Origin of the sequence: Rhodococcus sp. 11-3 (assembly GCF_023704055.1) — a bacterium.
Classification (GTDB): Bacteria; Actinomycetota; Actinomycetes; order Mycobacteriales; family Mycobacteriaceae; genus Rhodococcus; species Rhodococcus aetherivorans.
Genome location: NZ_CP080406.1, coordinates 4,270,339 through 4,326,242 on the forward strand (window position 1 = coordinate 4,270,339; position 55,904 = coordinate 4,326,242).

The window sequence follows — 55,904 nt, forward strand, 5'->3', positions numbered from 1 at the left end:
GTACCTCGGACCGGATCCGGCGATCGACGACCTCGTCGGCGAGATCGGCGCGCTCCTCGTCGGCAACCGCACCTTCCGCGGCGACGACCCGCACAAGGGCACACCCGCCGAGGGCGAGGCGTTCGGTGGCGGCTGGAGCGGACCGCAGTTCGTGCTCACCCACCACCTTCCGGCCGAGCCGGTCCCGGGCGTGACGTTCGTCGGTGACCTCCACGCGGCCGTGGCCGCGGCCACCACGGCCGCGGGCGGGAAATACGTCAACGTGCTCGGCGCCGACGTCGCCCGGCAGTGCCTCGAGGCCGGCCTGCTCGACGAGATCTTCGTCTGCATCGCGCCGGTCCTGCTCGGCGACGGCGTCCGACTGTTCGACCGCCCGGGCGGAACCCCGCTCGCGCTGGAACGTCTCGTCGCGACCCAGGGGCCCGTTGCGACCGACATCCGGCTGCGGGTCGTGCGGTGAGGCCGCTATCCACCTTCGACAGGACTCTCGTCGCCGGACGGCGGAGGGAGCCGGATCCCGGCGACGAGGCCGTGATGATCGGAGCCGGGCAGCTCGATCCGTTCGAGGGCGGTCGCCGTGGCGCCCCGCGTGAGGATGTGATCGATCCCGACGAGGGCCGGGTAGCGGCGGTCCGCCGGATACGTCGGCACGAGCCCGCCGCCGACCCGGTCCGCGGCGTGCACGTACCCGTCGTCGAGCAGGTCGCGGAAGCGGGTGTGCGAGTACGTCGCGTTGAAGTCCCCGCTGACCACGACCGGGGCCGTGCCGGACACCGACTCGAGCTCCGCGTCCAGTCGTTCCAGCTCGGCCGCCCACGCCGGAGCGGGTGTCAGGTACGGCGGCGCGGGATGCACCGCGTACAGGATCAGCGGGCGTCCGGGACCGGTGTCCAGAGTCGCGGTCAGGTTCGTCGGCCCGAACCCGTCGAGCTTCCGGCCGGCCGAGACGGGAAACCTGCTGTAGATCCCGGCGCCCGCACCGCCGGTCGGCGTCGGGGCCAGGAAGCGATGCGGTAGCAGGTCGTCGAGCCCCGCGACCTGCAGCGCGGCCACCGCGCCGTCGGTCAGCTCCTGCACGGTGAGGACGTCGATCTGTCGCTCGCGCACCGTCCGGACCAGCGCATCGGAGTCGGCCTGCCCGACCATGAGATTGGCCTGCATCACGCGGATGGTGGGACCGGATGCGGCGTCCGGCCCGTCGCCCGGGACGCCGGGCAGGTACAGCGGTCCCAGGGTCCATGCGCCGGCCGCGACGACGACGAGTGCCGACGCCAGCAGTACCGGTCGCCGGGCGAGCGCGGCGGCGATCGCGCCCGCCACCGTCCCGAGCAGCAGGTACGGACCCAGCGACGCCCATGCGATCACGGCGTTGTTCTCCACGTCCGACGCGAAGGCCATGAGCGCGGTGAGCCCTGACGCCGTCGTGACGACCGCGAAGAGGACGGCGATCCGTCGCGCCGGCGGCGGCCTCACCATCCGGCGTGACGGTTGGGCCGGATTCTGCGGCGGGGCCGTACCCGCAGCAGGTGCCGCCGCCACAAGGCTCGGCGACCCTGCACCACCACCGCGGGCGGCGGCTCCGAGGCAGGGACCGATTCCGAGTCAGGGACCGCACGCGCACGATCTATCGCCTCGAGCGCGGTGGCCAACGCCTCCGCGTCCCCACCGACGTCCGGATGCAGCCGTTCGGCCGCGGTCCGGCGCGCCCGGCGGCGTTCGCGATCTGCTTCGCTCACCATCATCACAACCTCGCATGCCGCAACCGCGCCGAGTTGCCGACCCCGATCCGGGACACCCGCCGGCACCGTGACCGGGCAAAGCCGGCGTTCCGCCGGAGATCCTCAGTATCGCGGGCCTCCCTCCGGGGCGGGAGTGCGCAGCGACGTCCGCGCCCCGAACACACCCGCGTCCGTGATTCCGGCGCGCGGGGGCCGCGTCGCCGAGGGCCTCATCGGCGGGCTCAGTTGTTCGGACCGAGGCTCGGCCGGTCGTCCGTCGTCGGAGGAACAGTCGGTTCCATGGCCGCCGGAGCGGATGCCGCAGCCTCGGTCAGCGGTACACCGGTGGCAGTGTCCGTGCCCGAACCGCGGTGGGCCGCCTTCTTCGCCAGCGCCTCGACCCTGTGCTGCACCTGTGGCACCTTGTCTTTCGCGGTCTGCGTCGCACCGCTCACCTTCTCGTGCACCGCGGGGTTGTGCCAGAGGCCGAGGGACTGATCCCTCATCTTCTCGTAGGTCTGCCGCCCGGCACGGGTACCGAGGACGAAGCCTACGGCCGTCCCGGCGGCGAAGATCACTGCTCGGACCATGCTTTCTCTCCCTTGTTCGACGAGTGCCGAGATTCGATTCGGAGGCCGCGACGAATTCCTACGGACCGGTCGCCTCTACCCTGTCGGCGCCGCCACCGCCGCGGGTACGGCAACCGACGGCGTGTGTGCCGGCGCAGACCAGCACTACGACCACCGTCCACAGCAGTGATCCGAACACCCATATGCCGACGGTGATCCCGCTGCCCACCCACAGGCCGTCGAGCACCGCGATCGACAACGGCTGCAGCACCAGCGCGTCCTCGTCACCGACAGCTTTCCCCTGCATTCGACCGCTCCTCGCCCTGTCCCCCTGTGAACCGCGAGCCCCCGCCCCTTCTCAGCGCCGTCGCCTCACCCCGCAACCGCGATCGATCCCCCTGTCCCGGGAAGCCGATCCGAGGTAAGCCGGCCACCCCGTTGCCACCCGGAAACTGCTGGGGCAAGACCGAGTTCAAGACCGGAGAGGTGGCGGTACCGATGTCGCCGCACACGTGGATCGGCGGAGGCCGCCCGATTCGTCGATCCACCGCCGTATCGAACTGCTCGTGCGCGAATACAGCAGCACCATCGCAACCCTCCGGTCCCGGTCCCCTGCCAGGAACGGCCTGGCACATAGCCCTGCAACACATCCCGGAGTCGGCGACCGCCCGCCCTGTCACCCGTCACAACGATAGAGCAGGCAGCGGGGCTGTCGCAGAGGAACGGAGCCCGCATGTTCTGGGCGGACCCTGGACACGCCGGTAGTCCGCGCGGCAGCACGGGCGGGCCGATGTCGCCGACAATGTCGTTGTCGGGATCGTCGTTGCCGGGATCGCCCGCACCGGCGCGTCCGGGGACACCACGGCGACGACAGGATCGGAGGGCCGGAAGTGGTTGTCACGACACTCGGCCGACGTCGGATCCTCGGCTACCGGGCCGCGGCCCAGGGACTCGACCGGACCTCCGCCGGGCGAGATCGGGTGCTTGCGCTCGGGGTCCAGGACACCCCGTACGGATCGGCCCGCGACGCGCTCGCCGCACGATCGGACGACGCCGCGGCAGAACATGATTCACTCGTCCTCGTATGGTCGTGGCGCGGGGCGCCGCACCTGCATCGGCCCGGGGATCTCGCGTTTCTCGCCGCGGCCCTCTGGCCGGTGAACGACACCGACGCCACGACACGTATCGGGACCGGGCAGATCCGCGAGGGCGCCCAGCGCGGCCTGCGCGCATTCACCGAGGCGGCCGAGGCCATGGGCGCCGCGCTCACCGGCCCGATGACCAAGGGAGAGCTGAGTGCGGCGGTCAGCGCGGCGGTTCCCGCCGACCTCACCTATCACTGCCCCTCGTGCAGAACCCGACACATCTCCGGTGCGCTGTTCCAGCAGGTCGGCCTCGCGGCACGCGTGCGGGTCTGCCCACAGGGCCGCAGCACCCACCTCGACGTCCTGCCCGCAGGGATCGGACCCGATGCGGTGCCCGAGCGCGCCGAGAGCACCGCTGCCGCCCTGCACCGGTACGCCGACGTGCTGGCGCCGGTCACACCGGCCGGGCTGGCGGCCTTCCTGGGCACCGACATCGCAACGATTCGCGCGGTCCTGCCCGACGATCTGGTTCCGGTGAACGGCCCGGCCGGGAAGGGCCTGGTGCCGGCCTCGGCGGTCGCTGACCTGGACGGGGCCGCCGACGTGCGAGCGACCCGCCTGCTGCCGCCCGGCGATCCGTGGCTGCAGGCCCGGGACAGAGAGTTCCTGGTCCCGGACCGAGCGCGCCGGAAGGCGATCTGGCGCCCGATCGGCAGCCCCGGTGTCGTCCTCGTCGACGGGGAGATACGAGGGATCTGGCGGGCGAGGGCCACGCCCCGGGACACGCTCGCGGTGTTGGTCGAGCCGTTCGAGCCGCTGTCCGTGCGGACGCGGGACGAACTCGAGGCCGAGGCACAGCGACTGGCCCGCGCCCGGGAGCGCACCGGCGCGACCGTGGGGTATGCCGGCTGACGATCCGGCGACCGCGCCCGGACGTGCCACCGGATGTCGGGGTCGCCGTCGACAATGAACCGGTACCCCTGTCGATCCGACGCCGTCCCGTTCGTCGTCATGTCGTACGGCAACCCTGCCGCACAGGACACTCACCCAACGAGAGGTGCTCACCATGAAGTACATGCTGCTGATCAACGCCGCATCGGCCGACGCAGGCGACCAGTGCAGCGTCGAGGAGTGGATGGTCTACGACAAGCAGATCCAGGAGACCGGAATCGTCGTTGCCTCGGAGTCGCTCGCGGACCTGACCACCGCGACGACCGTGCGGGTCGGCCCCGACGGTGCGCGTGCCGTCACCACCGACGGGCCGTTCGCCGAGACGCGCGAGGTCCTCGGGGGCTTCTACGTCGTCGACGTGCCCGACCTCGACGTCGCGCTGGACTGGGCGGCCCGCTGTCCCGGGGCGCGCGGCGGCGGATCCGTGGTGGTGCGGCCGATCGCCGACTTCGGGCAGTGACCGCGACGGACGGGCCGGGCGCCGGCGCCCGGGTCGACGCCGCCGTGGAAGCGGTGTTCCGGGAGGAGCGCGGTCGGCTGCTCGCCGCGCTCGTCCACCGCTTCGGCGACCTCGACCTGGCCGAGGACGTCGCCGCCGAGGCGATCGAGGCGGCGCTGGTGCACTGGCCCGTCCGGGGCGTACCGGCCAAGCCGGGGGCCTGGCTGCTGACGACGGCGCGGCGCAAGGCCGTGGACCGGCTCCGGCGGGATCAGGTGTACGCCGCCCGGCTCGCCGTTCTGCAGGTGGATTCGGAACGGGCCGCCCCCTCCCGCACCCCGGACGCCGGCAGTGAGATGCCCGACGAACGCCTGCAGTTGTTCTTCACCTGTGCCCACCCGGCGCTGCCGGCCGAGGACCGGGTGGCACTGACCCTGCGATGCCTGGCCGGGCTCGAGACACCCGAGGTGGCGCGCGCCTTTCTCGTCCCGACCGCGACGATGGCCCAGCGGATCGTACGGGCGAAGAAGAAGATCCGGCAGGCCCGCATCCCGTTCCGGGTGCCGGATCCGGACGAGTTGCCGGAGCGACTGCCGGGCGTGCTACAGGTGCTCTACTCGGTCTTCACCGAGGGATACGTAGCCAGCTCGGGGCCGGACCTGCAACGTCTCGACCTCGCCGAGGAGTCGATCCGGCTGGTCCGGATCCTGCGCCGACTGCTGCCCGGCGAGCGGGAGGTGACCGGGCTGCTCGCTTTGATGCTGCTGATCCATGCGCGACGCGCCGCCCGGACCGGCCCGGACGGCGAGATCGTTCTGCTCGCGGATCAGGATCGCGCACGGTGGGACCACGCCCTGATCGCCGAGGGCACCGCCCTCGTGCCCGTGGCGCTGACCGGCGGCCCGCCGGGTCCGTACGGAGTGCAGGCCGCGATCGCGGCGCTGCACGACGAGGCCCCCGACGCCGCATCCACCGACTGGCCGCAGATCGTCGCGCTCTACGACGTCCTGTCCGCCCTGGCACCGTCGCCGGTCGTCGCGGCGAACCGCGCCGTGGCGGTGGCGATGCGCGACGGTCCCGAGGCCGGCCTGGCGCTGCTCGACGCACTCGCCGACGAGCCCCGGCTGCGCGGCTACCACCCGTATTCCACCGCGCGCGGCGAACTGCTGCACCGGCTCGGCCGCGACGACGAGGCCGCCGTCGCCTACCGGCGGGCGCTCGAGCAGGCCGGAACCGAACCCGAACGGGAGCACCTGCGCCGGCGGCTGGACGAGACCGGCAGGTCGTGACCGGGACGAACCCGTGGTTGCCCGCGTCTGTACGCGGACCGCTCCGAACGTAGCCGGGACCGGTTAAGTTTGCGGCCATGCAGGCAGCGGCGAGGCGGATGCTGTGCCGGACAGGGTGCGGCGGTGCGGGTGACGTGCCTGCGCGGTTGAGCAGGGGCAGGATGTCCGTTGTCGTCGCACTGCACGGGCGAGTTGCGGCATCGATCGGTATGGCCGGATGACCGGCCTCCCGGTCCTGCACATCGCCGCGGCCGACGCCGCAGCCGGTGAGAGCACCGACGTGCTGTCCCGTCTGCAGAGTTCGTCCACCGGTCTGAGCAGCGCAGACGCGGCCGCCCGGCTGGCGGTGGCCGGACCGAATGCGGTGCGCAGCCACGGCGTGAGTGCCCTGGCGGTGTTGGGGCGGCAACTGCGCAGCGCGCTGTTGCTGCTGCTGTCCGCGACCGCGGTCGCATCGTTCTTTCTCGGCGACCGCAACGACGCCGTCATCATCGGGGTCATCCTGCTGGCGAGCATCGGGTTGGGCTTCGTCAACGAGTACCGCGCCGAACGCGCCAGCGCCGCACTGCACTCGAGGCAACGGCACACCGTGGTGGTGCTGCGCGACGGCGCCGCTGCCACGATCGACGTCACCGAACTGGTGCCCGGCGATGTGGTGCACCTCGTCCTGGGCGAGCTCGTGCCCGCCGACCTGCGCCTGCTCAGCGCGACCGGGCTCGAATGCGACGAGAGTGTCCTGACCGGCGAATCGGAGCCGGCCGCCAAGTCCGTGGACCCGGTGTCGCCGGGAACGGCCCTGGCAGATCTGGCCGGGTGCGCATTCATGGGCACCGTCGTCCATGCCGGCACCGGGACGGGGGTGGTCGTCGCCACCGGCGCGGACGCCGAGTTCGGGCGCATCGCGGTCGGGCTCGGTGAACGCGAGCCGGAGACCGAGTTCCAGATCGGGCTGCGGCGCTTCTCGGTGCTGCTGCTGCAGGTCGCCGTCGCTCTGACCGCGACGATCGTGGTCACCAACCTGGTGCTGCACCGTCCGCTGATCGAGTCGCTGCTGTTCGCCTTCGCCATCGCGGTGGGCATCACTCCGCAGCTGCTGCCGGCGGTGGTGAGCACCTCCCTCGCCGAAGGTTCCCGACGCCTGGCCCGCCGCAAGGTTCTGGTCAAACGTCTGGTGTGTATCGAGGACCTCGGTGACATCGACATCCTCCTCACCGACAAGACCGGCACCCTCACCGACGGACGGATCGGTTTCCGCGAGGCGCTGGCCCCCTCCGGTGCTCCCAGCTCGGCGGCGCTGTTGCACGGCCTGCTCGCCACCGAGACGGACACCGACACCGCCGGCGGTGTCCGTCTCGGTTCGAACGCGCTGGACACCGCCCTGTGGGCGGCGGCAGGTCCCACCGGCCCGGTCGCGGACGGGTACACCCGGCTGGCCACCCTGCCGTTCGACCACGAGCGACGCATGTCCTCGACGCTGGTGCGCGGTCCCGACGGCGAGTCCTTGATCGTGGTCAAGGGCGCGCCCGAGATCGTGCTCGATCGCTGCGCTGACGTCGGTACCGCCGCGCACACGGTGCTGAACGGCCTGTTCGCCCAAGGCAGCCGCGTCGTCGCCGTGGCCTCCAAACCCGCGCCCGGCCACGCCGATCGGCTCGTCCCCGACGACGAACACGGCCTGATCCTGACCGGCTTCCTCGTATTCCTCGACCGGCCGAAGACCTCCGCGGCCGCTTCGCTGACCCGGCTCGCCGCCCTCGGCATCACCGTCAAGGTGGCCACCGGCGACAACCCGCAGGTCGCCGAGAAGGTCTGCGCCGACCTCGGGCTCGTCTCCGGCGGCAGCCTGACCGGCTCCGACCTCGCAGGTCTCGACGACGCGCAGTTCAGCGAGGCAGCATTGCGGGCCACCATCTTTGCCCGGGTCTCCCCGGAGCAGAAGGCGCGACTGGTCGAGACCCTGCGCACCCACGGCCGGTCTGTCGGATTTCTCGGCGACGGCGTCAACGACGCGCTGGCCCTGCACACCGCGGACGTCGGCATCTCCGTCGATTCCGCCACCGATGTGGCCAAGGACGCCGCGGATGTGGTGCTGCTCGAGAAGGATCTCGGAGTGTTGGCGGACGGCGTCACGGAAGGGCGGCGTACCTTCACCAACACGATCAAGTACGTGCTGATGAGCACGTCGAGCAATTTCGGCAACATGTTCAGCGCCGCGGCGGCCTCGGCGGTGCTGGATTTCCTGCCGATGCTGCCGAGCCAGATCCTGCTCAACAACCTGCTCTACGACACCAGCCAGCTCGCGATTCCCGGTGATCGCGTCGACGAGGAACAACTGCACGCACCCTCGCATTGGGACATCGCGTTCATCCGCCGGTTCATGCTGTTCTTCGGCCCGATCAGCTCGCTGTTCGACTTCATCACCTTCGGGATCATGCTCGGGGTGTTCGCTGCCGGGCCGGAGCTGTTCCACACCGGTTGGTTCGTCGAATCCCTGGCCACCCAGACCCTGATCGTGTTCGCGATCCGCACCCGCCGCGTCCCGTTCCTGCGCAGCCGGCCCAGCCTGGGACTGGTGCTCACCGTCGCCGGGGTGCTTGCGGTCGGTATCGCGATCACGGTCTCCCCGCTCGGCGCGGACCTGGGGTTCACGCCCCTGCCGATCGGGTTCTTCCTCACCCTGGTCGTGCTGGTGATCGGCTACCTGGTGCTGATCGAGTATGCCAAGCGCGTGTTCTACGCCGAACCGATGCGGTATCTGCCGGCAGTGCGGTGGCGCGGTCACGAACACCGGATCCACCGGCGCGCAGCCCGGTTCAGCACCCCCACCCACCTTCGGGCGCCGACACCGCCCGCACCGGCACCGCCGGTGCAGTGACCTCGGCCGGCTGCCGGCCGAACATCGCAGCCCGAGCATCGAACCGGCGCTGGTGCCGGCGGTCGGCCCCCGATCGCCTCGGGGGCCGGGGAGGACGGTCAGTGGGGGGCGGCGGTCGACCCACCGGATCGATTGCCGAACGGATGGCGCCAATCGGGTGAGTTGGACGGCGAGCCCCCGGGCGGCGGCGGGACGGCGCTGCCGGGCTGCGGTGCGGAGGGCTGCGGTGCGGAGGACCGGTCGTACTCGTGCCTCGCGGCGGTGGTCTCGAGGCGGGATTCTTTCAGTTCGCGGCGAGCGAGCCGACCTCGACGCGAGGTCCGCTGCGCACCGGCGAGCAGGAGACTCAGCCCGACCGCTCCGATCGCACCGACGACGATGCCGTAGAGGAACAGTGCCCCGGTCGAACCGGTGACGTGGTACCCGAAGACGACGAAGCTGTCGTCGGTCAGTGCATGGGCGGCGCCGGTGTTGCCCAACACCCCGGCCACACCGATGATCACGGCGGCGAGGAGAACGACGAGTCCGAAGATGATGAGCATGACGGCCTCCATGGCCAGGGGAGTATGTATCTCTCCAGTCAACGCCGGGTTCGCACCGTTGTCGACCCGGCTGTCGTGGAAGTCGTTGCTCCTGCCGCTAGCCGTCGAAGCCGCTGCGGGCGGCCCAGCCCGACGCGGCGAACGACTGTCGCAGGGCGGCGCGCAGGTCCGCTTCACCCGCAAGGGCTTTCATCGCGGACCGGTACTCGTGCGGGCGCCGGCCGACGAGTGCGGCGAACCCGGCACAGTGGCGCAGGAGCGCGGCGAACAGCGCCTCCTGGGACTGCAGCGGCAGCGGCGGCGCCCCCGGCGGCGCGAGTGCGCCCCACTTCGAGACGTACACGCCGAAGGACGCCGGCCGCTGTCCGCCGTCGATCTCCAGCCGGCACTCGTCGGCGGTCACGGTGCGTCGCGTGTAGTTCCGCTCCGTCGCGTCGAGGCACGCGAGCTGGTCTCGGTCGAGCAGCGACGCGAACACCGGGGTGCGGGTCCCCGGCCGCCGGAACGCGGTCGCCGCGACGTAGCCGGCCACGCTGACGTGGGCGCTGTGCCCGACGGCGATGCCCACGACCGTCGCGCGCAGGAACGGCACGGTGGTGTCGACGTTTCCGGCCGTGAACTTGCGTCGCACGACCGCCGGGCACGCGTTCGAGCCCACCGCGACGACGAGGTGCCGGTCGCCGACGCCGGCGACGCCGGCCCGGCGCAGCGCCTCGTCGAGCGTCGAGTCCTCGCGCCCGTCCAGCCGTGCCGCACCGAGGCCGGCTCCCGGCAGGGGACGTGCCCGGTGATAGCCGTCCCCCCGGAGCAGGCCACTGCCCGGCGCGGCCGTCCCGGGATAGAGCCAGGGGGCGGCCGCGAAATCACCACAGTCCGTTCCGGCGACAGAACCCACCTTCCCAGTATGGCGCCGCGAACGCGCGGTACCCTCCGGCCGTGCAGATCGAACCGCGTCCCATCGACGACGCCGAGGTGCAGTCCCTGATCGACGAGGTGCAGCTCGAGTACGTCCGTCGCTACGGCGGACCGGACCACACGTCGCTGCATCCGGAGGAGTTCACCCCGCCGCACGGCGTCTTCCTGCTCGCCCGCGGCGGCGGTGCGCCGGCGGGGATCGGTGGCTGGCGGGCCCGCGACTCGGCGCATCCGGGACTGCGCGACGGCGACGCCGAGATCAAGCGCATGTACGTGCGGGAAGGCGCCCGCCGCCGGGGCGTGGCCCGACGGATCCTGGCCGAACTCGAACGCACCGCCGTCGAGGCGGGCCGGCGTCGGATGGTGCTCGAGACCGGCACCGAGCAGCCCGAGGCTCTCGCCATGTATGCCGCCGCCGGATACGAGCCGCTGCCCGAACGGTTCGGCAAGTACGCGTACTCCGCATCGTCGCTGTACTTCTTCAAGGACCTCGCGTTGCCCGGCGACGACGCGCCTCGCGTCCGTCCCGCACTCGCGGCGGAGCTGCCGGTTCTTCAGGACATCGAGCGCGCGGCCGGCCGCGCGTTCGCGGACCTCGGAATGGACGCCGTCGCCGCCGACCCGCCGCCCACGCTCGAGGAGCTGCACGAGTATGTGACCGGCGGGCGCGCCTGGGTGTGCCTCGACGGCCACGACCGCCCGGTGGCATACCTGCTCGCCGATGTCGTCGACGGCACCGCCCACATCGAGCAGGTGTCGGTGCATCCGGACCATGCGCGCCGCGGGCTCGGCCGGGCCCTGATCGACCATCTCGCCGGCTGGGCGCGTGTCCGCGAACTGCCCGCCCTGACGCTGACCACCTTCGCCGACGTCCCGTGGAACGGGCCGTACTACCGGCGGCTCGGCTTCCGGTACCTGCGCGACGACGAACTCGGCCCGGGGCTGCGGCAGATCCGACGCGACGAGGCCGCCGGGGGTATGGACCGGTGGCCCCGCGCGGCCATGCGACGCGAACTCTGAAGTTCTGCAAGACGTCTCACGTGCGGCGCGGTACCGCGGCGGCCCAGAATCGCCGCACCAGGTCCGTCGTCTCGGCCGGCGCCTCGAGCGGTACGAGGTACGCGGCGCCGTCGACGACGGCGCAGGACCCGTCGGGTAGCAGCAGGCTCGCCGCGCGTGCCTGCTCGGGCGTCCAGCCCTTGTGATCGCTGCCGGTGACGAACAGGGTCGGGACCGACACCCGTGGGAGCCGCTCGGTGAGGTCGGGCCGGTGCAGCGAGATGGAGACGACGGCGTTGCGCAGCGCGGCCCGGTCCGCGCGGACGAAACAGTCCTCGACGAGTGCGACCGCCTCCGGGTCGCGCTCCCTCGTTGCGGCGGAGAGCAATACGTTCGTCACGCCGGACCGGATGAACCCGGCGGCGCCGAGCGTCCGGTAGGCGGCGAGGAGGAACAGCGTGCGCGCGCGCTCCGGCCGGTTCAGCGCCTGGACGGGCGTCCCCAGCGTCACCAGCGTCCGGCACCTCGACGCCGCGTCGGTCGCGAAGACGATGCCGACGTGGCCGCCCCAGGCGTTGCCGACCCAGTCGACGGGTTCGTCGACACCGAGGGCGTCGAGCACGGTGACGGCCGCCGCGGCGCATTCCCCGGTGGTGTAGCGCCGGCCGGGGTCACCGCTCGCCCCGTGCCCGGGACCGGTGACCACGACGAGGCGCCGGTCGACTCCCAGCGCGTCTTCGACTCTGCTCCATGATCTTTCGTCGACGAACAGGCTGTGCCAGAGCACCGCGGGCCGGCCCTCCCCGTGCACGCGGACGGCGAGTGGACCCACCTCGGTCGAGATCTTCTGCATCCGTGTCATGACCGCCACCACCTCCGGTGCGACTCGGGTTGACACCGTCAATTGCTATGGTCCCGCGGTAGGTTGACACTGTCAATGCGCGGAGCCGCGCACGCCGGGAAGGGCTGGTGGACGGATGACCGACACGCTCGACGAACGGCTGCTCCGAGCCGCGCTCGAACTGCTGAGGGAGCAGCCGGCCGAACGCCTCAGCCTCCGCCGGGTGGCGCAGCAGCTGGACGTGAGCCACCAGGCGCCCTACGTGCACTTCGGGAACAAGCGCCGGTTTCTCGCGGCCGTGGCGGGCACCGGGCTGCAGGGCGCCGCGGCAGAGGCGGCCGCCGCCGTCGAGGCAGCCGGATCCGATCCACGGTGCCGGCTGCACGCGCTCACCGACGCCTACCTGCGGTTCGTCCGGGAGCGCCCGCACGTGCACGACCTGGCCTACGGGCCCACGGTCGACAAGGCCGATCACCCGCGCCTGCAACAGGCGGCCGCCGACTACTGGCGTCTGCTGCGCGACACCGTGGCGGCCTGCCAGCCCGAGGGTGTCGAGGAGGCCGAGGTGCTGCGGCGGTGCGCTGCCACGTGGGGCACCGTCTACGGCATCGCCCGGCTGACCACCCTGCACCAGATCCCCGCGTCGGTCCCCGGCGACCGCGACGGCCTGTTGCACGAGGCCGTCGACGTGCTCCACCGGGGCTGGCAGGCCGGCGACTCGGCCGGGATCCAGGGACAGGACCCGTCGTCCCCGTCGCCGCCGGGTCGCCGGTGACCGCACCGGCCCGATGCCGCCGTTAGCCGACTTGTTCTATTTCAAATAGAACAATATGCTTGTCCCGTGCTCATCAGACTGGACCCGAACTCGCCGGACCCGTTGTTCGTGCAACTGGCCGCGGCCGTGCGCGGCGCGGTAGCCCGGGGCGAGGTCCGGGCGGGCGAGCGCCTCCCCGGCGCGCGCGACCTCGCCGCATCGCTCGGCCTCAACGTCCACACCGTGTTGCGGGGGTACCAGCAACTGCGCGACGAAGGCCTGGTGGAGCTGCGCCGCGGACGCGGCGCGGTCGTCACCGACCGCGCCGAAACCGGGCATGCCGCTTTGCATTCCGCCGTCGCTCAGGCCGTCGCGCACGCCAAGCGCGTCGGCCTGAGCGCCGACGATCTCGTCGACCTGATCAGAACGGAGTACCGATGACAGACGATCCCTGCACCGACCGGCGCCCCACCGGCCGCATCCTCCTCAGCTCCACGGCCGCACCCCTGGCCGTCGCCGCCGCGGGCGCACTCGTGCTCCGGAGCTGGCATGCGCAGCTACCGAATCCGATCGCAACACATTGGAACCTCGACGGCACCGCGGACGGATTCGCCGGCCTCCCGGCGACGATCGCACTGTTGCTCGGGTTCGGTGTCCTGTTCGCCGCCCTCGGTTTCGGTCTCGCCCGGGTCGCCGACACCGACCCTGCCCTCACCCGCGCGGTCGCCGCGACCGTCACGGGAACGGTCGCTTTCGTGACCGCCCTGATCGTGCTGGTCACCGGCTCTCAGCGGGGACTCGCGGACGCCGCCGCAGCCTCGCTGCCGGGGGCGTCTCTCCTCGCAGCACTCGGCATCGGCGTCGCCCTCGGGGCCGTTGCCGCCGCGGCGGTGCCCCGGTGGTCGCGCGGACCTGCCTCTCCCCCGGCCGCCGATGCACCGCGAATTCCCCTCGGCGCAGACGAACTCGTCGCGTGGACCCGATCGGTGGCCACCGGCAACGTCACAACGATCGTGCTCGTCGCGGCGATCGGTATCGTCGCCGCCCTCGGCGTGCTCACACGCCTGTGGATCCTGCTGGGCCTGGCCGTGCTGCTCGCCGTGCTGGTCGCGCTGACCTGCTCGATCCGCGTCACCGTCGACGTCCGCGGAGTCACCGTCGCGGGCCTGTTCGGGTGGCCGCACCTGCACACCCCGCTCGGTGCCATCGCCTCCGCCTCCGTCACCGACGTGGCACCGCTGAAGCACTTCGGGGGCTACGGATACCGCATGGCGGTACTGGGCCCGCTGCGCGGCGCCCGAGGGTTCGTCCTGCGCGGCGGCCCCGCGCTGGTGCTCCACCGGCGCGACGGCGCACGCACCCTGGTCGTGGTCGACGATGCCGCGACCGCCGCCGGCCTCGTCAACGCCCTCGTCGAGACAGGACCGAGGCACCCCCAGTAGATTCCCGTGGAACATCTCACCTGCGGGCGGCGGAGAGTCCGGCACCGTCGATCATCCGCCGGCCACCACGTTGAGCGATCCGAGCTGCACAACACATCAACAACCAACCGGGCGCAATTCCCGGCGCGGGACGCTGCTTCGCACCACCGAACCTCACCGCTGGAGGATTTCGGAGAGCCGCCTGATGCCTTCGGCGATCTGGGCTTCGGTTGCGGCCCCGTAGGAGAAGCGCAGGAACGGTGCGGGTGGTTCGTCCACGAAGAAGTGACTCCCGTCTCCGATGAGTACCCCGGCCGCGTACGCGGCGGTGCAGATCTCGCGGGTATCTGCGCCCTGGGGCAGCCTGGCCCACAGGTGAAGGCCACCGCGCGGGACGCACGGGATGCGGATGCCGGGCGTCGTGGCGTGGATCGCGGAGGCAAGTGCGTCGCGTCGCGTCGCGAGCTCTGCGCGCAGGCGTTTCAGGTGCCGGGGCCACGCATTCGAGGTCAGGAGACCGCAGGCGATTTCCTGCACCAGCGGCGCGACGCAGAGGTCGTCGGCGGTGCGAGAGGCCCGGAGCCGTTCACCTGCCGGGCCGCGCGCGATGACCGCGCCGAGCCTTAGACCTGGGGAGGCAGGCTTCGAAAGGGTGAGGATCGATACGACGTGTCCGTGGGGGTCTTCGGTGAAGAGGGAGGGTGGGGCCTGTCCGTCGATTCCGAGGTGTCTGGCCCAGTCGTCCTCGATGATGAACGCGCCGTGTCGGGCGGCGAGTTCGAGCACCTGCTTCCGGCGCTCTGCACCGAGGACCGCGCCGGTGGGGTTCGCGTAGTTCGGCTGGAGGTAGACCACTCGCGCTCGCGTGCGTTCGAGTTCGTCGGCGAGACGGTCGACCAGGATCCCGTCGGCGTCGGCGGGTACCGACGAGAGGTTCAGGCCCGCGCTCTGCGCAGCGAGGATCGCGCCCGGATAGCTCGGGCTCTCGGTGATGACCGCCGACCCCGGCTCGGCGAGTGTGCGCATCGTGAAGACGAGGCCCTGCTGCCCGCCGGAGACCACAAGCACGTCGTTCGGGTCGGCGCGGTATTCGGAGGCGAGGATCCGCCGCAGTTCCGGCGATCCCGCTGGCGGCGTCATCATCCAGGCACGACCGCTCTTCGCCGCACGCGAGCCGATGCGATGCAGTTCCTCGTTCGGCTGTAGTTCGGGGGCGAGGTATCCCCAGGAGAGCGGGATGTGGTCGGGAGTACCGTAGCCGCCCAGGCGAGCGGCCCGGTCGGCGTCCACTCTGGCGCGGCCGAGCGCCTGAGACTGCCAGGAGAAGTCCGGTTCCGGTAGTCGTTCGCGGCCCGCCACGAACGTTCCCCGCCCGGGCTCAGCCCGGACCAGCCCGAATGCGCTCAGTTCCGAGAGAGCTGCCGAGACGGTGGCTGCACTCGCCGCGAACTCTCCGGAGAGTTCGCGGACACCCGGCAGTTTCTCCCCGATATGCATCGTCGCGATCCGCTGGCGGAGGCGTGCCGCGATTTCCGACGCTCTGTTATCATTCGACATGACGCTAGTGAATAACGTTACTCAAGTTTCTGCAAGATTGTTACGCCATCGAGCGGGCGTGACGTCGGCAGTCTCGGCGGCGCACCGATGAGCCGGGGTTCCTCTGTGCTGCGGGATGTCTCAGTCTCCGCGGTCGTCGCGGGCTTCCTCTCGGCGCTCATCAACTTCGCAGGCCCGTTCCTGATCGTGCTCGAAGCCACTCGCGCAGCGGGTCTGAACGAGGCGCAGACCGCGTCGTGGGTCTGGGCGGTGGCGATCGGCAACGGCGTGTGCAGCATCGCGCTGAGCCTGTTCACCCGTATCCCGGTGATCGTCGCTTGGTCGACGCCCGGAGCGGCGCTGCTGATCGCCTCGCTCGGCGGCTTCTCGTTCACCGAGGCCGTCGGCGCGTTCCTCGTCGCCTCGGTCGCCGCCGCAGTGGTCGGGTACACGGGCTGGTTCGGCCGGCTACTCGCCAGGGTGCCCGGCCCGGTGCTACAGGCTCTGCTCGCCGGGATCCTGCTGCCCTTCGTCGTGACCGCAGCGGGCGCCTTCACGAGCGCGCCGCTGATCGCGGGGAGCATCGTCGTCGCCTTTTTCCTCGGCAAGCGCTTCTTCGACCGATACGCAGTGCTCGCCGGACTCGTCGCCGGGCTCGCGGCGACCGGGGCGACCGGATCCTTCCGCGAGGTCGCGCCGTCGCTCGCGCTCGGCGGCCCTGTGTTCACGATGCCGGCATTCACCCCGGCCGCGCTCGTGAGCATCGCGCTGCCGCTGTTCATTGTCACGATGGCCTCGCAGAACGCACCCGGGCTCGCACTGCTCCACTCGCAGGGGTACGAGCCGAACGACCGCCTGCTCGTCGGTGCCATCTCGACGGTCTCGGCGATCCTCGCGCCCTTCGGCTGCCACGGCATCAACCTCGGCGCGATCACGGCGGCGATCGCGCTCGGCCCCGAGTCGCATCCGGATCGCGCACAGCGTTACATCGCGGGCCTCTCGGGCGGCCTCACCTATCTGCTCGTCGGCTCGTTCGGGGGCGTGCTCGTGGCCGGGTTCCGGGCGATCCCGAGCGAAACGGTTTCGGTTCTTGCTGCCGTCGCCCTGCTGGGCTCTGCCCTCACCGCACTGAAGGGGGCGATGGGCGGCGATACCCGCACCGGGATCGCGGCCCTGACCACGCTCGCGGTCACCATGTCGGGCGTCGTGTTCTTCAGCGTCGGTGCCGCGTTCTGGGGCCTCGTCGCGGGCAGCGCCGCGTACCTCCTGCTGGCCCCACGCCAGCCGGGAACCCGAACAGGCAAGGAAAGAAAGGAGAACGCAGTGATGACGTGACCGAAGCCTGAGCGCGGCGCATCCCGCATCGGATATTCGATCCTCGCGGGCGGAGAACGCTCGGACAGTACCTGGCAGTACCGCTCTGCCGAGACCTTCAACCACCGATAGGAGCCACCCATGGCAACGACCACCATTCCGACGATCCGGCCGCTCGCCCCTGCCGACGAGTGCCGCTGGCGTGTCCTCTTCCGCGAGTACCGCGAGTTCTACAAGCTGCCCGAGTCCGAGGACATCGTCTCCCGCGCATGGGGATGGTTCATGGATCCCCGACACGAATGCAAGGCTCTCGTTGCGGAAGCGGACGGCGAGATCCTCGGGTTTGCACACCATCGCCGGTTCTCCTCGCCCTACACCGGCACCACCGGCCTCTTCCTCGACGACCTGTTCACCGACCCCGCAGCCCGAGGCCGGGGTGTCGGACGTGCACTGATCGGCCGTCTCACCGAGATGGCCACCGCCGAGGGTCGCGCCGTGGTGCAGTGGGTGACCGCCGAAGACAACCACCAAGCCCAGGCGCTCTACAACACCCTCGCCACGCGAACGAGCTGGGTCACCTACGAGGCCGAACCTTCTGCGAAGTGAGCACTGCACCATGAAACCGCTGCCGCCGGAGACCCTCCGAGTGGTAGCACAGGGCGGCGGAAATGCGAGTTGATCCATTCGCCTGTCCTCGACGATGATCAGTGCGTCGACCCGTCTCCGCGCCAGCCTCGAAAACCTTTGCGGCAGCACCACATCAGGCAATCCGACGGGGTGGCGGATCATCACAAGCAGTGGCGTCCACCAATCCACCTGCCGGTGTTGGTGACCGAGTTGCCGGGTGAACGGCGCGTACCGGCCCGCCCGACCCGCTGAACCGTGCGCAGAGGCTACGGGCCGGCCGGGAAAACCTCGACGAGCGAACCGGGTTCGATGGCGACCGGTCCGGCCGCGGTGCGGTGCTCCCGTCGCCCGCCGCGGGCCGGCGGGTCACCAGGCCAGCCCGAGATCGACGGCGGCCAGGCCGGCCCGCGTGCGGTTGTCCACCCCGAGCTTGGCGTAGACGCGCTCGACGTGGTTGCGGGCCGTCTTCTCCGCGATGCACAGCTCGTCGGCGATCTGCCGGTTGGACCGGCCCCGGGCGACGAGCCGCAGCACCTCCACCTCGCGGGCGGTCAGCCCGGCCGGCCATGGCGCGCGCCGCACCCGCCGGTGCCCGGCCGCCGTCAGCACCGCCTCGACCGCCTCGGCGTCGAGGCGCCCGCGGTGGGCCTCCTGCCGCAGGCGACCCGCTGCGTGTTCGGGGGTGAGCGCACCGCGATGCGGCCGGGGTTCCCCGAAGCGCTGGTACGTCTCCGCCGCGGCGAGGAGACGATCGGCGACACTCAGGTCGCGTCCGCGCACGCCGTTGGGATACCCGGAGCCGTCGAGGCGTTCGCGGTGCGTGGTTGCGACGGCGACGACGTCCTCCATGCCGGTGACGCGGCTGAGGATCCGCCCGGTCAGGTAGGGGTACAGCCGGACCCGCTCCCATTCGGCGCCGGTGAGCGGACCGGGCTTCTCCCAGATCCGGTTGGACACCCCCATCCGGCCGAGACCGTGCACGAGCCCGGCCCGGTAGAGCACCTCGACGTCCGTCGCCGGCAGGCCGCGCAGGCGGCCCGCGGCCGCGGTCAGCTCGGCCACCGCCCGCGAATGCCCGAGCAGGCAGGGAACTTTCAGATCGACGAAGTCTGCCATCGCACGAAGCAGCGTGTCGAGTTCGTCGCCGGCGAGGACGCGCGCACGGTCGGGCGCCCGATCCAGCGCCGCCGCCCACGCGTCCTGCTCGAGCAGACCGTCGGTGAGTTCGCCCGCGGCCTCCTGGAACACCCGCGCCACCCGCGGACAGAACTGGGTCCCGCTGCGCGCCCGCGCGACCTCGACGGCCCGCCCCGGCCCGCCGGCCCGCAGATGGACCTCGGAGACCTCCGCGAGGTGCACGATGTGCATCTCGAGGGGGATGTCGTCGCCGCGCACACCCGCGGGCAGCCCGGCGCCGTCCCACCGTTCGAACGCGTAGGCCAGGGCCGCGCCGACCTGCCGGTCGAGCCCGACCCGGTCGGACAGCGTCCCCGCCGAGGCGCAGTGCGAACCGATCAGCTCGGCCATGCGACGGCGGGCGGTCAGCAGGAACGCGACGACCTCGACCCCGCGACGCGCGCCGTCGAGCCCGCGCCCGACGTGGCTGGTCAGCATCCGCAGGAACGGCAGCCCCCTCATGTCGACCCCGTAGGTATCGGCGCGGAGTGCGATGTCGTCGCCGAACAGCTGCGCCAACTCGTGCGAGTCCGCGTGGCAACCGATCCAGGCGACGAGGTTCGCGTAGTAGACGACGGCCTGCTGCCGTGCGTCCAGGCCCATGCGCTCGGCGATCCGTCCGGCCAGCACGGCGGACCGCAGCATGTGCTCCATCGGCTGCCCCAGGCCCAGGTCGATCGCCAGGGACAGCGCCGCGAGCAGCTCGGCGCGCCGCGGCCCGTCCCGCGGGCCCGGAGACGACTCGCTCCTGCGCTGCACGGCCCCATTGTCCTCCGCCGCCTGAGCCGGGGCGCCCTGCCGGACGGATGCCGAAGATGAGGCATCGGCCCCATGCTTCCGGTCACGACGCGGCGCACGATCGGGAGGACCGTATTCGTACGCCGAGGGAGGACGAGATGAAGACCACACCGCAGGAAGCCGCCGAGGAGCCCCGCGCCCTGCCCCGGGTCGCCGGCGAGCGGTTCACCGGGTATGCCGTGATCGGGGCGCCGTTCGCCAGCGGGCACTGTCTGGCGCTGCGCCGGTTCACCGCCGGGTCGGTGGGCCCCGCCTTCACCGCGGTCTGGCACCGCGACCCGCAGGGCCACTGGACCGTCTACAGCGATGCCGCGCCGGAGCACGGATGCGCCCGCTACCTCGGCGCCGCCCTCACCCGGACGGTGCGCACCGACGTCGCCGCCGAGTGGACCGGCCCGTCCCGGTTGCACATCACGGCGGGCGACGACGTCGTCTGGGACGTGCGGGTGTCCTCGTCGCCGGCCACCACCCTGGCGACCCTGGCCGGCCGGCTGCTGCCGGGTGGGGCGTGGCACAACCCCGCGGTCCTGGCCGCCGTGGCGCGCGTCGCCGGCCCGGTCCTGGGCGCCGGCCGGATCCGGCTCACCGGCGACGTGCCGAACGGACAGTGGTTCCGCGCCGCACCGCGCCGGTTGTGGTCCGCCCGCACCCTCGCCGCGGTGGTGGGCGGCGTCGACCTCGGCGCCGACGGGCCGCTGCCCGAACAGGAGCGGCTCGGCGATTTCCGGATTCCTCAGCGCGCCCTGTTCGCGACCGTCGATGCCTGGTTCGAGCCGTTCGATCCGCTGCGGCACGCGCCGGCGTCCCCGGGCGGTGCGCTCACCTGCTGACCCGTGCCGGCACTTGCGCGTGCGATGATCTTGTGGACCATCGAGGGGGTGCCATTGTCTGAAAGCATCGTGCCGGTGACGGGTAGACGAACCACGCGGGGGGCGTCCGAGGACCCTGTGTACGTTCCGCTGCGCAGCATCTCCGAGGCGGCGGCGACGCTGCAGGAGTCGGTGGCGCGGCAGAACGCCACGGACTACTACGAGGTCCGCGCGGCGATGGATGCGGAGTACTACTGGCGCGCCGTGGTGCAGACCTTTCAGATCGCCGACGAGTCGTTCCTGCACGCCTCGCGCGGCACCCAGGACGGTGCCGACATCTCGGCCCACGTCATGGCCCGCGCCGCGGACTGGGTGGCGAGGACGGAACTGGCCGTGGAGGGCTCCCGGATGTACGGGGCGCTGGTCGCATTCACCCAGGGTGTGGGCGACGGGTACGCGGCGGTGGAGTCGTGGGCCGACGCCACCAAGCGAGCGAGCCGATAGGCCGCTGCGCGGCCGGTGCGTCCTTTGGGTTGCTCCTGCCGCCCAAAGGACGCACCGGGCTACAGCCCCACCGCCGCCCGCTCCCCCTCGACGATCGCGGCGTGTGCCCGTCGCGGCGTGACCGCGTCGCCGATCCGCACGACGTGGAAGGCGCTGTCGCGCAGCGCTACCCAAAGATCGTCCACGGGGTCCTGATGGGTGGCCACGACCACCGCGTCCACCGTGCGGGTGTGCGCGACGGCGGTCGGGTGGTGCCACAGCGCGACGTCGAGCCTGCCGCCGGTCTCGGTGACGGCGGTGACGAGCGTGTCGGTGAGCTGCGCGATGCCCTCGGCGTGTGCCCGGCGGGTCCAGCTCTCCATGTCGAGGGTCAGGCCGAGGTCCTGTCCGACGATCATCCCGGCCGTGCAGACCGTGACCGCGGCGCCGCGGCCGGCGAGCAGTGCGGCCACCGACGTCGCCTGGTGGAAGCCGAGGTCGTCGACGACGAGGACGTCGCCCTGCGGGGACACGCGGCCGTCGAGCACGTCGCGGACGTCGACGACGAGCGCGGTGTCGCCGGCCCAGTCCGGGCGCCGCGGGCGCGCCCCGGTGGCGACGACGACCGCGTCCGGTCGGTGCTCCTGCACGAAGGCGGCGTCGACGTGCACGCCGATACGCACATCGACGCCCGCGCGGCGGCATTCGACCTCGAGGCTGTCCACCATGCCGGCGAGTTCGCCGCGGCCCGGAGCGGTGGCGGCCGTGCGGATCTGACCACCCAGGGCGGGGGTGCGCTCGCACAGGGTGACCCGGTGCCCGCGCTGCGCGGCGGTCGCGGCGGCGCGCAGGCCGGCCGGTCCGCCACCGACGACCAGCACGCGCCGGCCGGGGACCGCCGGATCGGGTAGCAGCTGCGCCTCGCGGCCGGCGCGGGGGTTCTCCACGCAACCGATCCACCGGCCGAGCCCTACCCGGCCGATGCACTCCTGGTTGCAGGCCAGGCACGGACGCACGGCCTCGTCGTCGCCGGCGAGAGCCTTGGCGGCGAAGTCGGGGTCGGCGATCTGGCCGCGGACGACGCCGACGAGGTCGCAGCGCCCCTCGGCGAGGGCCGCCTCGGCCTGGGCGGGGGTGGTGAAGCGTCCGACGCCGACGACCGGCAGCCGCACCCGCCGCCGGATCGCGTCGGGCACGAACAACGCGTAGCCGTGGGGCGTGGCCATGGACGCCTCGATCAGGTGCAGCGTCTCGGTGGCCACGCCGATCGAGGTGTTCAGGTAGTCGACGTGCCCGCTGTCTTCGATCATGGCGGCGACGGCGACGGCGTCGTCGAGGGTGATCCCGCCGTCGGTGCCGTCGTGCCCGCTGAGGCGGACCCCCACGACCAGGTCGGACCCGACCGCCGCGCGCAGTGCCCCGACGACCTCGAGCAGGAACCGCGCCCTGTTCCGGAGCGGTCCGCCGTACCGGTCGGTGCGCAGGTTGGTGCCCGGGGACAGGAACTGCCGCACGATCGACGCCTGCGAGCACTGCAGTTCGACCCCGTCGAATCCGCCGGCACGGCAGTGCTCGGCGACGCGGGCGTACCCCTCGACGAGGTCGCGGATCTCGTGCTCCTCGAGCGCCTTGGGCACCTCCCGGAACAGCGGGTCGGGCACGGCGCTGGGCGCCCACAGCGGCAGGCCGGTGTACATGCCGCAGCCCTGGGCGCCGTTGTGGTTGAGCTGGGCGAAGATTCGCCCGCCGCGGGCGTGCACGGCGTCGGTGATCCGCCGGTACCCGGGCACCACCGCGGGGTCGTACCCGCGGATCAGCTTCTCGTAGGGCCGGTCCGTCGGGTGCACGGTGTGCTCCTCCGAGACGATCAGCCCGGCTCCACCGCCGGCCCGCGCCGCGTAGTACGCGGCGTGCTGCGCGGTGGGCAGCCCGTCCTCGGCGAAGTTGGTCAGGTGCGCGGAGAACACCACCCGGTTGCGCAGCGTGACCGGGCCGAGCCGCAGCGGGGCGGCCAGCCGTGGGTGCGGTCCGGCGGAGCAGGTTTCGCTCACACCTTCGAGTTCCCCTGGTCGAGGGCCATCTGGCTGCCGGTGACGGTCCGGGCGCGGTCGCTCGCGAGATACAGCACGGCCTCGGTGATGTCGTCGACGTCGGCGATCGGCTTCTCGGTGAGGATCGGGGCGAAGCTCGGCAGCCAGTGCGGGTACTTCTCGAACAGCGTCAGCGCGCCTTGGTCGGTACCCATCGGGGTGTTCACGCCGTAGGGGTGGATGGAGTTGACCCGGATGCGGTACTCGCCGAGCTCCTTGGCGGCGCTCTGGGTCAGGCCGACGAGGCCGAACTTCGCGGCGGCGTAGTTGGCCTGGCCGGGCATGGCCTTCAGCCCGGCGACGGAACTCACGACGATGATCGACCCTCCGTTGCCGGCCTCGATCATGGCGGGCGTGGCGGCCTTGAGGGTCTTGAAGACGCCGGTGAGGTTGATGTCGATCAGTTCCTCGAACTGCTCGTCGGGCATCTCCCAGAAGCGGTTCCAGTTGCAGATGCCCGCGTTGGCGACGACGACGTCGAGGCGGCCGAACTGGGCGACGCCGTCGTCGACGACGGACTTCAGGGCGGCGCTGTCGCGCACGTCGGCGATGCGCGCGTGGATCTTCGCCCCCTCGGCCTCGACGAGCTGGACGGTCTCGTGGAAGTCGGCTTCGGTGACCGGGGCGTAGGAGTTGTACTCCGAGACGGGACCGGCAATGTCGACGCCGATGATCGACGCGCCCTCCCGCGCGAACCTGATCGCGTGGTTGCGTCCCTGACCGCGCGCAATGCCGGTGATGAACACGACCTTGCCGTCGAACTCGCCCATTCGTCGATCCTTCCGATCCGTAGCAGTCTGCAACAGGTTACAGTTCGGATCCGAGCGTGTGACCCTCCCGTACCGCCTGGTGGACACTTCGCGGCGCCAGGCAGTCGCCGATCCGTGTCAGCCCGGTGCGGTACAGGGTGTCCTCCGGCAGCCCCGGGGCGCAGTCGACGAGCAGCGCGCCGGCGACGTCGGTGCGCCGTCCGGTCAGCCGGTGCTCGAGTTCGACCGCGTCGGCGCCGACCCGTCGCACCGTGACCCCGAGGTGCCGGGCGACCCCGGCCCGCTGCAGCCGGGTGTTCGCCGCGACCAGGTCGCCCGTCGGCGCGAGCCGCGACCCGGCGATCGGGTCCGTCGTGGCGTACGAGACGGTATAGCCCTGGGCGGCAAGCTGTTCCGCGATGCCCACCGCGACGGGACCCCCGACGGGATCCCACACCACGACCGGCCGCACGGCGATCGGGCCACCGGCCAGCAGGCCGGCTGCGGTGACGTAGTGGCCCTCCTCGGCCGGGTACTCGGGGGGCCGGTCCCGGCTGCCGGTGGCGAGCACGACGGCCTCGCCCGCGGCCACGGCGTCCTCGAGTTCGCCGGCGGTGACGGCACGACGGGTGTCGATCCGCACGCCGAGCGCGCGGCAGCGGGCCTCGAGCCAGTCGACGAGCGCGGAGAGCGTGTCGCGTCCCGTGCCCACCGCCGCGGTGCGCAGCATCCCGCCGACGCGTCCGGCGCGCTCGACGAGGCGGACCCGGTGACCGCGCTCCGCGAGGACCCGGGCGGCCTCGAGCCCGGCCGGACCCCCACCGACCACGAGGACGTCCCGCGCGGCGGTGGCCGGAGGCTGCGGCGCGCGCGTCTCGTGCCCGGCCTCCGCGTTGCCGATGCAGCCGACCCGGGGATTGCGGAAGTCGCGCACCAGGCAGGCCTGGTTGCACAGCACGCACGGCCGGGGCGAGCGGCCCTCGCGCACGGCGGTGACGAGGTCCGGATCGGCGATCTGCGCGCGGGTCATCTCGACGAGGTCGCCCACCCCCTCGGCGAGGGCGCGCTGCGCGGCGGCGGGGTCGACGACGCTGCCCTGCAGGACGACGGGGACGACGCCCGCCACCGCGTCGCGGACGGCGCGGCACAGTCCGGCGTTGAACCCGGCCGGCGTGTGCGCGTCGGGCCGGTACGCGCCGGGGGCGTAGAGGCCGCCTCGCACGACGGTGAGCAGATCCAGGTCCGGCGCGAGGTCGCGGGCGTGGGCGGCGGCGTGCTCCGGGGTGATGCCGGCCCAGGGCGCCTCCTCGTCGCAGCTCAGGCGCAGCGCCAGGATCCGCCCGGGGCCGAGTTCGGCGCGCACGGCCGCGACCACCCGCCGCAACAGCAACGACCGGTCGGCGCCGTAGCGGTCGGTGCGCCGATTGGTCAGGCCCGAGAGGAACTGGCGCAGCAGCGCGGTCGGCCCGGCGTCCAGTTCGATCCCGTCGACATCGGCGGCGACCGCGACCGCGGCGGCGGCGCGGAATCCCTCGATCACCGCATCGATCTCGTCGTCGCCGAGTTCCATGGGCAGTTCCCGGACCGCGGGGTCCGCCACCCGCGACGGGGCCCACAGCGGTGCCTGGGTCCACGCGCTCGAGCCCTGCAGCCCGGCGTGGCCGAGGCCGGCCAGCACCAGGGTGCCGTGCGGCCGGCAGGCGGCGACGACGGCGGCCCATCCGGGACCGCACTCCGCGGCCAGGGGCGCCCGCTCGTAGGGCTGGTCGTGCGGGTGCACGGAGGCGACCTCGGTCACGAGCACCCCCGCGCCACCGCGCGCTCGGCGCTCGTAGTACGCCACGTGTTCGGACGAAAAGGTCCTCCCCACACCGAGATTGGTTTCGTGCGGCCCGAAGAGCACCCTGGCCGGCGCGTGGCGTCCGGCCAGGGTGATCGGTTCGGTGAGGGTGCCCATCGGCAGGTGGACCGCTCAGATTCCGAGGTCGCGCCGGAAGCCCGGCGGGACGACGATGTCGTCGGGGGTCAGCTCGTGGATCGACGTCTTGCCGAGGCCGATGAGCGCGGACCCGATGCCGCCGGCGAAGATGTCGAGGACGTTCTCCACGCCCGCCTGCCCGTTCGCGGCGAGGCCCCACAGGTAGGCGCGGCCGATCATCACGGCCTTGGCGCCGAGGGCGAGGGCCTTGACGACGTCGCTGCCGCGGCGGATGCCGCCGTCGAGCAGCACCTCGATGTCCTTGCCGACCGCCTCGGCGATCGCCGGCAGCGCCCGGATCGGGGCCGGCGTGCCGTCGAGGTTGTTGCCGCCGTGGTTGGACACCGAGATCGCGGTGACGCCCGCGTCGACGGCGCGCTTGGCGTCGTCGACCCGCATGACGCCCTTGAGCATGAACGGCGCGTCGCCCCACTGCTCCCGCAGCCACGCCACGTCCTCCCAGGTAGGCAGCGGGGTGCCCATCCACTCGCCGTAGGCGCCGAAGAACGTCGGGGCGCTGCCGCCGGGCGGGGTCAGGTTCGGGGTGGTCAGGTCCGGCACCTTGCCGGTCTTCGCCCAGTCGAGCAGCCAGCTCGGCCGCAGGATGCCCTCGGGGGCGAACCGGAACATGGCCTTGAGGTCCATCTTCTCCGGAATGGCGGGGCTGCCCCAGTCGCGGCCGCTGGAGAACGACCAGTCCAGGGTCATGATCAGGCCCTTCGCGCCGGCGGCGCGGGCCCGCTCCATCCGCTGGACCAGCACGTCGCGGCTGCCCACCCAGTACATCTGGAAGAAGGTCTTGTCGTTGGCCGCGGCGACCTCCTCGATGGACTTGCTCGCGAACGAGCTCAGCCCCATCGCGGTACCGCGGGCCGCGGCGGCACGGGCGACGGCGACCTCGCCGTCCGGATGCACCGCCTGCACGCCGGTCGGGGAGATCACCACCGGCAGGGCGATGTCCTGACCCATCACGTGGGTGCCCATCTCCCGCTTGTCGGACAACCCCGCCACGTGCGGGGCGAAGCCGAGCTCGCCGAATGCCGTCAGGTTGTCCTCGACGGTGATGCCCTTCTCGGAGCCGGCCACGAGGGCGCCGTAGACGGACCTGGGGAGCTTCTTCTTCGCCCGTTGCTGCGCGACCGCAACGGTTTCGAACCATTCCTTGGACATGGATCTGCCTCTCCTACTTGCACGAACGGGGCCGGCTATTGCATTCCGGCGAGCGGGTTTTCGTCGCAGGCCCGCGACGGCGGGCGCACCATCAGCTGCAACGGGACGGGCGCGCGCGGGGTGCGGCGCTCACCGGTGCGCGAGTGGTCGACGCTGGACTTGGGCACGGTGCGGTCGGCGCTGAGCGCGGATTCGCCGTAGCCCTGGACGCATTCGGGATCCGGCCCGTCCATCGGCAGACCGGTGAAGAACTTCGCGGCCATGCAGCCGCCGCGGCACGAATCGTAGAAGGTGCACTTGCTGCAGGCCCCGCCGGTCTGCGGTGACCGGAGTTCGGTGAAAAGCTCGGAGTGCTGCCACACCTGCTGGAAACCGCCGTCGGACAGGATGTTCCCGGCAAGGAACTTGTCGTGGATGGCGAAGGGGCAGGCGTACACGTCGCCCACGGGGTCGATCAGGCACACCACCCGGCCCGCGCCGCACAGGTTCAGCCCCGGCAGCGCACCGGCGCCGTCGCTGCCACCGAAGGCGGACAGGTGGAAGAACGAATCGCCGGTCAGCACACCCTCGCCGTGTGCGACGAGCCAGTTGTAGAGCTGCCGCTGCTGCTCGTGGGTGGGGTGCAGGTCGTCCCACACGTCGACGGCACGGCCGGAGGGACGCAGGCGGGTGATGCGCAGCGTCGCGCCGTACTGGTCGGCCAGGGCCTTGAACTCGTCGAGCTGGTCGACGTTGTGCCGGGTCACGACGACGGAGATCTTCGCGTCGCGGAATCCGGCCTCGGCGAGGTTCTCGAGGGCACGCACGGCCATCGCGAACGAGCCGGGGCCGCGCACGGCGTCGTTGACCTCGGCGGTGGCGCCGTCGAGGGAGATCTGCACGTCGACGTAGTCGGAGGCCGCGAGACGCGCGGCAACCTTCTTGTCGATCTTGACGCCGTTGGTGGAGAACTTCACGCCCACCTGGTGCTCGGTGGCGTAGTCGACCAGCTCCCAGAAGTCCGAGCGCACGGTCGGCTCTCCGCCGCCGATGTTGACGTAGAACACCTGCATACGCTGCAGTTCGTCGATGATCGCCTTGCATTGTTCGGTGGTCAGCTCGCGCGGATCACGCCGGCCGGACGAGGACAGACAGTGCACGCACGACAGGTTGCAGGCGTAGGTCAGCTCCCAGGTCAGGCAGATCGGGGCGTCGAGACCCTTCTCGAACTGGTCGACCAGGCGGCCGACCTTGGGCGGGCCGGAAGCTTCTCGTACTGCGGCGGATTCGAGCACAGAGGTCATGGGCTGCGTCCTCGTCGGTGGGGCGGGCGGGAGGGGGACCGGCGGGGTCTAGGCCGGCACGATCATGTGGGAGTCGGCCAGGGTGGCCAGCGCCCGCAGGTACGGACGTGCAGCCGACTCGTCGATTCCGTGCGCGGCGAGCGCGGCCCGCACGGACGGATGCTGGTGCAGGGATTCGACGATCTCGACGATCGTGGTGTTCTTCAGGAACGAGAGCTTGCGGGTCCCGAAGTGGTAGAGCAACGCCCCGAACGGCTCGGGGCGAAGCGCTACCTGCGGGTGCAGCCTCCACGTCGTATCCGGATCGAACCCTGCCGAGTCGACCTTCTGCGAGTCGAACACTGTGGTGGCGGCGTCGGCGGACACGATCAGTACACGCCGCACATGCCGTCGATGGACACCTCTTCCACGAGGGACTCCTCGACCAGGTCGGACTCGACGACGGTGTTGTCACGATCGGACATCAACTACCTCCTCGGATGGGGACTCCACGAGCGGAGCCCGGCGTCACAGACCCGTTGCGCTGTGACTCGGTTCACCACTGTAATGGCATCGAGTGCACAATGTCACCCATGGAAGGCTCACACCATGCGTAGCCGCCGGAAACCGTCCGCTCGGATAGGTCGCCGCCCCTCCACCACGAGAGAGGGGCTGAGCGCGATCGGGATCGAACTGTTCCGCGCCCGGGGATTCGACGAGACCAGCGTCGACCAGATCGCCGAAGCCGCCGGAATCGCCCGCCGCACCTTCTTCCGGTACTTCCCGTCCAAGAACGCGGTGCCGTGGGGCGACTTCGACGGCCACCTCGAACAGATGCGCGCCCACCTCGACGCGCTGCCGGGCCACGTCCCCCTCGCCGAGGCGCTGACCTCGGCGCTGCTCGACTTCAACACCTTCCCCGAGTCCGAGGCGGCGCTGCACCGCGACCGCATGGACCTGATCCTGCGGGTACCGGCGCTGCAGGCGTACTCGGTGGTGATGTACGAGGGCTGGCGCCGGGTGATCGCCGAGTACGTCGCGCGTCGCGTCGGCGCCGCCGCCGACGACCACTTCCCGCGCACCGTCGGCTATCTCGTGCTCGGCGTGGCGATGGCGGCGTACGAGCAGTGGCTCGCCGACGACTCGCTCGCGCTGCCGGAACTCTTGTCCGCCGGCATGCGCGCCCTCTACAGTGGCCTCGACGCGGCCGTCCCGTCCCTCGACGGTCCTGACGCCTCCCCCTCCTCGAAAAAGGCTGCGCTGCAATGACTGTGCTCGACTCACTCGCCCCCTGCCCGCCCGGCCGGTGGTCCCACGCCCACGTCACCGTCGAGAAGGTGAGCTCGGGCCCGATCGCCCTGCGCCGCGAGGGCGACCGGCTGCACGTGACCCACTCGCTCGGGCCCGACGACCTGAGTGAACGTCTTGTCGCCGGGGTCACCGCGTCGATCGCCGACAGCGACCTCGGACAGGAGGAGTTCGAGTTGACGATGGTCGGGCTGGTGCGCTCCACCCTGCCCGACGCCCTCGACGCGTGGGTCACCTACTACCGCAACTCGCTCACCGAACTGCTGGACGGCACCGCCGGGTTCGCCCCGATCCACGACAAGGCCGCCGAACTCGTCCGCGGCCGCGTGCTGGATCTCGGCTCCTGCTTCGGATTCCTCCCCCTGCGCCTGGCGCGCGCCGGGATCGCCGTGACCGCCACCGACATCCTGCCCGGCACCATGACCCTGCTCGAGGCCGTCGCGCCGCGGCTGGGCCTCGAGGTGGACACCGTCGTGTGCGACGCGGCCCACGTGCCCGTTCCCGACGACAGCGCCGACACCGTCACCGCAATCCATCTGCTCGAACACGTCGACGCCGCGACCGGTGCGGCCGTCGTCGCGGAGGCGCTGCGCATCGCCCGGGAGCGCGTGGTGATCGCGGTGCCGTTCGAGGACGAGGCCACCGCCTGCCACGGCCACGTGCGCACCTTCGACCTGCCCGCCCTGCGCACACTCGGCGAATCCACGGGTCTCGCGTTCGAGGCGTTCGAGCACCACGGCGGCTGGCTGGTGCTCGACGCGCGCTGATCCCGAGTCGGCCTCCTCCGCAGTGACCGAATGTCACATCGCGGCAGTCGGGGCTGACTCAGGTGGTCCATGCGACACGCTCCCTGACCAGGGGAGATGTCAGTGGGTCGAGCAGCACGAGAGGCGAAGAAGGCTAGGTTCTTCGCCATGCGCATGACGAAGGTGTCGATCGCCAAGGCCGCAGCCGCGGTCGGTGTCAGCCGACAAACCGGCTACCGGTGGGAGGACGAGGCCAACGGCACCGTCCGCCGTGCCCCGCACTGGGAGCACGGCGGACGGTCGTTGTCCCTGGGCGAGCGGGAGCTTGTCGCCCTCGGACTCGCCCGCAACGAGTCGGTCCAGACGATCGCCGCGCACCTGGGCCGGCACCGGTCGGTGATCTACCGGGAGATCGAACGCAACAGCAACCGCGACGGTAGCTACCGCGCCGTGTCGGCCCACGCGCGGGCCTGGACCCGAGCACTGCGACCGAAAGTCGCCAAGCTGATGGCCGCACCCGAGTTGCGCGCGTATGTCGTCGCCAGGCTGAAGCTGCGCTGGTCCCCGCAGCAGATCTCGGCCAGGCTGGTGGTCGACTTCCCCGACCGAGCGGAGATGCGGGTGTCCCACGAAACCATCTACCAGGCCGTGTATGTGCAACTGAAAGGCGAACTGCGAAAAGAGCTTTCGGAGTATCTGCGGCGCCGGCACACCCGTCGGGTGCCGCAGGGGCGAGTGCCGAGCAGTGCCCGCCATATTCCCGACAAGATCCTCATCTCCCAGCGGCCCGCCGAGGTCGAGGACCGGGCGGTGCCCGGGCACTGGGAGGGAGATCTGATCATGGGGGCGCGCAACCGCTCGGCGATCGGCACCCTGGTCGAGCGCACCACCCGGTACGTGGTGTTGCTGCACCTGCCGAAGGTCCGCGACGTGTCCGGCGTCCGCGATGCGATGATCGCCGCGATGCGGTCGTTGCCGGAGGTGATGCAGCGGTCGGTGACCTGGGATCAGGGCCACGAGATGCGTGCTCATGCCCAGATCACCATGGCCACCGACGTCGCTGTCTACTTCTGCGATCCGCACTCGCCGTGGCAGCGCGGCACCAACGAGAACACCAACGGTCTGCTCCGGCAGTACTTCCCCAAGGGCACCGACCTGTCGGTGTACACGCCCGAGGACCTGCAGCAGGTCCAGGACGAGTTCAACGGCCGCCCCCGGCAGACGCTACGCTGGCGCACGCCAACCGAAGCGTTCACCGAGCTTGTCGCATCGGCCGCCTGAAACCGCCCGGATCGCCGCGATGTGACATTCGGTCGCCGCCGCGGGCGGTCACTGGACGACGAGGTCGCGGCGGCGCATCGCGCTCACACCCGCCGTCGCGGTCGCCACGGCGACGAGCAGAAGCACCAGCAGCGGCAGCGGGCGCATGTCCGCGGCCGGCAGGGCGGGGACGTGGACGAACGGCGACAGGTCCAGCACCGCCTGGGGCAGGTCCAGCAGGGCGCCGAGCTGCCCGATGATCAACCACACGGCGAAGACACCCCATGCGACGCTCGACGCCCGGCGCGGCGCCACCCCGACGCACAGCACCGCCATCGCGCCGACCAGGAGCACGGCCGGCACGAACGCCAGCGCGGCGGGCAGCAGATTGCCGAGCGGACCGGTGATGTCGCCGATCGTCATTCCGTAGGAGACGGCCAACGCGACGCCCGTGACGACCTGCAGCACAATCACTCCCACCGTCACCACGGCGATGTGCGCGAGCATCCACGGCACCCGCCCGAGGGCCGTCGACAGCACCGGCTCGACCCGGCCGGACGTCTCCTCCCCGTGCATCCGCAGCACCGCCTGCACCGCGTATCCGCTGGCGAACAACGCCATCATCAGGAAGATCATCGCGAAGTACGCGTCGGTGATCGCCTCGGCCCCGCCGCCGAGCTGCTTCATCATGTCGGCGACGGCACCCTCCTCGTCGAGGAAGTTGTCCATCTCGTTCGCGACACTGCCGTAGGTGGCGGCGAGGACCGCAATGCCGAGCGCCCACCACATCAGCGTCGTGCGCTGCACCCGCCACGCGAAGCCCGCGGCGGTGGGCAGCCACGTCGCCGCCCGGTCCGGCCCCGGCCGCGGCTGCACCAACCCGGCTCCGTGATCCCGCCTGCCGGTCAGCACGTACGCGGTCCACGTCGTCGCGGCGGTGAATGCGGCGAACAGCAGCAGGATCCACCACGCGTCCACGTCGTACGGCCGGATCTGCTGCGCCCACCCGATCGGTGACAGCCACGACAGCCACATGCTCGTGACGCTGACCCCGCCCGGGTCGACGGTGCCCGCGCTGTCGCCGACGGCGCGGAGCAGGAACGCGACCCCCAGCGCCGCGCCTGCCAGCCCGTTCGCGGCCCGGGCGCCCTCGGCGACCTGCGCGGTCACGGCCGCGACGGCCGCGAACGCGACACCGGCCGCCCCGGTGGCCGCTCCGAGCGCCAGAGATCCGGACAGCGGCAGTCCGAAACCGAGAGAGACGACCGTGAGCAGCAACGCGAGCGCGACATTCGCCGCGGCGACAACGATCAGGGCGGCGGTGAGCAGGGCCCGCCGACCGACCACATTGGCCCCGACCAGTTCGGCGCGGCCGGTCTCCTCGTTCTGCCGGGTGTGCCGCACCACGGCCATGGTGCTCATCAGGCCCGCCGCCAGCGCCAGGAACAGCAGCGTCTGGGCCGCGACGACCGCTCCGAGGCTGTCGCCGGAGACCAGGCCGTTGGTGGCCAGCACCACCGGGGACACGGCGGAGCTGACGGCGATGAGGTGCAGGTCTTCCTGCGCCGGATAGAGCCCCTTCAGGCTCGACACCGAGATCGCGTAGACGATCGTGATCGCGGCCAGCCACACCGGCAGCTGCACGCGGTCGCGGCGCACCGCCAGGCGTACCAGCCGGCCGGTGCCGACGAAGGCGGCACTCATGCGCCGGCTCCCTCGCCGGCGGCCGGCCGGCCGTGCGCGAGCCGCTCGCCGGGCAGGTGGATGTGCTCGCCCGGCAGTTCGTCGCCGTAGTGCCGCAGGAACAGCTCCTCCAGGGTGGGCGGGGTACTGGTGAGCGACGTGATGCCGAAGCCGAGCAGCTCGCGCAGCACCGGGTCCATGTACGCCGTGTCCACCTCGCACCGCACCCGCAATCCGTCCACCTGCAGGTCGTGCACCCCGGGCATCGTGTCCAGCCCGGCCACCGGGCGCACGGTGTCGGCCACCACCGAGGTGCGGGTCAGGTGCCGCAGTTCGGTCAGCGTGCCGGATTCGACCGTGCGGCCCTGCCGGATGATGGTGACCCGGTCGCACAGCGCCTCGACCTCCGCGAGGACGTGGCTCGACAGCAGCACCGAACACCCGTCGGCGACGGCCTCGCGGACGCAGTCCCGGAAGACCTCGTCCTTGAGCGGGTCCAGGCCCGAGGTGGGCTCGTCGAACAGGAACAACTCCACGTCCGAGGCGAGCGCGGCGACGATCGCGACCTTCTGCCGGTTGCCCTTCGAGTACGTGCGGGCCTTCTTGGTGGGGTCGAGCTCGAAGCGTTCGAGCAGTTCGGCACGGCGGCGTTCGTCGATGCCGCCGCGCAGGCCGGCGAGCAGATCGATCGCCTCGCCACCGGTGAGATTGGGCCACAGATTGACTTCGCCGGGCACGTAGGCGAGCCGCCGGTGCAGGTCCACCGCGTTGCGCCACGGGTCGCCGCCGAGCAGTTCGGCCCGGCCGGAATCCGCGCGCAGCAGCCCGAGCAGGACGCGGATGGTGGTGGATTTCCCGGAGCCGTTCGGGCCGAGGAACCCGTGTACCTCGCCCCGGCGGACCTCGAGGTCGAGGCCGTCGAGAGCGCGGGTGGTTCCGAACGACTTGACGAGCTGTTCCACGGAGATCGCCGCCGACATGCTGCCGAGGCTACGCCCCTACCGGCGTCGGTGTGGCGACGAATCGCGGAGAGGGCGGGGTCGGGTGAACCTTCGCAAATCGGTCGCCTAGGCTTCGCCGGGATCACTGGTTTCGAGGAACGGCACCGGTCGGTGCGCTGGAAAGGTGGGGGGACGTGGCCGGACGGCTCGGTCGGGGAATCCGCAATGCGGTGGCGGGCGCGGTGGCGGCGTGCGCCGCGGTCGCCGGTGCCGGAACCGCCGTGGCCACACCCGTCTACCCGGCGCCACCGGCCGACCCGTTCTACCGCGCGGCCGCCGACATCGCCGTCGCCCCCGCCGGCGATGCGCTCGAGGTGCGGCGCGTGCCCGCGCCGCCGGGCATCGTCGACGTCGAGGCGTGGCAGGTGCGTTTCCGGTCGACGGATTCGGCCGGTCACCCGATCCCCGCGGTGACGACGGTCCTCGCCCCCGTCGGCAAGGCCCCGGACGGCCCGCTGCTGTCGTTCCAGCACGTCATCAACGCCCTCGGCACGCACTGCGCACCGTCGCAGACGCTGTGGGCGAGCGACCCGAACCTCGCCGTCCGGGAAGCCCCCGCCCTCAACCTCGTGCTCCGGCGGGGCTGGACGGTCGCGATCCCGGACCATCTCGGGCCGAACAGCGCCTACGGCGCGGCGCGCCTCGGCGGGCAGATCACCCTCGACGGCATCCGCGCCGTGCAGCGGGTCCCCGAACTGCAGCTCGCCCACAGCCCTGTCGCGCTGGCCGGCTACTCCGGCGGTGGGATGGCCACCGGGTGGGCCGCGGCGCTGGCCCCGACCTACGCCCCCGAGCTGAACCTGGTAGGTGCGGCGATGGGCGGCGTGCCGATGAACATCCGCAAGATGGCCGAGGCTCTCGGCGAGAACCCGCACCCCGCCTTCGGTCTCGCGTTCGCCGCCGCGCTGGGTCTGGAACGTGAGTATCCCGAACGGATGCGGATCAGCGCCGACCTGACCCCGGCGGGCGTGGAGATGCGTGACGCGCTGGCCAATGCCTGCACCAACGACATCCTCGCGCGCGGCGCCGGGGGCAGCCTGCGGCAGGTGAGCACCAACGCCCGCCTGGCCGACGACGCCGACGCGGTCGCCGTCGCGGAGGAGAACAGCCTCGAGCTGTATCCGGGCGTGCCGACCGTGCCGGTGTTCGAATGGCACAGCCCCACCGACGCACTCATCCCGGTGGGCGCCATCGACGCCACGCTCGACCGCTACTGCGCCGCGGGTGCGCCGGTACGCCGTGTCGAGACACCGAGCCCCGACCACATGTCGGCGGCGGTGCTCGGCCTGCCGGACGCGTTCGAGTTCCTCGGCGAGCGGTTCGACGGGGTGGCCGTCACCGGGACCTGCTGAACTACGCACCGGGCTTCCCACCCCCGCCCGACGCAACGGTCGGGGCCACCCCCGCGGGCGGGTCAGGCGTCGAAGCGCCGGCGGGATTCTTCGATGTCGCGGAGGTATCGCTGCGTCCAGTCGCACATTCCGTCGACCGTCGCACGGAGCGCCCTACCCGGCTCGGTGAGGCAGTACTCGACCCGCGGCGGCACCGTGGGATACACCGTCCGCTCGACCAGGCCGTTGCGCTCCATCATGCGCAGGTTCTGGGTGAGCATCTTGTGGCTGATGCCGTCGATGCCCTTGCGCAACTCGCTGAAGCGCAGGGTGCCGTCACCGATCGTTTCGATGATCAACAGCGCCCACTTGTTGGCGACGTCGGAGAAGATCTCCCGCGCCAGCGAGTCTGCTCGCGTCAAGTCCGCATCTTCTGGCAGGCCGCTGAGCTGCTTGGTCACCATCGAGTTCCCCAGTCACTGAAAAGTGCGTTCTTCCACGTCAGGGAACACTCTCCTACGGTTACCGAGTAACCACAAGTGACCGAGAGAAAGTGGGCAGCATGTCCATCACCCTGGTGAACCCGAACGAACTGCCGAAGATCGACGCCTACCGCCAGGTATCCGTCGCCACCGGCTCGAAGCTGGTCTTCGTCGCCGGGCAGGTCGCCTGGGACGCCGACGGCAACACGATCGGCGCAGGCGACCTCGCCACCCAGGTCGAGCAGAGCTACCTCAACGTCGGAGCCGCCCTGGCCGCGGTCGGTGCCACCTTCGCCGACGTGACGAAGCTGACCGTCTACGTCGTCGACTGGACTCCGGACAAGATGAGTGGGTTCGTCGACGGCGTCGCCCGGGCAGCCGCGAAGCTGGGCGTCACCCCCGTAGCGCCGGGCACGCTGATCGGTGTCGCAGCACTGTCCTCTCCCGAGCACCTGGTCGAGGTCGAAGCCACCGCAGTCCTCGACTGAACCGAGTCACCGCATCCCATGCCGCGTGCTCCCGGCGGGGTTGCCACACCTGGCACCCCTGCCCGTCACTGCCTACATCGTCCAGGAGGCCTCGCCCGTCGTCACCGTTCCCAGCACCCCGCCGATCTTCGGCAGCAGCTGACCACTCGCCCCGACCCGCGGCCTGCACCGATCACCGGTGCAGGCCGCGGACTCGTCCGGCCGGGCACCGCACGCTGCGTCCACGCCCGCCCGCGCTGCCCGTGCGCCGGCACGCCCGGAAGGGACCGGTCAGATGAGCCCGCGCTTGCTGGCGGCGTACACGGCCTCGGCGCGACGGCTCACCCCGAGCTTGCGCATGATGTTGCTCACGTGGAACTTCACGGTGGTGCCCGAAATGAAAAGGCGCTCACCGATCTTCGAGTTCGACAGGCCCGCGGCCAGCAGACGCAGCACCTCGAGCTCGCGATCGGTGAGCTGTTCCTGCGGCGTGGTCTGCCCGTTGAGGGACCGCACCACCGCCGCGGCACTGCGCGAGTCGAAGGCGCTCTCGCCGCGCGACACCGCGCGGATGGCGCGCACGAGTTCGGTGGTGTCGACGTCCTTGACGACGTAGCCGCGCGCCCCGGCGTGCACGGCCCGCACGACCAGCTGCTCATCGAGGAACGTGGTGAGCACCAGCAACCCGAGGCCGGGGCGGGCCGCCGACAGCTGCCCGCACAACGCCAGCCCCTCGTAGTCGGAGCCGGCCGAGAGCTTCAGGTCCATCAGCACGATGTCGGGCCGGACCCGGTCCACCAGCGCGACCGCCTCGGCCTCGTGCGACGCCTCGCCCACCACCGCCAGGTCCGGCTCCCGTTCGAGAATCGAGCGCAGCCCCTGGCGCAGGATCGCGTGGTCGTCGACGAGAACGATGCGGACCGTGCGGTTCACCGTCCCGGGAGGGGTTGCCACGTTCATCGCTGTGCTCCTGTCCGCGCCGCGTGTGCCGACGCCGCACTGTTCCCGTTGTTTCCGGTCGCCTCGTCGGCGCCCCGCTCCGCATCGACGGCCGGTTCGGGCACCGGGATGCGCACCGCCACCCGTACCCCGCCGAGGCGGGCGCGGCGCACCTCGAGAGTGCCGCCGAGCTCGTGCGCGCGGGCCTGCATGTTGGCCAGACCGCGATGCCGGCCGTCCCAGTCGTTGTCCGCGGCCAGGCGCAGCATCAGCCGCATCCGGGCCGGGTCCCCGTTGCCGTCGTCGGCGACCGCCAACAGCACCGAGTCGGGCCGGTAGGTCAGCCGCAGCACCACGCGCCGGGCGTTGGCGTGCACCGCGGCGTTGAACAGCGCCTCCCCCGCAATGCGCAGCAGCGAGTGTTCGGCCTCGCCCGGCAGTTCGACCGGCGTGCCGCCCACCCGGACCGTGATGTCGAGTTCGCCCGGCGTGTGCGCGACGCAGAGCTGCTCGAGCATCTCGGGCAGCGACGTGCGATCCGAGTCGGACGGGTGGTTGAGCGCGTAGATCGCCGACCGCAGCTGCTCGACCGCGCGGCGCGTGAGCTCCTTCGCCAGGTCGAGGCGCTCGCCGCGCTCGGTATCGGGAATGTCGCTGCGGCACACCTCGATCTGCATGCCGGCGGACAGCACGGCCTGGGTGACGCTGTCGTGCAACTCCCGCGCGATGCGGTGGCGTTCCTCGTCGAGCGCCTGGTGCCGGTGGGCGGCGCCCAGCTGCCGTTGGGTCAGCTCCAACTGCCGGAGCGTGGCCTCGAGTTCGGCGTTACGGGCCTGCAGGTCCGCCGCCGCCCGGTTCGCCTCCTGGTAGGCCTGCTCCGCGCGCTCGAGCAACAACTGGCCACGCTGATAGAGCGCGGAATTCTGCAGCGCCACCGCGGTCTGGCTGGCGAGGATCGACAGCACGGCGTGATCGGTGCCGTCGAGCGTGCGGTGCTCCGGGGTCCACGCGGCGATCGCGCCGGCCACTCCGCCGCCGAGGACGATGGGCACGAACGCGTGATGGGTGTCGACGGCCGCGTCCCGGCCGATCGACCCCGACCGGATGTCCTCGAGGCAGCGCACGACGTCGTCCGGCAGGGGCGGACCTTCGACGTTGTCGACGAGGAACGGGGTGGCGTCGGGGCCGAGGACCAGGCGGCGCGGCCCCGCGTCGGGCAGGGTGCCGTCGGTGAGGGCGAAGACCACCCATCGGGCGCTCAGGTGGGCGCGTGCCGCCTCCGCCACGGCGCAGATCAGGGTCTCGGGGCCCTCGACGGTGCGCACCAGGGCACGCGAGATCAGCTCGAGCGCATGCACGACCCGCTCGAGGCGTTCGGCAGCCCCGCGGTACTGGGGATAGAACGTGGGCTTGCCGGAGCGCAGGCCGGTCAGCCGGGACAGGTCGGGCGCGGTCACCGGGCACCGCCCGCCCCGGTCACAGCGCCGCCCGGAACAGCGCCACCATCTGCTCGTGGGTGGCCTCGCGCGGGTTGGTGGACATGCACGCGTCGCGCAGCGCGCCGGCGGCCAGGCGTTCGAGGTCGGTCGCCTGCACCCCGAGTTCCCGCAGCCCCCGCGGCACCCCGACCTCCCGGGCGAGCCGTTCGACCCGGTCCGCGACGGCGAGTGCCGCTTCGACGGCCGGGCCGCGGTGCTCCTCGAGTCCGAGAGCGGCGGCGATCGCGACGAACGGCTCGGGATCGGACGCGGCGTTGAACCGGATGACGTGCGGGAGCAGCACCCCGTTGATGACGCCGTGCGGCAGGTCGAGCAGGCCCCCGACCTGGTGGCTCATCGCGTGCGCGGCGCCGAGGATCGCGTTGGTGAAGGCCAGGCCGGCCTCGAGGCTGGCCTGCGCCATGATCGACCGGGCCGCCATCTCCTGCGGGTCCTCGATCGTGCGTACCAGCGTGTCGGTGACGAGCCCGACGGCACGCAGGGCGTGGTGGTCGGTGAGCGGGTTGTGGGCGCGGGAGACGAAGGCCTCCACGCCGTGGGTCAGGGCGTCCAGCCCGGTGGCGGCGTTCAGGTCGTCCGGCATGGTCGTGAGCAGCCGCGGGTCGATCACGGTCAGGTCCGGGACCAGCGAACGACCGATGATGGTGATCTTGGTGCCGCGGACGGTGTCGGTGACGACGCAGAACTGGGAGACATCGGCGCCCGTGCCCGAGGTCGACGGCACCACCACCATCGGCGGGATCGGGGCCGCCGCCCGGTCCACGCCCTCGTAGTCGAGGATGCTGCCGCCGTTGGCGGCGAGCACCGCGATGCCCTTGGCGGCGTCGATCACCGAGCCGCCGCCGAGCGCGACGAGCACGTCGCAACCGTGGGCCCGGTACGTCTCGTGCCCGGCCGTGACCTCGTGGTCCTTGGGATTGGGGGTGAGGTCACCCCACACGATCGGGGTGAGTCCCTGCTCGACGAGGTGGCCGCGAAGCTCGTCGGCCCAGCCGGCCTCGATCAGGCCCGGGTCGGTGACCAGCAGGGGCCGGACCGCGCCGAGCCGCACCGCCGCGTGCGCCGCCTCGACCAGTGAACCGATCCCGAACACGATCTCCGGGGCGTGGAACTTGGCCAGCGTCGTCGCGGTGTGCTCCGATGCGACGGCCACTACGCACTCCTGACGATCCCGATTGCTGTGATCCAGCTTACGTGGCTTCGAGCCTAGCCCCTCCACGACGGGGCGGCACCGGGCCGAACGGCAGGTGCGGTACCTGCCCGATCGGGTAGGTACGCCCGAGTGTGCCCGGGAGCCTCCGGACGCCGGCCGCGGGGTGAATACGAAGTGAATGCCACCACCGCGTACCACGCCGGAACGGGACATATAGGATGCACGTCGCAGGGGTGGACCGGATACGCAGGAAACGGGCTGCGCACCGGCGGAAACAACCCTGGGAGAGCATCATCGACGGCCGATGGATCGTGTGGTGGCACGAGGTGGACGGCGTCACATGGCACGTCCACGACACCGAGACCGCGGCGCTCGACTCGGCGTACCGGGCGCTCCACTCCGATCGGCGGGTCGGGGATCCGATCATCGAACGCCCCAACCGCACCCTGGTGCTGGGCAGTGAATTCGCCGCGTACGTCAGGGCGCGGGAGGACGCGGAGGGCCGCCTGGCGATCCGCGGCACCCACCGGGTCGAGATCCGGTACCCGCTCGGCGTGGACCGGTGGATCTCGCAGGGGTGGACGTCGGAGCGGCTCGCACGGGCGAACTACGACGAGGCCCTCGAGCACTTCCGCCCCGACCGGGTCCGGCTCACGAAGCGCGACCACTGATCCCCCGCCGGCCTACCTGGCGAACTCCACGATCGGCGCGCGGCGCACGCCGGAGATCGAGGCGTGCACGACGGACATCGGCAGGAACGCAAGGACGATCAGCAACATGACGACCTCGTACGCCACGCTGCTGCGCGGATCCGGATTGCCCTTCAACCGGCCGCGGAGCGCGGTCCATGCGATTCCATGGGCGTTGCCGACCATGATCGCCCGCACCGCCCCGAGTATCCCCTCGGCGGCGGACTTCCCGTAGACATCCACGAGACGGTGCCACGACTCGGGCGTGGGGTTGCCCCGGGTGTCGGCATAGTGCTGGGCGAACAGGACCGCGGCGACCTCGGAGTCGGGAACGTCGTCGAGGACCCCCGACAGGATGTTCCGGATCTCGGCGCTGCTCATTCCGGCCTCGAGGGCCATCTTCGTGTGGGCGTAGGAGCAGGCGCCGCAGCCGTTCACCTCGGTCACCGCCAGCATGATCCGTTCGACGAACTCGGGGCTCAGCTCGGCGCGCTTCCTGGCACCGATCAGGTGCTTCATCGATCGAACGCCCCGGTAGAAGATCCAGTAGGCCTCACGGATCGAATAGTGCTTCTTCGCGAACTGCATCGTCGTCTTCCTCAACTGTGCCCGGGATTCCGATGTGCCGGAGCACTCTCCCGTAAGCCGGCCGGTCCGCCGGCGGTGGCGTGGGCGGACGGCGCACACACACCCCGGGGGGTATTTACCGGTCCATGGTAACCATCGGCCGTTCCCCCGCCGGAGCGGGGCCGGAGGCGGCCGGCACGGGGCGCGCACTCAACGCAGTGCGTGCCCGAGCTCCGCCGCGCGGGAGAGCAACTGGGCGGCGTCCCGGGCGACGACGACGCGATCGCATTCCGGCGCGTACTCGGGCATCGCGCACGTTGCCTGGGCCCAGTAGCGCTGCGGTTCCGGGGTGACCCAGGCGAGCCGGTGCACGCGACGGCGCAGGTCCGCGAGACGGTCGGCGCGGGAGGGCAGGCCGTTGCAGCGGCCGTCGCCGACGACGAGCACGCTGGTGCGCGAGTCGACGATCCCGGCGTGCTCGGTGAGCAGCTCGTCGAGGACCCGGCCGTAGTCGCTGCTCGCCTCGAGGTCGAGGCCGGGGTGCGCCAGGACCGCGGCGAGGGCGCCGTCACCGGTGCTCGCCAGCAGCTCCCGCGTCACGTCGACGGGCCGGTCGACGAAGGCCAGGACCCGGCAGCGGTGGGCCCGGCCGTGCATGGCCTGGGCCAGGCGCAGCGTGAACGCGGTGATCGGGCGCACCGACAGGGACACGTCGGCCAGGATCAGCAGCCGGACCCGGTCCGGACGCGGGGCGCGGACGATCAGGTGGAACGGTACGCCGTCGGTGCGCATCCCGGCGCGGGCCGTGCGGCGCATGTCGAGGCGGCCGCGGCTGAACTCGCGCGGCACCGGCCGGGCCGGTCCGCGCATCCGCCGCAGCACCTCGTGGCACGCCAGCTCGATCTCGGCTCGGGACGCGACGTCACCGGCGGTGTCGGGGGCGTCGGGTTCGCCGTCCGGCAGCGGGCCGCCGAGTCCGGCCTGGGACAGTGCCGCGACGAACGCCTCGACGGCCTCGACGAGCCGGTTCAGCTGCGCCGCGGTGAGCGGTTCGTCGGCCTCGTCGTCGCCGTAGGCACGACGCGGATCGTAGGCGTCGAGCCACGCGAGGATGGATTCCGGATCGTCCCAGGACAGCGAGCCGACCACGGCGGCCCCGGGATTCGCGGCCAGCTCGCCGACGGCGGCGGCGCCGGCCCGATCCACGTCGACGGTGTAGGTGACCCCGCGCCGCCCCGAGTCGGCTCCGGTGTCCACGGACAGGGCGGCGTCCGACGACGTCATGGAGACATCGTCGTCGTCCTTGTGCGGATTGAAACCCTTGTCCGCCTCGGGGGTGTCGAAGTGGTCGCCGACCTCCGCGGCACGATCGTTGTATTCGGCGTAGCGGGCGATCTCCGGATCGTCGTCGAGTTCGAGCGCGGTGGGCAGGGCCTCGGCGAACTGCGCCCGGGGCGTGGACTTCTCGCCCGCGGCCCCGGCCGCATCCGTCGCCGCGAACAGCGCGTCGAAGGCCCGGTCGAAGCCGGGCTGCTCGTGCGGGTACTTCGCGCACACCGCACGCAGGCAGGCCCGCAGGACGTCGCGGTCGCGGGCCCCGACCAGGCCGAGCACGCGGCGCACCTCGATGGTCTCGGCGGGCGAGGCCGACACCCCGTGCCGGCGCAGCAGGCGCCCGAACACGGCGGCGACCACGTCGAGGGGATACGAGGTGCGCATCGTCGCCAGCGGCGTCACGGGCATCGCGTCACCGCCGCGCGCCGATGCCGACGCCGCCGCGGCCGCCGCCACCGCCGCGCCCCCGGAACACCGCGGTGGTCGTGTTGGCCGGCCGGGACGCGACGGTGGCCCGCTCGGGCCGCTCCCCCGCCGGTTCGGCCGGGGCCGGGACGGCCTCGGCCGGACTCCCGTCGAGACGTGCGCGGACCAGGTCGGCGTCGCCGGTGTACTTGAGGAGCGTCGCGAGCAGGATGTCGCGGATCTGCCGGAGGGAGGTGTGGTCGCCGCCGCCTCGCCGCAGGACGGTCGCGGCGCGCGCGGCGTCGATCACCTCCGAGATGGACGGGCTCTTGCGCAACGGCAGGTCCCGGAGGGTGCGGGCCAGGTCCACCACCTCGGCGGCAGTCACCGTGTCGACCTCGGGGGCCCGGGCGGTGACGATCTCGCGCTCACGTTCGGGGGTGGGATAACCGACGTGGTAGTGCAGGCAGCGGCGCTTGAGGGCGGGCGAGAGTTCGCGGGTGTCGTTGGAGGTCAGGATCACCCACGGCGAGGACCGGGCCGTGAAGGTGCCCACCTCGGGAATGGTGACCTGCCCCTCGGCGAGGACCTCGAGCAACAGCGCCTCCATGGACTCCTCGGTGCGGTCCACCTCGTCGACGAGGAGCACCACCGGTTCCGGGGAGAGGATCGCCTCGAGCAGGGGGCGCACGGCGAGGAACTTCTCGGAGTACAGGCCGAAGTCCTGCGCGGCGAGGAACCGGGACGCCTCGGCGACGTCGGGGTACGCGGCGAGCTGCTCGCCGATGCGGTCGCGCAGCATCTGCACGTGCAGCAGCTGCTTGGCGTAGTCCCACTCGTACAGCGCGCGGCTGTCGTCGAGGCCCTCGTAGCACTGCAACCGCACCAGCCTGCGCCCGCCGGCGGCGGCGAGCGCCTTGGCCAGCTCGGTCTTGCCGACGCCGGCCGGGCCCTCGAGCAGCAGGGGCCGCTGGAGCGCGGTGGCGAGGTGGACGACGACCGCGAACTCGTCGTCGGCGATGTAGTCGTGGCGGCGCAGCGCGTCGGCGAGTTCCGGTCCGCTGGCGAAGCTGGTCATCGGTGCTCCTGTGTCGTCGGCACTCGGGGGAGGTGGGTGTGCCCGGGGCGGGTCGCCCCGCCCCGGGCACGGGATCGGTCGAGCAGGTGGGTCAGTAGGACCGGTTGATGCAGTGGTCGACGACCGGGATCATCGACTCGACCGTCACCTCACGCGGGTTGCCCGGGGTGCACCAGTCGCCCTGGATGTGCTCGGAGATGGCCCGCACGGTCTTCTCGTCGCCCTTGATGACGTCGCCGCGGCCGGCGTACTTGCCGGTGTTCATGCGGTTCTTCTCGTACGAGTCGACGCGCACCTGACCGAAGTTGTCGGGGATCCCGACGTCCTTGGCGAGCCGGATGGCGGCCTCGACCGCGGCGTCCGCGGCCTGGACGGTGGTCATGTTGCGGGTGTCGACGCCCATCGCGGTGGCGATGCGGGCGTAGTGCTCGTAGCGCGAGGGCAGGTTGTACTCCCACACGCGCGGCAGGGCGATGGCGTTGTTGAGGCCGTGGTGGCTGTCGAAGAAGGCGGACACGGCGTGCGAGATGGAGTGCACGATGCCCAGGCCGCCCGAGTTGAAGGCCTGCGCGGCGATGTACTGGGCGTTCATCATGCCCTCGCGCGCCTTGAGGTTGCGCGGCTCGAAGGTGGCCTCGCGCAGGTGCTTGGCGACGAGTTCGATCGAGTACAGGGCGTTGCCGAGCGACGGCGCGAAGTCCAGCCGCGAGACGAACGGCTCGGAGCCGTGGGCGAGGACGTCGAAGCCGCAGTAGGCGGTGAAGTGCTGCGGGCAGGTGTAGTACAGCAGCGGGTCGTCGATGGCGAGGGTGACGATCGTGGCCTCGTCGAAGCCGACCCACTTGTGCGGGTGCTCCATGTCCGAGGTGTCGGTGATGACGTACGCCCAGGAGGTCTCCGAGCCGGTGCCGGCCGTGGTGGAGACGGCGATGTGCGGCGGGTTCTCCTTGTTGGTGGACTTGGCGAAGCCCTCGAACTCGTTGATGTTGCGGCCGTCGTGGGCGATGACCACGCGGGCGCCCTTCGCGGCGTCGTGGCTCGAGCCGCCGCCGACGGAGATGATGGAGTCGCACTTCTCCTGCTGGTAGAGGGCGGCGGCCTCCATGACGTTGTAGTCCTTGGGGTTGGACTCGACCTTGTCGTACAGGACGACCTCGACACCCTGGTACTCGATCTTGCCGATGAGCTCCTCGATGATGCCCGAGCCGCGCAGGCCGGTCGTCATCAGCAGGGTGCGCTTGAAGCCCAGGTTCTTCGCCTCGACACCGATGATGTCGTGGGCGCCGACACCCATCAGCGCCCGGGGGAAGGGGTGGAACTCCTTGATGGGAAAGTCCCAGATCTGGTTGAGTTCGATGGCCATCGCGTTTCTCCTGGTGTGTCGGCCGGAAGTGGTGGTTCGAAGGGGGCGGCCGGTGTGACCGGCGTCTCTTCCCTTCCCCACTCTCGGGCCCGATCACGCTCCCGGAAAGGGGTTCGAGCCCGAACCGTCCGGTCGCGGGACCGAAGCCGTCCGGTCGAGCGCGCGGGCCTACCCGATCGGGCAGGTGCGGTTCCCGCTGATCGGGAGCCGACCGGACCCCGGCGCACCCCGTCCCGGTAGCGTCGTCTTGCTGATACCCTGAAACTAGAACGCGTTCTAGATTGCTTCGCCCGCTCCACGGAAGGACCGACCTGGCCATGACGACAGTCGAGGTGCCGCACGGCTCGCGATCCGCGATCCTGACCGTCTCCGCAGTCATCGAGGAGACGCCGGACTCGCGCTCGATCGTCTTCGACGTGCCGGCCGAGTTCCAGGACAAGTTCGCGTACAAGCCCGGACAGTTCCTGACCCTGCGCATCCCGAGCGAGCAGACCGGCTCCGTGGCCCGCTGTTACTCGCTGGCCAGCTCCCCGTACACCGACGACGCCCCCAAGGTCACGGTCAAGCGGACCGTCGACGGTTACGGGTCCAACTGGCTGTGCGACCGGATCTCCGCCGGCGACCGACTCGAGGTCCTGCCGCCGTCGGGAGTGTTCACCCCGAAGTCCCTCGACCACGACTTCCTGCTGTTCGGCGCCGGCAGCGGGATCACTCCCGTCATCTCGATCCTCAAGTCGGCACTGACCCAGGGCTCGGGCACGGTCGTGCTGGTCTACGCCAACCGCGACGAGGCGTCGATCATCTTCGCGGACGAGCTGCGGGCGCTGGCGGAGAAGTACCCCACCCGGCTCACCGTCGTGCACTGGCTCGAGTCCGTGCAGGGCCTGCCGTCCGCCGACCAGCTCGCCACCCTGGTGACCCCGTACACGAGCCACGAGGCGTTCATGTGCGGACCCGGTCCGTTCATGGACGCCGTGCACCGGGCGCTGCAGGCCGCAGGCATGCCGCGCTCCCAGGTGCACGCGGAGGTGTTCAACTCCCTCGCGGGAGACCCGTTCGCCGACCACACCCCCGTCGAGGTGAGCGACGAGGAGGCGGCCGACGCCGCGACCGTGGAGGTCGAGCTCGACGGCGAGACCCACACGATCCCGTGGCCGCGCTCCCAGACCCTGGTCGACATCATGCTCGCCAAGGGCATCGACGTGCCCTACTCCTGCCAGGAGGGCGAGTGCGGCTCGTGCGCCTGCACCGTCCTCGAGGGCAAGGTCGAGATGGACAACTGCGAGATCCTCGACCCCGAGGACATCGAGGCCGGCTACGTGCTCGGCTGCCAGGCCCACCCGGTGACGGACACGGTCAAGATCGTCTTCTGAGACGGCGCAGGGGCCCTCCGTCCGGCTCGTCCGGACGGAGGGCCCCTGCGTGTACGCGCCGGCAATCCCCGCCTCAGCGGACGAGAACCGGTACCTCCGCGAGTTGTGCGACCGGCTGCCGCGGGCCGCGCAGCGCCACGCCCGCCCCGGCCCCGAGGGCGAGCACGATCACGGCACAGCCGTAGCCCAGCGTCGTCGCGGTCAGCCCGAACGCGCCCGTCGCCAGGCCCGCGAGCACCGCGGGCACGGAGAACGCGAGGTAGCAGACGACGAACGTGGTGGCGAACAGGCGCCCGCGCTCGTGCGGCGCCGCCAGGGCGCCGATGACGTTCATCGCGCCCAGGAACGCCGCCCCCCAGCCGAAGCCCGCGACGGCGGTACCGGCGAAGTACGCGACGGCCCAGCCACCGAGCACGGCGGTCACGACGACGCCGACGCCGGTGGCGAGGATCGCGGTCCCCGCGACGACGACGCGCCGCGGGTCGGAGCCGCGCAGCACCGTCGCGGCAACCGAACCGGAGGCGAAGAGCGTGAAGATCGCCAGCCCCGCGACGAGGCGGTTGCCGATACCGAAGACCGTGGCCACGATCGACGGGCCGAGGGACATGTAGAGGCCGCCGAGCGACCACGCCGACAGCAGACCGGGCAGGATCACCAGGTAAGGGCCCCGCACGTCCGCCGGCACCGACGCGCTCGGCAGCAGGCTGCGCAGCGCGGCCCGGCGGGACGCGAAGCCCGGCGCGGGTGCCCGGTCGGGGACGAAGACGAGCACGAGGGCCAGCGCCAGCGCGATCACGACGACGAGGGCATAGACGAGGACGGTGGGAAGGGGCGCGAACTGCACGAGCAGGCCCGCCCCCGCGGCGCCGAGGGCGAGCCCGAGCGACGGCGCCACGCTGTTGACGAAGGATCCGAGGCGCGGGTTCGGTTGCAGATCGATCACGGCGGCGCTGACGGCGCCGGTCGCCGCGCCGACCGCGAGACCCTGCAGCACGCGGGCCAGCACGAGCCAGCCCACGTCGTCGGCGAGGACGAACACGCCCATGCTCACCACGAGCAGCAGCAGCGCCCCGATCAGGACCGGCCGGCGGCCGACGTGATCGGAGATCGAGCCGATCGTCAGCAGCGTGGCGAGCAGGGCAAGCGCGTAGACGGCGAAGACGGCGGTCAGCATTCCCGCGGAGAAACCCCACTGCTGCTGGTACAGCGGATAGAGCGGGGAGGGGGCGGACGAGGACGCGGTGAGTAGAAAGCTGGCCGTGCCCACCGCCGCGAAACCGCAACGGCGTGGCAGGGTGCGGCCCGGCGTCGGCTCCGGCATCGGACCTCCTGAGAACTCGTGCGGGAAGGCCGACAGTTCGTTGGCCAAGGCAACGATCTAGTGGAACACCCGCGCCGCGGAGATCATTCCCCCCTCTGTCACCGATCCGCAAAAAACCCCTCCCAACTGCACCGGAGCGTTACCGCAGTGCAATCCCCCACACCATTGACCGACCGGTCGATCAGGTCTATACCGAAGTCAGGACACAATCCCCACTAGGAGGCTCGACATGTTCTCCGACAGCCGGCTACAGGACTACGTGGCCGTGATCCTGGGCGTCTTCACCGCCCTCTCCCCGCTGTGGGTCGCCAACGACAACACGACGATGTGGACCCTGATCGTCCTCGGCGTGCTGATCGCGCTGACCGGACTGGCGCAGATCGTCCGGCCCACCATGGCCGCGATCGACTACGCGATGGGCGTCTTCGGCGTGCTGCTGTTCCTCTCCCCCTGGGTCATGGGCTTCACCGAGTACAGCGGTGCATCCTGGACGGCCTGGGTGGTGGGCGTGCTCACCGTGGTCGTCGCGGTGGCGGCACTGCCCGTGATGAGTGCCCGGATGCACGGACACGGCGGACTGGCCACGCACCACTGATCACGGTGCGGAAGGCCGCGACAGCGGCCTTCCGCACGCGGAGGGCGGGAGCCGAGGCCCTCGCCCTCCGTCCACACCGCCCTCCGTCCCACAACCCGGCGCCTTCGCACCCTTGCCGGTGCACCCGGAAGTGAGCGCCATGAGCACCCCGGGCTCGACACCGCCGCGCCGTCGCGCGCGGCGGGACAACGCCGCGCGTGTCCACATCCTCGACGCCGCCGAGACCCTCTTCGCCGCCCACGGCTTCGACGCCACCTCGACGACCGCGATCGCCGCCGCCGCGGACGTGCCCAAGGGACTGATCTTCTACTACTTCCCGACCAAGGAGTCGATCCTCGAGACGCTCGTCGCCGAGCGGCTGCCGGCCGAACCGATCCAGGACGTCACCGGCCTCGTCTCCCCCGGCGACCCGGCGGCCAGCCTCGTCAACCTCGACGCCGCCCTCGACCTGCGCACCCACCACTCCTCGCTGCTCCGGGTGATCTGGCGTGAGGCGGAGACGCATCCGGGCCTGCGCACCCCGCTGCGCCGGCTGCGGACGTCCCTGCAGGAGGCCACCATGCGGGTGCTGCAGGCCAGCGTGCCCGGCCCGATACAGCCGGGCACCCTGCGCACCTGCGCGACGACGTGGGTGTCGGCGATGTTCTCCGCCGCCACGGTCGACCGGCTGTTCGGCCTCGACGGGCCTTCCCCCGACGAACTCGGCGGCATCGCGCGGCTCGTCGCCGCGGGCATGACCGGGATGGGCTGAGCAGGGCGGCGGATCAGCGCGTCTCGGCCCGGGGAGCCTCGTCGCCGGGCAGACCGGCGGTCGGGTCGCCGATGCCGTCGACGAGCTGCCGGCCCGCCGGGAAGCTGAGGGCGCCGGGGGGCAGCTCGCCCGGCCTCCCGCTGAGGAACACCTCGACCCGCCCGCTGCCCGCCCACGGCCGGCCGAGGGCGTCGATGCGGCGCAGGGTCTGGGCCGCCACCGCCTCGGCGCTGTCGAACAGGCGCACACCGGGCGGCAGGTGCGCGGCGATGGTGTCGGCCACCAGCGGGTAGTGGGTACAGCCGAGGACGACGCCACCCACGTCGGGCGGGGTCCGCTGCGCCGCAGCCGCGATCGCCGCGGCCGCGGCGGTCGTGTCGCCGCGGTCGATGGCATCGGCGAGCCCGTGGCAGGCCACCCCCACCACGTCGCGGTCCCCGGCGAACCGGGCGACCAGATCGGCCTGGTAGCGGCTGGCGGTGGTCGCGGCGGTGGCCCAGATCGCCACCGATTCGCACGCCGCGGCGGCCGGCTTGATCGCCGGCACCGTTCCGATCACCGGGATCTCGTCACCGAGCGTCTCGCGCACGTGCTCGAGCGCGGTCACGGACGCCGTGTTGCACGGCAGCACGACCACCTCGGCGCCCCGGGTCACGGCCCGCTCCGCGGTGCTCACGACCCGCTCGATCACCCAGTCCCCGGGCTTCGGTCCCCACGGGGCGCCGTCCGGGTCCATCGAGAGCATCAGATCCAGTTCGGGACGCAATCGGCGCAGCCATGCAGACGTCGGCAGGAGGCCGAGACCCGAGTCGATGAGCGCAACGATCACCACACGAATCTAGCGCTCGCCGTCCCGGCGGCTAGGACGTGGGCGCGAGGATCTCCGTGATCGGCGCGCCCTCGGCGATCTTGCCTCGCATTTTCATCACCGGCCCGGCCAGTCCCGCGCCGACCACACCGGTGAGACGACCGTCGCGCTCGTAGTAGGCGAGGAACTTGCGGCCGTCGTCACGCACCACGTGCACGGTGTCGTCGGCGCGGACCGCACCGAGGGCCTGGATCTTCACTTCGTACTGGTCGCTCCAGAAGTACGGCACCCGCGCGGCGTCGGCGACGGTGGACCCGAGCAGCGCGCCGGCGAGCACCTTCGCCTGCTCCCCCGCGTTCGTCCAGTGCTCGAGACGCGCGCACCGACCGTCCGAGACCTCCCAGGCCGCGACGTCCCCGACCGCCCACACGTGCGGGGCCGAGGTGCGGCCCACGCCGTCGCACACCACACCGTTGTCCACCCGCACCCCCGAACCGTCGAGCCAGTCGGTGACCGGCACCGAGCCGATCCCCACCACCACCAGGTCCACGTCGAGGTCGGTGCCGTCGCTCAGGACCGCGCCGGTGACCCGCCCGTCGCCGCGCAGGGCGCGCACCCCCACGCCGGCCCGCACGTCGACACCTTCGTCGGTGTGCAACCGGGCCACCAGCGCGCCGACCCGCTCGCCGAGCACCGACGCCAGCGGCGTCGGCTGCGGCTCGACCAGCACCACGTCCATGCCCCGCGCCCGCAGGCTCGCCGCGACCTCGCAGCCGATGAACCCGGCGCCGACGATCAGCGCCCGCCCGCCCGGGACGACCGCCGCGCGCAGGGCCCGGCTGTCGTCCACGGAGCGCAGCACGTGCACCCCGGCGAGCCCGGCCGTGCCGGGCAACCGCCTCGGCCGCAACCCGGTCGCGACGATCAACTCGTCGAACCCGACGCTCTGCCCGTCGGACAGCGCGACGGTGCGGGCCGCCGCGTCCAGCGCCTGCACCCGCACACCCAGGCGCAGCTCGATGCGCTGGTCGTCGAAGAACTCCCGCGGCCGCAGGGTGGTGTCGTCGGTCCCGCCACGGACGACGTCCTTCGACAGCGGGGGCCGGTCGTAGGGCAGATGCGGCTCGTCGCCGATCAGGACGAGCTCGCCGTCGAATCCACCGTGGCGCAGTTCCTCTGCGGCACGCACCCCCGCCAGCCCCGCCCCGACCACGACGATCCGCTGTGTTCCCGTCTCACCCACCCGCTCCACCCTCTCCGCCAGCAGTGACCCACGCCACCGTAATCCGTGCAACTGTTTTACCAAATACAGGGACCTCCGGACAGGGCGCCGTTCATGCGAGCCGCGTGCCCCGCACCCGGGGCGGCCTGGAGTTACTACAGTCGGAGGGGACAGACCTTCATCCGGCAGGCCGACGAGGAGCCCCCATGACCAGCGACAGCGGCGCAGGCGTCAGCCGCGTGCAGTTCGGCAACGGAATCGCGCCGGGACCGGTCGACACCCAGGGGCGCACCATCATCGCCGACGCGGTCGTGGCGAAGATCGCCGGAATCGCGACCCGCGAGATCAGCGGCGTCTACGACGTCGGCGCGGGCACCGCACGCGTGGTCGGGGCCCTGCGGGACCGCATTCCCGGCGCGCGGATCAACCACGGGCAGGGCGTCGCGGTGGAAGTCGGGGAGAAACAGGCCGCGATCGACATCGGCATCGTCGCCGAATACGGCGTGGCCCTGCACGAACTCGCCGTCGCGATCCGCCACAACGTGATCGCGGCCGTCGAACGGATGACCGGCCTCGAGGTCACCGAGGTCAATATCACCGTCTTCGACGTCGTGCTGTTCGACGAGACCACCGGTGTCGCCGACGACCTGAAACCCCGCGTCCAATGACCACCCCCGCCGAGCCCGCAGAACTCGCCGCGGCCGCCGCCCGGACCGTGCCCGGCGTCGCCGACCTCCACGGCGGAGCGTTCGGCGAGGTCGCGACCTATCTGCCGGGCCGGCGCGTCACCGGGATCCGCCTCGGCTCCGACACGTGCGCGGTGCACATCGTCGTCGAGTACCCGGCCGACCTGTACGCCGTGGCGGCCGCCGTCCGCGCCCGGCTCGAGCCGCTGCTGGGCGTCCCCGTGGATGTGACCATCGAAGACATACGGATCCCGTCACCCGACGGCGAGCACCCGACCAGTGAGGTGACCCAGTGAACCACACCCCTGTCAGCAACACCGCCGTCGGACTCCTCGCGGGACTGCTGCTGGCCCTCGCGGGCATCCTCGGGGGCTTCAGCGGCCTGCTGTTCGGCATCCTGCTCGGCGCCCTCGGCATGGCGATCGGCGCCCACCGGGACGGGCTTCTCGACCTGGGCGCTCTGCTGCGGAGCCGGGGCCGTGGCTGACCCCACGCCCACCGGCCCGAGGACCCTGCCGGCCCAGGCCGGCGCCGACGCGGTCGCCACCGAGACGGTCGACCCCGTCGGGCACCGCGGCCAACTGGTCATCAAGGACCGCGCCGTCGAACGGATCGCCGCGGCCGCCGCCCTCCAGGTGCCCGGTGTGGTTCGTCAACGCGGTGGCCTGAGCCTGTTCACCGGGCGGGACCTGCCCCGCGCCGACGTCACCACCGGCGGCGGCGCCGTCGCGATCAACCTGTACATCGCCGCGGAATGGCCCTACGACGCCGCGGCCCTGACCCGGCGTGTGCACGACGCGGTGGACCGGCAGCTCCACGAGCTGACCGGCCTGCCGGTGCACGAACTCAACGTGCTCGTCGCGGCCACGTCCGTCGCCGGGCCGGCCGAGCGCAGCGAGCCGGCGGTGCCGGTCGAGTACACCGAGGCCGACATCGTCGCCCGGACGGAGTACCGGGCCCCCGTACCGGTCGTTTCGCCGCTGCCGCCCCTGGCCCACCCGGCCGCGGCCCCGGCGGCCGCGCTCATCGCCGTGGGCGCTCTGGCGCTCGCGTTCGCCGCCGCCCGGGAACTGCTCATCGTCCGCGGCACCTACGCGGGCGCGCCGTGGCTGCGGAACTCCTTCGAGTGGTTCGGCCGGCTGCACTGGCAGAGCTGGATCGCACCCGTCGCTGCGGTCCTCGTGCTGCTGGGGGTCGTGCTCGTAGTGGTGGCGGTCAAGCCGCGGCGCCGCACCCACGTGCCCCTGCAGGTGTCCGGTCCGGTCCCGACGGTGTGGATGCGCCGGACCGACCTGGCCCGGATGTGCAGCGCGCACGCGTCCACACTGCCCAGTGTGTACGCGGCCCGCACCGTCGTCGATCGCCGTCGCGCGCTCGTCAGCGTCGTGGGCTCGGGTGAGGAGTCGACCGCCGATCTGGTCGCCGCGGTCCGGGGTGCGGTGGCGCCGAATCTGGCTCTGCTCGCGGAGCCGATCGCTCTCGTGGTGCAGGTGCACCGGCCGAGGACGGCGCGATGAAGCTGCGCACCGTCCTGGTCAACCGGATGCTCACGTTCGCCGTGGGCGCCGCGCTCCTCGGCGCCGGGGCCTTCGCACTGGCCTGGGTGTGGCAGGTGCGCTTCGCCCGGGAATGGCTGGCCCGCCTGGACCGGCCGCGCATCATCGACATCCCGGACCAGTCCTGGTGGGAGGGCGCGTTGTGGACCGCCGTCGCGGTGGGGGTGACGATCGGGATCGTGCTCCTGGCGGTCAACTTCTCCCGGCGCCGGACGTCGCGGGTGCAGCTCTACGACGAGGTCACCGAGGCCACCCTGGCCGTGGAGCTCGGACCGGTGGCCGACGGCGTCGCCGGTGAGCTCGCGGCCCTGCCCGGTGTGCGGGCCACGCGCAGCCGGGCCGTGGTGGAACGCCATCTGCCGACCCTGTCGGTCACGGTGTACGCGGACCCGAACATCGACGTCGCCGACTTCACCGCCCGCGCCGAGGAGACCGCCGAGCGGGCCGCCCGGGCGCTGGGCGGGGCCCGCGTGGCGACGCAGGTACTGCTGCACCTGGATCCGGCCCACCCCGAATCCGGCGGACAGGGGTAGGCCGCCGAGCGAACGTGGCATTTCGTCGGCGTACGGAGATGAACGATACATTCGCTCGTTCCCCGGCGACGGAAACGCCGAACGGCGCCCACCCCGAAGGGTGGACGCCGTTCGACGTCAGCGAGAACTAGCTCACTTGATGATCTTCGTGACGCGACCGGCGCCGACGGTGCGGCCACCCTCGCGGATCGCGAAGCGCAGGCCCTCGTCCATGGCGACCGGCTGGATCAGCTTGACGGACATCTCGGTGTTGTCGCCCGGCATGACCATCTCGGTGCCCTCGGGGAGGGTCACAACGCCCGTCACGTCCGTGGTACGGAAGTAGAACTGCGGACGGTAGTTGTTGAAGAACGGGGTGTGGCGGCCACCCTCCTCCTTGTTGAGGATGTAGGCCTGGCCCTCGAACTCCGTGTGCGGGGTGGTGGTGCCCGGCTTCACGACGACCTGGCCACGCTCGACGTCCTCGCGCTTGATGCCGCGGACCAGCAGACCGACGTTGTCGCCGGCCTGGCCCTGGTCGAGCAGCTTGCGGAACATCTCGATGCCCGTGACCGTGGTCTTGGTCGAGGTCGGCTTGATACCGACGATCTCGACTTCCTCGTTCACGTTGATGACACCGCGCTCGATGCGGCCGGTGACGACCGTGCCACGACCGGTGATGGTGAAGACGTCCTCGACGGGCATGAGGAACGGCTTCTCGGTCTCACGGACCGGGTCCGGGATCGACTCGTCGACGGCGCTCATGAGCTCGAGGATGCTCTCGGTCCACTTCGGGTCACCCTCGAGTGCCTTCAGGGCCGAAACCTTGACGACAGGAGCCTCCTCGTCGAAGTCCTGCGCAGCGAGGAGCTCACGGACCTCCATCTCGACGAGCTCGAGGATTTCCTCGTCGTCGACCATGTCGGACTTGTTGAGCGCGACGAGGATGTAGGGCACGCCGACCTGACGGGCGAGCAGCACGTGCTCACGCGTCTGCGGCATCGGGCCGTCGGTGGCGGCCACGACCAGGATCGCACCGTCCATCTGAGCCGCACCGGTGATCATGTTCTTGATGTAGTCGGCGTGACCCGGAGCGTCGACGTGCGCGTAGTGGCGCTTCTCGGTCTGGTACTCGACGTGGGAGATGTTGATCGTGATACCACGAGCCTTCTCCTCCGGAGCCTTGTCGATCTGGTCGAACGCGAAGCTCTGGTTCAGCTCGGGGTACTTGTCGGCCAGCACCTTGGTGATCGCCGCCGTCAGAGTGGTCTTGCCGTGGTCGACGTGACCGATGGTGCCGATGTTCACGTGCGGCTTGGTCCGCTCGAACTTCGCCTTCGCCACTTGAGGGTCCTCCTGGACTGTTGTTGCTTGCAGTATGCAG

General features: G+C 71.5%; 56 protein-coding genes (1 of these 56 running past the window's edge). 27 read left to right on the forward strand and 29 right to left on the reverse strand.

Annotated elements, in window-relative coordinates:
• Positions 1–460: the 3' portion of a dihydrofolate reductase family protein gene (locus tag KZJ41_RS19665; RefSeq protein ID WP_251549440.1), read on the forward strand. It extends 83 nt beyond the left edge of the window; the window shows 460 of its 543 coding nt (coding positions 84–543); the start codon falls outside the window, past its left edge; it ends in the stop codon at positions 458–460.
• Positions 461–465: 5 nt separating this feature from the next.
• Here KZJ41_RS19665 and KZJ41_RS19670 read toward each other — a convergent pair whose 3' ends face one another.
• The 3 genes from KZJ41_RS19670 to KZJ41_RS19680 all read right to left on the reverse strand — a co-directional run bounded on the left by KZJ41_RS19670 (position 466) and on the right by KZJ41_RS19680 (position 2,594).
• A complete protein-coding gene (locus tag KZJ41_RS19670) occupies positions 466–1,476 on the reverse strand; it encodes an endonuclease/exonuclease/phosphatase family protein (RefSeq protein WP_043800515.1) in 1,011 nt (336 codons plus the stop codon).
• A 484-nt stretch (positions 1,477–1,960) separates the two neighbouring features.
• Positions 1,961–2,308 carry a YtxH domain-containing protein gene (locus tag KZJ41_RS19675; protein WP_043800517.1) on the reverse strand — a complete coding sequence of 116 codons (348 nt, stop codon included), beginning with the start codon at positions 2,306–2,308 and terminating at the stop codon, positions 1,961–1,963.
• Positions 2,309–2,366: 58 nt separating this feature from the next.
• Positions 2,367–2,594: a hypothetical protein gene (locus KZJ41_RS19680; RefSeq protein ID WP_051446102.1), complete on the reverse strand. Its 228-nt coding sequence runs from the start codon at positions 2,592–2,594 to the stop codon at positions 2,367–2,369.
• A gap of 583 nt (positions 2,595–3,177) precedes the next feature.
• Here KZJ41_RS19680 and KZJ41_RS19685 point away from each other — a divergent pair.
• The 4 genes from KZJ41_RS19685 to mgtA all read left to right on the forward strand — a co-directional run bounded on the left by KZJ41_RS19685 (position 3,178) and on the right by mgtA (position 8,926).
• The gene (locus KZJ41_RS19685; RefSeq protein ID WP_251549442.1) at positions 3,178–4,284 is read left to right on the forward strand and encodes a DNA glycosylase AlkZ-like family protein; all 1,107 of its coding nucleotides are present in this window, start codon (positions 3,178–3,180) and stop codon (positions 4,282–4,284) included.
• Between the two features lie 154 nt (positions 4,285–4,438).
• Positions 4,439–4,783 (forward strand): YciI family protein, encoded by a 345-nt coding sequence (locus KZJ41_RS19690; RefSeq protein WP_043800623.1) that lies wholly within the window; start codon positions 4,439–4,441, stop codon positions 4,781–4,783.
• On the forward strand, positions 4,780–6,051 hold the full coding sequence (locus tag KZJ41_RS19695; protein ID WP_102799900.1) for an RNA polymerase sigma factor: 1,272 nt from the start codon (positions 4,780–4,782) through the stop codon (positions 6,049–6,051). The genes KZJ41_RS19690 and KZJ41_RS19695 overlap by 4 nt, the downstream gene beginning before the upstream one ends.
• Before the next feature lie 217 nt (positions 6,052–6,268).
• Positions 6,269–8,926, forward strand: coding sequence for a magnesium-translocating P-type ATPase (gene mgtA, locus KZJ41_RS19700; protein WP_251549444.1), 2,658 nt, complete (start codon positions 6,269–6,271; stop codon positions 8,924–8,926).
• A 98-nt stretch (positions 8,927–9,024) separates the two neighbouring features.
• Here the strand turns inward: mgtA and KZJ41_RS19705 are convergent, their stop codons facing one another.
• Together KZJ41_RS19705 and KZJ41_RS19710 are read right to left on the reverse strand one after the other, a co-directional pair.
• Positions 9,025–9,468, reverse strand: coding sequence for a hypothetical protein (locus KZJ41_RS19705; protein ID WP_050036402.1), 444 nt, complete (start codon positions 9,466–9,468; stop codon positions 9,025–9,027).
• A 97-nt stretch (positions 9,469–9,565) separates the two neighbouring features.
• Positions 9,566–10,363, reverse strand: a complete 798-nt coding sequence (locus KZJ41_RS19710; protein ID WP_251549446.1) for a hypothetical protein — start codon at positions 10,361–10,363, stop codon at positions 9,566–9,568.
• A 41-nt stretch (positions 10,364–10,404) separates the two neighbouring features.
• Here KZJ41_RS19710 and KZJ41_RS19715 point away from each other — a divergent pair, with 41 nt between their 5' ends.
• Complete coding sequence (locus tag KZJ41_RS19715) at positions 10,405–11,403, forward strand: GNAT family N-acetyltransferase (protein WP_168579876.1); 999 nt, start codon at positions 10,405–10,407, stop codon at positions 11,401–11,403.
• A 16-nt stretch (positions 11,404–11,419) separates the two neighbouring features.
• Here the strand turns inward: KZJ41_RS19715 and KZJ41_RS19720 are convergent, their stop codons facing one another.
• Positions 11,420–12,244, reverse strand: a complete 825-nt coding sequence (locus KZJ41_RS19720; protein ID WP_006930943.1) for an alpha/beta fold hydrolase — start codon at positions 12,242–12,244, stop codon at positions 11,420–11,422.
• Between the two features lie 115 nt (positions 12,245–12,359).
• Between KZJ41_RS19720 and KZJ41_RS19725 the strand changes: the two genes are divergently transcribed.
• From KZJ41_RS19725 to KZJ41_RS19735, 3 genes are all read left to right on the forward strand, one after another.
• The gene (locus tag KZJ41_RS19725; RefSeq protein WP_251549448.1) at positions 12,360–12,998 is read left to right on the forward strand and encodes a TetR-like C-terminal domain-containing protein; all 639 of its coding nucleotides are present in this window, start codon (positions 12,360–12,362) and stop codon (positions 12,996–12,998) included.
• 66 nt (positions 12,999–13,064) lie between these two features.
• Complete coding sequence (locus tag KZJ41_RS19730; protein ID WP_006930948.1) at positions 13,065–13,418, forward strand: GntR family transcriptional regulator; 354 nt, start codon at positions 13,065–13,067, stop codon at positions 13,416–13,418.
• Positions 13,415–14,419, forward strand: coding sequence for a DUF1648 domain-containing protein (locus KZJ41_RS19735; RefSeq protein ID WP_251549450.1), 1,005 nt, complete (start codon positions 13,415–13,417; stop codon positions 14,417–14,419). The genes KZJ41_RS19730 and KZJ41_RS19735 overlap by 4 nt, the downstream gene beginning before the upstream one ends.
• A gap of 153 nt (positions 14,420–14,572) precedes the next feature.
• Here KZJ41_RS19735 and KZJ41_RS19740 read toward each other — a convergent pair whose 3' ends face one another.
• Positions 14,573–15,955, reverse strand: coding sequence for a PLP-dependent aminotransferase family protein (locus KZJ41_RS19740; RefSeq protein WP_256997115.1), 1,383 nt, complete (start codon positions 15,953–15,955; stop codon positions 14,573–14,575).
• Positions 15,956–16,042: 87 nt separating this feature from the next.
• Between KZJ41_RS19740 and KZJ41_RS19745 the strand changes: the two genes are divergently transcribed.
• Both KZJ41_RS19745 and KZJ41_RS19750 read left to right on the forward strand, forming a co-directional pair.
• Positions 16,043–17,269, forward strand: a complete 1,227-nt coding sequence (locus KZJ41_RS19745) for a benzoate/H(+) symporter BenE family transporter (RefSeq protein WP_202917311.1) — start codon at positions 16,043–16,045, stop codon at positions 17,267–17,269.
• 120 nt (positions 17,270–17,389) lie between these two features.
• Positions 17,390–17,854 (forward strand): GNAT family N-acetyltransferase, encoded by a 465-nt coding sequence (locus KZJ41_RS19750; RefSeq protein WP_006930966.1) that lies wholly within the window; start codon positions 17,390–17,392, stop codon positions 17,852–17,854.
• A 387-nt stretch (positions 17,855–18,241) separates the two neighbouring features.
• On the opposite strand, the gene KZJ41_RS19755 is transcribed toward KZJ41_RS19750, so the two are convergent.
• The gene (locus KZJ41_RS19755) at positions 18,242–19,810 is read right to left on the reverse strand and encodes an HD domain-containing phosphohydrolase (protein ID WP_006930969.1); all 1,569 of its coding nucleotides are present in this window, start codon (positions 19,808–19,810) and stop codon (positions 18,242–18,244) included.
• Positions 19,811–19,947: 137 nt separating this feature from the next.
• Between KZJ41_RS19755 and KZJ41_RS19760 the strand changes: the two genes are divergently transcribed.
• Positions 19,948–20,679 carry a hypothetical protein gene (locus KZJ41_RS19760; RefSeq protein ID WP_050035569.1) on the forward strand — a complete coding sequence of 244 codons (732 nt, stop codon included), beginning with the start codon at positions 19,948–19,950 and terminating at the stop codon, positions 20,677–20,679.
• 75 nt (positions 20,680–20,754) lie between these two features.
• The gene (locus KZJ41_RS19765; RefSeq protein ID WP_239010578.1) at positions 20,755–21,162 is read left to right on the forward strand and encodes a hypothetical protein; all 408 of its coding nucleotides are present in this window, start codon (positions 20,755–20,757) and stop codon (positions 21,160–21,162) included.
• A 59-nt stretch (positions 21,163–21,221) separates the two neighbouring features.
• Here KZJ41_RS19765 and KZJ41_RS19770 read toward each other — a convergent pair whose 3' ends face one another.
• From KZJ41_RS19770 to mftA, 7 genes are read right to left on the reverse strand one after another with little or no spacing between them, the layout of a single operon-like run.
• Complete coding sequence (locus tag KZJ41_RS19770; RefSeq protein ID WP_203330092.1) at positions 21,222–23,192, reverse strand: mycofactocin system FadH/OYE family oxidoreductase 2; 1,971 nt, start codon at positions 23,190–23,192, stop codon at positions 21,222–21,224.
• Positions 23,189–24,001, reverse strand: a complete 813-nt coding sequence (locus tag KZJ41_RS19775) for a mycofactocin-coupled SDR family oxidoreductase (RefSeq protein ID WP_006930974.1) — start codon at positions 23,999–24,001, stop codon at positions 23,189–23,191. The genes KZJ41_RS19770 and KZJ41_RS19775 overlap by 4 nt, the downstream gene beginning before the upstream one ends.
• Positions 24,002–24,038: 37 nt before the next feature.
• Positions 24,039–25,937, reverse strand: coding sequence for a mycofactocin system FadH/OYE family oxidoreductase 1 (locus KZJ41_RS19780; protein ID WP_251549454.1), 1,899 nt, complete (start codon positions 25,935–25,937; stop codon positions 24,039–24,041).
• A 15-nt stretch (positions 25,938–25,952) separates the two neighbouring features.
• Complete coding sequence (gene mftD, locus KZJ41_RS19785) at positions 25,953–27,128, reverse strand: pre-mycofactocin synthase MftD (protein ID WP_006930976.1); 1,176 nt, start codon at positions 27,126–27,128, stop codon at positions 25,953–25,955.
• A gap of 35 nt (positions 27,129–27,163) precedes the next feature.
• Complete coding sequence (gene mftC, locus KZJ41_RS19790) at positions 27,164–28,411, reverse strand: mycofactocin radical SAM maturase (RefSeq protein ID WP_006930977.1); 1,248 nt, start codon at positions 28,409–28,411, stop codon at positions 27,164–27,166.
• A 48-nt stretch (positions 28,412–28,459) separates the two neighbouring features.
• The gene (gene mftB, locus KZJ41_RS19795) at positions 28,460–28,753 is read right to left on the reverse strand and encodes a mycofactocin biosynthesis chaperone MftB (protein ID WP_170914118.1); all 294 of its coding nucleotides are present in this window, start codon (positions 28,751–28,753) and stop codon (positions 28,460–28,462) included.
• Positions 28,754–28,779: 26 nt separating this feature from the next.
• Positions 28,780–28,875, reverse strand: a complete 96-nt coding sequence (gene mftA, locus KZJ41_RS19800) for a mycofactocin precursor MftA (protein ID WP_065922321.1) — start codon at positions 28,873–28,875, stop codon at positions 28,780–28,782.
• 124 nt (positions 28,876–28,999) lie between these two features.
• Here mftA and mftR point away from each other — a divergent pair, with 124 nt between their 5' ends.
• The 3 genes from mftR to KZJ41_RS19815 all read left to right on the forward strand — a co-directional run bounded on the left by mftR (position 29,000) and on the right by KZJ41_RS19815 (position 31,725).
• Complete coding sequence (gene mftR, locus KZJ41_RS19805; protein WP_029544997.1) at positions 29,000–29,659, forward strand: mycofactocin system transcriptional regulator; 660 nt, start codon at positions 29,000–29,002, stop codon at positions 29,657–29,659.
• On the forward strand, positions 29,656–30,465 hold the full coding sequence (gene mftM / locus KZJ41_RS19810) for a mycofactocin oligosaccharide methyltransferase MftM (RefSeq protein ID WP_006932884.1): 810 nt from the start codon (positions 29,656–29,658) through the stop codon (positions 30,463–30,465). The genes mftR and mftM overlap by 4 nt, the downstream gene beginning before the upstream one ends.
• Positions 30,466–30,561: 96 nt before the next feature.
• Positions 30,562–31,725 carry an IS30 family transposase gene (locus KZJ41_RS19815; RefSeq protein ID WP_051446190.1) on the forward strand — a complete coding sequence of 388 codons (1,164 nt, stop codon included), beginning with the start codon at positions 30,562–30,564 and terminating at the stop codon, positions 31,723–31,725.
• Between the two features lie 48 nt (positions 31,726–31,773).
• Here the strand turns inward: KZJ41_RS19815 and KZJ41_RS19820 are convergent, their stop codons facing one another.
• Positions 31,774–33,408: an ABC transporter permease gene (locus KZJ41_RS19820; RefSeq protein WP_251549456.1), complete on the reverse strand. Its 1,635-nt coding sequence runs from the start codon at positions 33,406–33,408 to the stop codon at positions 31,774–31,776.
• Positions 33,405–34,367, reverse strand: coding sequence for an ABC transporter ATP-binding protein (locus KZJ41_RS19825; RefSeq protein ID WP_006932880.1), 963 nt, complete (start codon positions 34,365–34,367; stop codon positions 33,405–33,407). Before KZJ41_RS19825 ends, KZJ41_RS19820 begins: the two co-directional genes overlap by 4 nt.
• Before the next feature lie 155 nt (positions 34,368–34,522).
• Between KZJ41_RS19825 and KZJ41_RS19830 the strand changes: the two genes are divergently transcribed.
• Complete coding sequence (locus tag KZJ41_RS19830; protein ID WP_006932878.1) at positions 34,523–35,740, forward strand: triacylglycerol lipase; 1,218 nt, start codon at positions 34,523–34,525, stop codon at positions 35,738–35,740.
• Positions 35,741–35,802: 62 nt separating this feature from the next.
• Here KZJ41_RS19830 and KZJ41_RS19835 read toward each other — a convergent pair whose 3' ends face one another.
• Entirely contained in the window at positions 35,803–36,141 is a 339-nt protein-coding gene (locus KZJ41_RS19835) for a helix-turn-helix domain-containing protein (RefSeq protein WP_231385925.1), read from the reverse strand.
• 140 nt (positions 36,142–36,281) lie between these two features.
• Between KZJ41_RS19835 and KZJ41_RS19840 the strand changes: the two genes are divergently transcribed.
• A complete protein-coding gene (locus KZJ41_RS19840; RefSeq protein ID WP_029545001.1) occupies positions 36,282–36,689 on the forward strand; it encodes a RidA family protein in 408 nt (135 codons plus the stop codon).
• A gap of 270 nt (positions 36,690–36,959) precedes the next feature.
• Here KZJ41_RS19840 and KZJ41_RS19845 read toward each other — a convergent pair whose 3' ends face one another.
• The 3 genes from KZJ41_RS19845 to KZJ41_RS19855 are packed head-to-tail and all read right to left on the reverse strand — an operon-like array spanning position 36,960 to position 40,259.
• Positions 36,960–37,628 carry a response regulator transcription factor gene (locus KZJ41_RS19845; RefSeq protein WP_006932871.1) on the reverse strand — a complete coding sequence of 223 codons (669 nt, stop codon included), beginning with the start codon at positions 37,626–37,628 and terminating at the stop codon, positions 36,960–36,962.
• Positions 37,625–39,064 carry a sensor histidine kinase gene (locus KZJ41_RS19850; protein WP_006932869.1) on the reverse strand — a complete coding sequence of 480 codons (1,440 nt, stop codon included), beginning with the start codon at positions 39,062–39,064 and terminating at the stop codon, positions 37,625–37,627. Before KZJ41_RS19850 ends, KZJ41_RS19845 begins: the two co-directional genes overlap by 4 nt.
• A gap of 19 nt (positions 39,065–39,083) precedes the next feature.
• Complete coding sequence (locus tag KZJ41_RS19855) at positions 39,084–40,259, reverse strand: iron-containing alcohol dehydrogenase (RefSeq protein ID WP_006932868.1); 1,176 nt, start codon at positions 40,257–40,259, stop codon at positions 39,084–39,086.
• A gap of 326 nt (positions 40,260–40,585) precedes the next feature.
• Here KZJ41_RS19855 and KZJ41_RS19860 point away from each other — a divergent pair, with 326 nt between their 5' ends.
• Positions 40,586–40,930 (forward strand): hypothetical protein, encoded by a 345-nt coding sequence (locus KZJ41_RS19860; protein ID WP_235431082.1) that lies wholly within the window; start codon positions 40,586–40,588, stop codon positions 40,928–40,930.
• A gap of 12 nt (positions 40,931–40,942) precedes the next feature.
• On the opposite strand, the gene KZJ41_RS19865 is transcribed toward KZJ41_RS19860, so the two are convergent.
• From KZJ41_RS19865 to mdo, 4 genes are all read right to left on the reverse strand, one after another.
• The gene (locus KZJ41_RS19865; RefSeq protein ID WP_006932864.1) at positions 40,943–41,536 is read right to left on the reverse strand and encodes a carboxymuconolactone decarboxylase family protein; all 594 of its coding nucleotides are present in this window, start codon (positions 41,534–41,536) and stop codon (positions 40,943–40,945) included.
• Between the two features lie 189 nt (positions 41,537–41,725).
• Positions 41,726–43,258 (reverse strand): VWA domain-containing protein, encoded by a 1,533-nt coding sequence (locus KZJ41_RS19870; protein WP_029545007.1) that lies wholly within the window; start codon positions 43,256–43,258, stop codon positions 41,726–41,728.
• Positions 43,259–43,262: 4 nt separating this feature from the next.
• Positions 43,263–44,333: a MoxR family ATPase gene (locus tag KZJ41_RS19875; protein ID WP_043800560.1), complete on the reverse strand. Its 1,071-nt coding sequence runs from the start codon at positions 44,331–44,333 to the stop codon at positions 43,263–43,265.
• A 91-nt stretch (positions 44,334–44,424) separates the two neighbouring features.
• The gene (gene mdo / locus KZJ41_RS19880) at positions 44,425–45,696 is read right to left on the reverse strand and encodes an NDMA-dependent methanol dehydrogenase (RefSeq protein WP_006932857.1); all 1,272 of its coding nucleotides are present in this window, start codon (positions 45,694–45,696) and stop codon (positions 44,425–44,427) included.
• Positions 45,697–46,013: 317 nt separating this feature from the next.
• On the opposite strand from mdo, the gene KZJ41_RS19885 reads away from it, so the two are divergent.
• A complete protein-coding gene (locus tag KZJ41_RS19885) occupies positions 46,014–47,069 on the forward strand; it encodes a ferredoxin--NADP reductase (RefSeq protein WP_006932856.1) in 1,056 nt (351 codons plus the stop codon).
• 73 nt (positions 47,070–47,142) lie between these two features.
• On the opposite strand, the gene KZJ41_RS19890 is transcribed toward KZJ41_RS19885, so the two are convergent.
• The gene (locus tag KZJ41_RS19890) at positions 47,143–48,390 is read right to left on the reverse strand and encodes an MFS transporter (protein WP_050036404.1); all 1,248 of its coding nucleotides are present in this window, start codon (positions 48,388–48,390) and stop codon (positions 47,143–47,145) included.
• Positions 48,391–48,619: 229 nt separating this feature from the next.
• On the opposite strand from KZJ41_RS19890, the gene KZJ41_RS19895 reads away from it, so the two are divergent.
• Both KZJ41_RS19895 and KZJ41_RS19900 read left to right on the forward strand, forming a co-directional pair.
• Complete coding sequence (locus KZJ41_RS19895; protein ID WP_006939196.1) at positions 48,620–48,985, forward strand: SPW repeat protein; 366 nt, start codon at positions 48,620–48,622, stop codon at positions 48,983–48,985.
• A 139-nt stretch (positions 48,986–49,124) separates the two neighbouring features.
• The gene (locus KZJ41_RS19900) at positions 49,125–49,736 is read left to right on the forward strand and encodes a TetR/AcrR family transcriptional regulator (RefSeq protein ID WP_029545013.1); all 612 of its coding nucleotides are present in this window, start codon (positions 49,125–49,127) and stop codon (positions 49,734–49,736) included.
• 13 nt (positions 49,737–49,749) lie between these two features.
• Here KZJ41_RS19900 and KZJ41_RS19905 read toward each other — a convergent pair whose 3' ends face one another.
• Both KZJ41_RS19905 and KZJ41_RS19910 read right to left on the reverse strand, forming a co-directional pair.
• A complete protein-coding gene (locus KZJ41_RS19905) occupies positions 49,750–50,565 on the reverse strand; it encodes a glutamate racemase (RefSeq protein WP_029545015.1) in 816 nt (271 codons plus the stop codon).
• Between the two features lie 31 nt (positions 50,566–50,596).
• A complete protein-coding gene (locus tag KZJ41_RS19910; protein ID WP_050036405.1) occupies positions 50,597–51,787 on the reverse strand; it encodes an NAD(P)/FAD-dependent oxidoreductase in 1,191 nt (396 codons plus the stop codon).
• A 185-nt stretch (positions 51,788–51,972) separates the two neighbouring features.
• Between KZJ41_RS19910 and KZJ41_RS19915 the strand changes: the two genes are divergently transcribed.
• The 5 genes from KZJ41_RS19915 to KZJ41_RS19935 are packed head-to-tail and all read left to right on the forward strand — an operon-like array spanning position 51,973 to position 54,541.
• Positions 51,973–52,434, forward strand: a complete 462-nt coding sequence (locus KZJ41_RS19915; protein WP_006936221.1) for an Asp23/Gls24 family envelope stress response protein — start codon at positions 51,973–51,975, stop codon at positions 52,432–52,434.
• Positions 52,431–52,748: a hypothetical protein gene (locus KZJ41_RS19920; RefSeq protein WP_029545019.1), complete on the forward strand. Its 318-nt coding sequence runs from the start codon at positions 52,431–52,433 to the stop codon at positions 52,746–52,748. The genes KZJ41_RS19915 and KZJ41_RS19920 overlap by 4 nt, the downstream gene beginning before the upstream one ends.
• Entirely contained in the window at positions 52,745–52,939 is a 195-nt protein-coding gene (locus KZJ41_RS19925) for a hypothetical protein (RefSeq protein WP_003937668.1), read from the forward strand. The genes KZJ41_RS19920 and KZJ41_RS19925 overlap by 4 nt, the downstream gene beginning before the upstream one ends.
• Complete coding sequence (locus KZJ41_RS19930; RefSeq protein WP_050035581.1) at positions 52,932–53,969, forward strand: DUF6286 domain-containing Asp23/Gls24 family envelope stress response protein; 1,038 nt, start codon at positions 52,932–52,934, stop codon at positions 53,967–53,969. Before KZJ41_RS19925 ends, KZJ41_RS19930 begins: the two co-directional genes overlap by 8 nt.
• Entirely contained in the window at positions 53,966–54,541 is a 576-nt protein-coding gene (locus KZJ41_RS19935) for a hypothetical protein (protein ID WP_050035582.1), read from the forward strand. Before KZJ41_RS19930 ends, KZJ41_RS19935 begins: the two co-directional genes overlap by 4 nt.
• A 132-nt stretch (positions 54,542–54,673) precedes the next feature.
• Here KZJ41_RS19935 and tuf read toward each other — a convergent pair whose 3' ends face one another.
• Positions 54,674–55,864, reverse strand: coding sequence for an elongation factor Tu (gene tuf, locus KZJ41_RS19940; RefSeq protein ID WP_006936215.1), 1,191 nt, complete (start codon positions 55,862–55,864; stop codon positions 54,674–54,676).
• Between the last annotated feature and the right edge of the window lie 40 nt (positions 55,865–55,904).

Coding starts and splice junctions, on each gene's coding strand:
- KZJ41_RS19670 (WP_043800515.1), bottom strand. CDS start 1,476: ATGGTGAGGCCGCCGCCGGCGCGACGGATCGCCGTCCTCTTCGCGGTC.
- KZJ41_RS19675 (WP_043800517.1), bottom strand. CDS start 2,308: ATGGTCCGAGCAGTGATCTTCGCCGCCGGGACGGCCGTAGGCTTCGTC.
- KZJ41_RS19680 (WP_051446102.1), bottom strand. CDS start 2,594: ATGCAGGGGAAAGCTGTCGGTGACGAGGACGCGCTGGTGCTGCAGCCG.
- KZJ41_RS19690 (WP_043800623.1), top strand. CDS start 4,439: ATGAAGTACATGCTGCTGATCAACGCCGCATCGGCCGACGCAGGCGAC.
- mgtA (WP_251549444.1), top strand. CDS start 6,269: ATGACCGGCCTCCCGGTCCTGCACATCGCCGCGGCCGACGCCGCAGCC.
- KZJ41_RS19705 (WP_050036402.1), bottom strand. CDS start 9,468: ATGCTCATCATCTTCGGACTCGTCGTTCTCCTCGCCGCCGTGATCATC.
- KZJ41_RS19720 (WP_006930943.1), bottom strand. CDS start 12,244: ATGACACGGATGCAGAAGATCTCGACCGAGGTGGGTCCACTCGCCGTC.
- KZJ41_RS19725 (WP_251549448.1), top strand. CDS start 12,360: ATGACCGACACGCTCGACGAACGGCTGCTCCGAGCCGCGCTCGAACTG.
- KZJ41_RS19735 (WP_251549450.1), top strand. CDS start 13,415: ATGACAGACGATCCCTGCACCGACCGGCGCCCCACCGGCCGCATCCTC.
- KZJ41_RS19740 (WP_256997115.1), bottom strand. CDS start 15,955: ATGTCGAATGATAACAGAGCGTCGGAAATCGCGGCACGCCTCCGCCAG.
- KZJ41_RS19745 (WP_202917311.1), top strand. CDS start 16,043: ATGAGCCGGGGTTCCTCTGTGCTGCGGGATGTCTCAGTCTCCGCGGTC.
- KZJ41_RS19750 (WP_006930966.1), top strand. CDS start 17,390: ATGGCAACGACCACCATTCCGACGATCCGGCCGCTCGCCCCTGCCGAC.
- KZJ41_RS19760 (WP_050035569.1), top strand. CDS start 19,948: ATGAAGACCACACCGCAGGAAGCCGCCGAGGAGCCCCGCGCCCTGCCC.
- KZJ41_RS19775 (WP_006930974.1), bottom strand. CDS start 24,001: ATGGGCGAGTTCGACGGCAAGGTCGTGTTCATCACCGGCATTGCGCGC.
- KZJ41_RS19780 (WP_251549454.1), bottom strand. CDS start 25,937: ATGGGCACCCTCACCGAACCGATCACCCTGGCCGGACGCCACGCGCCG.
- mftD (WP_006930976.1), bottom strand. CDS start 27,128: ATGTCCAAGGAATGGTTCGAAACCGTTGCGGTCGCGCAGCAACGGGCG.
- mftC (WP_006930977.1), bottom strand. CDS start 28,411: ATGACCTCTGTGCTCGAATCCGCCGCAGTACGAGAAGCTTCCGGCCCG.
- mftA (WP_065922321.1), bottom strand. CDS start 28,875: ATGTCCGATCGTGACAACACCGTCGTCGAGTCCGACCTGGTCGAGGAG.
- mftR (WP_029544997.1), top strand. CDS start 29,000: ATGCGTAGCCGCCGGAAACCGTCCGCTCGGATAGGTCGCCGCCCCTCC.
- mftM (WP_006932884.1), top strand. CDS start 29,656: ATGACTGTGCTCGACTCACTCGCCCCCTGCCCGCCCGGCCGGTGGTCC.
- KZJ41_RS19815 (WP_051446190.1), top strand. CDS start 30,562: ATGTCAGTGGGTCGAGCAGCACGAGAGGCGAAGAAGGCTAGGTTCTTC.
- KZJ41_RS19820 (WP_251549456.1), bottom strand. CDS start 33,408: ATGAGTGCCGCCTTCGTCGGCACCGGCCGGCTGGTACGCCTGGCGGTG.
- KZJ41_RS19825 (WP_006932880.1), bottom strand. CDS start 34,367: ATGTCGGCGGCGATCTCCGTGGAACAGCTCGTCAAGTCGTTCGGAACC.
- KZJ41_RS19840 (WP_029545001.1), top strand. CDS start 36,282: ATGTCCATCACCCTGGTGAACCCGAACGAACTGCCGAAGATCGACGCC.
- KZJ41_RS19845 (WP_006932871.1), bottom strand. CDS start 37,628: ATGAACGTGGCAACCCCTCCCGGGACGGTGAACCGCACGGTCCGCATC.
- KZJ41_RS19865 (WP_006932864.1), bottom strand. CDS start 41,536: ATGCAGTTCGCGAAGAAGCACTATTCGATCCGTGAGGCCTACTGGATC.
- KZJ41_RS19870 (WP_029545007.1), bottom strand. CDS start 43,258: ATGCCCGTGACGCCGCTGGCGACGATGCGCACCTCGTATCCCCTCGAC.
- KZJ41_RS19875 (WP_043800560.1), bottom strand. CDS start 44,333: ATGACCAGCTTCGCCAGCGGACCGGAACTCGCCGACGCGCTGCGCCGC.
- mdo (WP_006932857.1), bottom strand. CDS start 45,696: ATGGCCATCGAACTCAACCAGATCTGGGACTTTCCCATCAAGGAGTTC.
- KZJ41_RS19885 (WP_006932856.1), top strand. CDS start 46,014: ATGACGACAGTCGAGGTGCCGCACGGCTCGCGATCCGCGATCCTGACC.
- KZJ41_RS19890 (WP_050036404.1), bottom strand. CDS start 48,390: ATGCCGGAGCCGACGCCGGGCCGCACCCTGCCACGCCGTTGCGGTTTC.
- KZJ41_RS19895 (WP_006939196.1), top strand. CDS start 48,620: ATGTTCTCCGACAGCCGGCTACAGGACTACGTGGCCGTGATCCTGGGC.
- KZJ41_RS19900 (WP_029545013.1), top strand. CDS start 49,125: ATGAGCACCCCGGGCTCGACACCGCCGCGCCGTCGCGCGCGGCGGGAC.
- KZJ41_RS19915 (WP_006936221.1), top strand. CDS start 51,973: ATGACCAGCGACAGCGGCGCAGGCGTCAGCCGCGTGCAGTTCGGCAAC.
- KZJ41_RS19920 (WP_029545019.1), top strand. CDS start 52,431: ATGACCACCCCCGCCGAGCCCGCAGAACTCGCCGCGGCCGCCGCCCGG.
- KZJ41_RS19935 (WP_050035582.1), top strand. CDS start 53,966: ATGAAGCTGCGCACCGTCCTGGTCAACCGGATGCTCACGTTCGCCGTG.